At 73.7% G+C, this 45633-nt stretch carries 33 protein-coding genes and 1 pseudogene; 22 read left to right on the top strand and 12 right to left on the bottom strand.

Annotated elements, in window-relative coordinates; translation table 11 throughout:
- On the top strand, nt 1–1037 hold a 1037-nt coding region (locus GA0115242_RS10020), incomplete at its 5' end, for a glycerophosphodiester phosphodiesterase family protein (protein ID WP_093826747.1).
- A gap of 30 nt (nt 1038–1067) precedes the next feature.
- Here the strand turns inward: GA0115242_RS10020 and GA0115242_RS10015 are convergent.
- The gene (locus GA0115242_RS10015; protein WP_093826745.1) at nt 1068–1730 is read right to left on the bottom strand and encodes a mycothiol-dependent nitroreductase Rv2466c family protein; all 663 of its coding nucleotides are present in this window, start codon (nt 1728–1730) and stop codon (nt 1068–1070) included.
- Between the two features lie 152 nt (nt 1731–1882).
- On the opposite strand from GA0115242_RS10015, the gene pepN (GA0115242_RS10010) reads away from it, so the two are divergent.
- The gene (pepN, locus tag GA0115242_RS10010; RefSeq protein WP_093826743.1) at nt 1883–4459 is read left to right on the top strand and encodes an aminopeptidase N; all 2577 of its coding nucleotides are present in this window, start codon (nt 1883–1885) and stop codon (nt 4457–4459) included.
- Nucleotides 4460–4694: 235 nt separating this feature from the next.
- Nucleotides 4695–5744, top strand: coding sequence for a hypothetical protein (locus GA0115242_RS10005; RefSeq protein ID WP_093826741.1), 1050 nt, complete (start codon nt 4695–4697; stop codon nt 5742–5744).
- 60 nt (nt 5745–5804) lie between these two features.
- On the opposite strand, the gene GA0115242_RS10000 is transcribed toward GA0115242_RS10005, so the two are convergent.
- A complete protein-coding gene (locus GA0115242_RS10000; RefSeq protein ID WP_093826739.1) occupies nt 5805–6224 on the bottom strand; it encodes a VOC family protein in 420 nt (139 codons plus the stop codon).
- A gap of 96 nt (nt 6225–6320) precedes the next feature.
- On the opposite strand from GA0115242_RS10000, the gene GA0115242_RS09995 reads away from it, so the two are divergent.
- The gene (locus GA0115242_RS09995; protein ID WP_093826737.1) at nt 6321–7319 is read left to right on the top strand and encodes a helix-turn-helix transcriptional regulator; all 999 of its coding nucleotides are present in this window, start codon (nt 6321–6323) and stop codon (nt 7317–7319) included.
- Between the two features lie 31 nt (nt 7320–7350).
- Here the strand turns inward: GA0115242_RS09995 and GA0115242_RS09990 are convergent, their stop codons facing one another.
- On the bottom strand, nt 7351–8685 hold the full coding sequence (locus GA0115242_RS09990) for a glycosyltransferase (protein ID WP_093826735.1): 1335 nt from the start codon (nt 8683–8685) through the stop codon (nt 7351–7353).
- Nucleotides 8686–9012: 327 nt separating this feature from the next.
- On the opposite strand from GA0115242_RS09990, the gene GA0115242_RS09985 reads away from it, so the two are divergent.
- The gene (locus GA0115242_RS09985) at nt 9013–9444 is read left to right on the top strand and encodes a hypothetical protein (protein ID WP_093826733.1); all 432 of its coding nucleotides are present in this window, start codon (nt 9013–9015) and stop codon (nt 9442–9444) included.
- Nucleotides 9445–9621: 177 nt separating this feature from the next.
- The gene (locus GA0115242_RS09980; RefSeq protein ID WP_141721564.1) at nt 9622–12411 is read left to right on the top strand and encodes a scabin-related ADP-ribosyltransferase; all 2790 of its coding nucleotides are present in this window, start codon (nt 9622–9624) and stop codon (nt 12409–12411) included.
- A gap of 8 nt (nt 12412–12419) precedes the next feature.
- Here the strand turns inward: GA0115242_RS09980 and GA0115242_RS09975 are convergent, their stop codons facing one another.
- Together GA0115242_RS09975 and GA0115242_RS09970 are read right to left on the bottom strand one after the other, a co-directional pair.
- On the bottom strand, nt 12420–14171 hold the full coding sequence (locus tag GA0115242_RS09975; protein WP_093826729.1) for a TIGR03767 family metallophosphoesterase: 1752 nt from the start codon (nt 14169–14171) through the stop codon (nt 12420–12422).
- Between the two features lie 388 nt (nt 14172–14559).
- Complete coding sequence (locus tag GA0115242_RS09970; RefSeq protein WP_093826727.1) at nt 14560–15006, bottom strand: NUDIX hydrolase; 447 nt, start codon at nt 15004–15006, stop codon at nt 14560–14562.
- A gap of 240 nt (nt 15007–15246) precedes the next feature.
- Here GA0115242_RS09970 and GA0115242_RS09965 point away from each other — a divergent pair, with 240 nt between their 5' ends.
- Entirely contained in the window at nt 15247–18537 is a 3291-nt protein-coding gene (locus tag GA0115242_RS09965; RefSeq protein ID WP_093826725.1) for a S8 family serine peptidase, read from the top strand.
- A 353-nt stretch (nt 18538–18890) separates the two neighbouring features.
- Nucleotides 18891–19916 carry an aspartate-semialdehyde dehydrogenase gene (locus tag GA0115242_RS09960; RefSeq protein WP_093826723.1) on the top strand — a complete coding sequence of 342 codons (1026 nt, stop codon included), beginning with the start codon at nt 18891–18893 and terminating at the stop codon, nt 19914–19916.
- Nucleotides 19917–20007: 91 nt separating this feature from the next.
- Here the strand turns inward: GA0115242_RS09960 and GA0115242_RS09955 are convergent, their stop codons facing one another.
- Nucleotides 20008–20487, bottom strand: coding sequence for a DUF1203 domain-containing protein (locus GA0115242_RS09955; protein WP_093826721.1), 480 nt, complete (start codon nt 20485–20487; stop codon nt 20008–20010).
- Between the two features lie 112 nt (nt 20488–20599).
- Here GA0115242_RS09955 and pepN (GA0115242_RS09950) point away from each other — a divergent pair, with 112 nt between their 5' ends.
- Nucleotides 20600–23173 (top strand): aminopeptidase N, encoded by a 2574-nt coding sequence (gene pepN / locus GA0115242_RS09950; protein WP_093826719.1) that lies wholly within the window; start codon nt 20600–20602, stop codon nt 23171–23173.
- A 206-nt stretch (nt 23174–23379) separates the two neighbouring features.
- On the opposite strand, the gene GA0115242_RS09945 is transcribed toward pepN (GA0115242_RS09950), so the two are convergent.
- Nucleotides 23380–24384, bottom strand: coding sequence for an EamA family transporter (locus tag GA0115242_RS09945; RefSeq protein WP_093826717.1), 1005 nt, complete (start codon nt 24382–24384; stop codon nt 23380–23382).
- Between the two features lie 123 nt (nt 24385–24507).
- Between GA0115242_RS09945 and GA0115242_RS09940 the strand changes: the two genes are divergently transcribed.
- Complete coding sequence (locus GA0115242_RS09940) at nt 24508–25014, top strand: MarR family winged helix-turn-helix transcriptional regulator (protein ID WP_093826715.1); 507 nt, start codon at nt 24508–24510, stop codon at nt 25012–25014.
- Here GA0115242_RS09940 and GA0115242_RS09935 read toward each other — a convergent pair.
- A complete protein-coding gene (locus GA0115242_RS09935; protein ID WP_093826713.1) occupies nt 25011–26489 on the bottom strand; it encodes an FAD-dependent monooxygenase in 1479 nt (492 codons plus the stop codon). The two genes, GA0115242_RS09940 and GA0115242_RS09935, sit on opposite strands and share 4 nt — an antisense overlap.
- Before the next feature lie 343 nt (nt 26490–26832).
- Between GA0115242_RS09935 and GA0115242_RS09930 the strand changes: the two genes are divergently transcribed.
- Nucleotides 26833–27528, top strand: coding sequence for a TetR/AcrR family transcriptional regulator (locus tag GA0115242_RS09930; protein ID WP_093826711.1), 696 nt, complete (start codon nt 26833–26835; stop codon nt 27526–27528).
- 274 nt (nt 27529–27802) lie between these two features.
- On the opposite strand, the gene GA0115242_RS09925 is transcribed toward GA0115242_RS09930, so the two are convergent.
- The 4 genes and pseudogenes from GA0115242_RS09925 to GA0115242_RS09910 form a co-directional block, all read right to left on the bottom strand.
- Nucleotides 27803–28054: a hypothetical protein gene (locus GA0115242_RS09925; protein WP_093826709.1), complete on the bottom strand. Its 252-nt coding sequence runs from the start codon at nt 28052–28054 to the stop codon at nt 27803–27805.
- A gap of 79 nt (nt 28055–28133) precedes the next feature.
- Nucleotides 28134–30217, bottom strand: a pseudogene (gene malQ / locus GA0115242_RS09920) (4-alpha-glucanotransferase).
- On the bottom strand, nt 30217–30453 hold the full coding sequence (locus GA0115242_RS09915; RefSeq protein WP_093826707.1) for a hypothetical protein: 237 nt from the start codon (nt 30451–30453) through the stop codon (nt 30217–30219). The pseudogene malQ and the gene GA0115242_RS09915 overlap by 1 nt, the downstream one beginning before the upstream one ends.
- 491 nt (nt 30454–30944) lie before the next feature.
- On the bottom strand, nt 30945–31481 hold the full coding sequence (locus tag GA0115242_RS09910) for an HNH endonuclease (protein ID WP_093826704.1): 537 nt from the start codon (nt 31479–31481) through the stop codon (nt 30945–30947).
- Between the two features lie 301 nt (nt 31482–31782).
- Here GA0115242_RS09910 and GA0115242_RS09905 point away from each other — a divergent pair, with 301 nt between their 5' ends.
- The 11 genes from GA0115242_RS09905 to GA0115242_RS09855 form a co-directional block, all read left to right on the top strand.
- The gene (locus GA0115242_RS09905; protein WP_161353075.1) at nt 31783–32886 is read left to right on the top strand and encodes a mechanosensitive ion channel family protein; all 1104 of its coding nucleotides are present in this window, start codon (nt 31783–31785) and stop codon (nt 32884–32886) included.
- Nucleotides 32887–33116: 230 nt separating this feature from the next.
- Nucleotides 33117–34331 carry an ROK family transcriptional regulator gene (locus GA0115242_RS09900; RefSeq protein ID WP_093826700.1) on the top strand — a complete coding sequence of 405 codons (1215 nt, stop codon included), beginning with the start codon at nt 33117–33119 and terminating at the stop codon, nt 34329–34331.
- A 102-nt stretch (nt 34332–34433) separates the two neighbouring features.
- A complete protein-coding gene (locus GA0115242_RS09895; RefSeq protein WP_093826698.1) occupies nt 34434–35771 on the top strand; it encodes an ABC transporter substrate-binding protein in 1338 nt (445 codons plus the stop codon).
- Nucleotides 35772–35778: 7 nt separating this feature from the next.
- Complete coding sequence (locus tag GA0115242_RS09890) at nt 35779–36720, top strand: carbohydrate ABC transporter permease (protein ID WP_093826696.1); 942 nt, start codon at nt 35779–35781, stop codon at nt 36718–36720.
- A 2-nt stretch (nt 36721–36722) separates the two neighbouring features.
- On the top strand, nt 36723–37628 hold the full coding sequence (locus tag GA0115242_RS09885) for a carbohydrate ABC transporter permease (protein ID WP_093826694.1): 906 nt from the start codon (nt 36723–36725) through the stop codon (nt 37626–37628).
- 7 nt (nt 37629–37635) lie between these two features.
- Nucleotides 37636–38901: a 6-phospho-beta-glucosidase gene (locus GA0115242_RS09880; RefSeq protein WP_093826692.1), complete on the top strand. Its 1266-nt coding sequence runs from the start codon at nt 37636–37638 to the stop codon at nt 38899–38901.
- Nucleotides 38892–39890, top strand: coding sequence for an N-acetylglucosamine kinase (locus GA0115242_RS09875; RefSeq protein WP_093826690.1), 999 nt, complete (start codon nt 38892–38894; stop codon nt 39888–39890). The genes GA0115242_RS09880 and GA0115242_RS09875 overlap by 10 nt, the downstream gene beginning before the upstream one ends.
- A gap of 355 nt (nt 39891–40245) precedes the next feature.
- On the top strand, nt 40246–41685 hold the full coding sequence (locus tag GA0115242_RS09870) for a hypothetical protein (RefSeq protein WP_093826688.1): 1440 nt from the start codon (nt 40246–40248) through the stop codon (nt 41683–41685).
- Between the two features lie 89 nt (nt 41686–41774).
- Nucleotides 41775–42746 (top strand): glutamate ABC transporter substrate-binding protein, encoded by a 972-nt coding sequence (locus GA0115242_RS09865; RefSeq protein WP_093826749.1) that lies wholly within the window; start codon nt 41775–41777, stop codon nt 42744–42746.
- 73 nt (nt 42747–42819) lie between these two features.
- Nucleotides 42820–44124: a hypothetical protein gene (locus tag GA0115242_RS09860; protein WP_093826686.1), complete on the top strand. Its 1305-nt coding sequence runs from the start codon at nt 42820–42822 to the stop codon at nt 44122–44124.
- Nucleotides 44121–45633: serine/threonine protein kinase (locus tag GA0115242_RS09855; RefSeq protein WP_161353072.1), on the top strand; the 1513-nt coding region annotated here is incomplete at its 3' end. The genes GA0115242_RS09860 and GA0115242_RS09855, both read left to right, overlap by 4 nt.

Raw genomic sequence — 45633 nt, 5'->3', positions numbered from 1 at the left:
CCCGCGCGGCCGCCGCGGGGGCCGGGCAGCCCCTGGTCGTCGGCCACCGGGGCGCCGCGGGCTGGCGGCCCGAGCACACGGCCGCCGCGTACACGTACGGCGTGCAGACCGGCGCCGACTGGATCGAACCCGACCTGGTGCCCACCCGCGACCACGTGCTGGTCGTGCGGCACGAGAACGACATCTCGCAGACCACGGACGTCGCCGCGCACCCGGAGTTCGCGGGGCGCAGGACCACGCGGACGGTGGACGGGCGGCCGGTGACCGGCTGGTTCACCGAGGACTTCACGCTGGCGGAGCTGAAGACGCTGCGCGCGGTGGAGCGGCTGCCCGGGGTCCGCGACCGCAACACCGTCCTGGACGGGCGGCAGCAGGTGCTCACCTTCCAGGAGGTCGTCGACCTGGCGCGGCGCCTGTCGCGCCGGTACGGGCGGACCGTCGCCGTCTTCCCGGAGACCAAGCACCCCACCTACTTCCGCTCGATCGGACTGCCGCTCGAGGGGAAGCTGGCCGAGGCGGTGCGGCGCAACAGGCTGGGGCCGCGCGAGTGCGTGGTGCAGTCCTTCGAGCCGTCGAGCCTGCGGCGGGTGGCGGCGCAGCGGCTCGGGCTGCCGCTGTGGCAGGCGCTGGGCACCACGGGCGGGCCGTACGACCTGGTGGCGGCGGGCGATCCGACGACGTACGCGGACCTGATGACCCCGGCGGGCCTCGCCGGGATCGCGGAGTACGCCGACTGGATCGGCCCTGACAAGACCTCGGTCGTGCCGGTCGGCGCGGACGGGCGGCTCGGCACGCCGACCACGCTGGTGGCCGACGCGCACGCGGCCGGGCTGCGGGTGGGCGCGTACACCTTCCGCGCGGAGAACCAGTTCCTGCCGGTGGACTTCCGGCGCGGGAGCGACCCGAACGGCTTCGGCGACGCCTTCGCCGAGTACGCGCTCCACCGGCGGCTGGGCGTGGACGCGGTGGTGACGGACTTCCCCGACCTGGCGGTGCTGGCCAGGGACGGGGCGGGGGCACCGGACGGGACGGGGTGACGGCGGCGGCCGCCACCCCGCGGGCGCCGTCTAGAGGTTGCTGAAGTCCGGGCCCTTGGTGCGGGTGCGCTTGATCTCGTAGAAGCCGGGGACGGAGGCGACCGCGAGGGTGCCGTCCCAGAGGCGGGCGGCCTGCTCGCCCTGCGGGGCCGGGGTGACGACCGGGCCGAAGAAGGCGACCTGCTCGCCGTCGGCGCCGGGCACCGCGATCACCGGGGTGCCGACCTCCTGGCCGACCAGGTCGATGCCCTCCTTGTGGGAGGCGCGGAGCTGGGCGTCGAACTCGAAGTCCTCCTGGTCGGCGTAGTCGATCAGGTCGGCGGGGAGTCCGGCGTCGGCCAGGGCGGCGGCGATGGCCTCGGTGGTCGGGCCCTCGCCGTTGTTGTGGAAGCGGGTGCCGAGCGCGGTGTACAGCGGGCCGAGGACATCGGCGCCGTGCTTCTGCCAGGCCGCGGTGGCCACCCGGACCGGCTTCCACGCCTTGGTGGCGAGCATGTCCCGGTACTCCTCGGGCAGCTCGTCGACCCGGTCCTCGTTCAGGACGGCGAGGCTCATGATGTGCCAGCGGATCTCGATGTCGCGGACCTTCTCCACCTCCAGCACCCACCGGGAGGTCATCCAGGCCCAGGGACAGAGCGGGTCGAACCAGAAGTCGACAGGGGTCTTCGCGGGAGTGGTCGCGTTCTCGGGCATGGCTCTCCTCGGAATGAAGGCGTCTTCACAAAGGCGTCTGTCCTCGCAACACCGCCCACCGCTCACCCCATTCCCGGCTGTCCGCCGTCAGGGGCGCATGGCAGGATCGGTGCTGTCCCGACTCCACCACACCACCAGAGGAAGTGCCGCCCGTGCCCGGTGAGAATCTGTCCCGTGACGAGGCCCGGGAGCGGGCCGCGCTGCTCTCCGTCGACGGGTACGAGGTCTCCCTCGACCTGCGCTCGGCCGTGGGCGACGACGCCGGTGAGGGGCCGCGGACGTTCCGCTCCCTGACCACGATCCGCTTCCGCTGCAACGAGCCGGGCGCGTCGAGCTTCGCCGACCTGATCGCACCGAGCGTGACGGCCCTGTCGCTCAACGGACGCGACCTCGACCCGGGCGCGGTCTTCGACGGCACCCGCATCCTCCTGGAGGACCTGGCCGCCGAGAACGAGCTGGTGGTGGACGCACGCTGCGCCTACTCCCGCACCGGCGAGGGCATGCACCGCTTCGTCGACCCGGAGGACGGCGAGGTCTACCTGTACACGCAGTACGAACCGGCCGACGCGCGGCGGGTGTTCGCCAACTTCGAGCAGCCCGACCTGAAGGCCCCCTACCGCTTCGAGGTGCGCGCCCCCGAGGGCTGGACGGTGTGGTCCAACGGCGCGGGCACGCAGACCGACGGCGTGTGGCGGTTCGCGGAGACCAAGCCGATCTCCACGTACATCACCTGTGTGGTGGCGGGCCCCTACCACTACGTGACGGACTCCTACACGCGTGAGCTGCCCGACGGCTCCCGCCTGGAGATCCCGCTCGGCGCGCTGTGCCGCAAGGGGCTCGCGCCCTACTTCGACGCCGACGACATCTTCCTGGTCACCAAGCAGGGCCTGGACTTCTTCCACGAGCACTTCGACTTCCCGTACCCGTTCGGCAAGTACGACCAGGCGTTCGTGCCCGAGTACAACCTCGGCGCGATGGAGAACCCGGGCCTGGTGACGTTCCGCGAGGAGTACATCTTCCGCGGGAAGGTGACGCGTTCGTCGTACGAGAGCCGCGCCAACGTCATCCTGCACGAGATGGCGCACATGTGGTTCGGCGACCTGGTCACCATGGAGTGGTGGGACGACCTGTGGCTCAAGGAGTCGTTCGCCGACTTCATGGGCGCGTTCGCGCTGGTCGGCGCGACCCGCTTCGAGGACGGCTGGATCACCTTCGCCAACCGCCGCAAGGCGTGGGCGTACCGCGCCGACCAGTTGCCCTCCACCCACCCGGTCACCGCCGACATCCGCGACCTCCAGGACGCCAAGCTCAACTTCGACGGCATCACCTACGCCAAGGGCGCGAGCGTCCTGAAGCAACTGGTGGCGTACGTCGGCCAGGACGCGTTCCTGGAGGGCGCGCGCCGCTACTTCAAGCGGCACGCGTACGGCAACACGCGCCTGTCCGACCTGCTGGCGGTACTGGCGGAGACCAGCGGCCGGGACATGGGCGGCTGGGCGCGGTCCTGGCTCCAGACGGCGGGCGTCAACGCGCTCACCCCGCAGGTGGTGCTGGACGCGGAGGGCCGGATCGGCGAGCTGGCGGTGCTCCAGGAGGCCGCCGAGTCGCACCCGGAGCTGCGCCCGCACCGGGTGGCGATCGGCCTGTACCGGCTGGAGGACGGCGCGCTCGTGCGGTACGCGCGCGCCGAGACGGACGTCGACGGCCCGCGCACGGTGGTGGCGGAGCTGGCCGGGCAGCCCGCCCCCGGGCTGGTGCTGGTCAACGACGACGACCTCACGTACTGCAAGACCCGCTTCGACGCGACGTCGCTGGCGACCCTGCGCGACCACCTCGGCACGATGACGGACCCGCTGGCCCGCGCCCTGTGCTGGTCGGCGCTGTGGAACATGACCCGGGACGCGCTGCTGAACGCGCCGGACTTCATCGACCTGGTGACCCGGTTCGCCCGCCGCGAGAGCGACATCGGCGTGCTCCAGATGCTGCACGCGTGGGCCGGTTCGGCGCTGGTCAACTACGCGCCGCCGGCCTGGCGGGAGACCGGCGGGAAGCTGCTGGCGGAGGTCGCGCTGCGGGATCTGCGCGAGGCGGTGCCGGGCAGCGAGCAGCAGTTGGCGTGGGCGCGGTTCCACGCGTCGGTGGCGTCGGCGCCCGAGGACCTGGCGCTGCTGGCGGGGCTGCTCGACGGCACCGAGAAGATCGACGGGCTCGACGTCGACCAGGAGCTGCGGTGGGTGCTCCTGGAGCCGCTGGCGTCGCACGGGCGGGCCGACGAGCGGGTCCTCGCGGCCGAACTGGCCCGCGACGACACGGCGTCCGGCAAGCGCCACCAGGTCCGCTGTCTCGCCGCGCGCCCGTCGGCCGCGGTCAAGGCGCAGGCGTGGGCGCAGGTGGTGGAGTCGGACGCGCTCTCCAACGCGCTGGTGGAGGCGACGATCGCGGGCTTCGCGCAGTCCTCGCAGCGGGAGCTGACGGCGCCGTACACGGAGAAGTACTTCGCGGCGATCGAGGGGGTGTGGGAGCGCAGGTCGATCCAGATCGGCATGGACGTGGTGCGCGGCCTCTTCCCGTCCTTCCCGACGCCGCAGGACGCGGCGGGCACGCTGGCCGCGACGGACGCGTGGCTCGCCTCCCACGAGGGGTCGGCTCCGGCGCTGCGCAGGCTGGTGCTGGAGGCCAGGGACGATCTGGCGCGGGCCCTGCGGGCGCAGGAGGCGGCGCGGCTCTGAGCCCTGGCCCCGGACCCCGCCCGGCACCGATCTTTGGCCAACGCCTAAGCCACCGGTGACCGTTACGGAATCCGGTCATTCGCCCCCGTAACCCCTGGCCCGCCCCGGACGGACCAGGGGTTTTCGGTGCCTACTCGGCATCCGCACCCTCATCCTTTAGCTCCGCCTTGTCCGCATTTGTCGACGAGCGTGTAACAGCGGTTACTTCGCGATTCGGGCGCGGCATACCCGTTCCATGACCCAGCAACTCCCCCCACGGCCGCCCGTCTCGCCCCGCCTCCCGCGCCACCGCCCCGACGTGCGGCACCGCCTCCTGACGTCGGCTCAGCTCCGGGCGCGCGGCGTCTCGCCCGCCGCGGCAGGCGAGCGCTGCCGCCCCGGCGGGCCCTGGCAGCAGCTCCTGCCCGGCGTGTTCCTGCTCCACCCGGGCCCGCCGACCGGCGAGGAGCGGCTGCACGCGGTGCTCATGTACGCGGCGAAGGAGCGGTCCCCCGGGGTGCCGGTACAGCCCGCGGCCGGGGCGCCCCACCGCGCGCCGTACCCGGAGGCCCAGATCACCGGACTCGCGGCGCTCTCCCTGCACGGGTTCGGCAGCGCGCCGGGGCTGCTCTCGCTCGACCGGATCGACGTGCTGGTGCCGCGCAGGCGGCGGCTGCGCTCCACCGGGCGGGCCAGGGTGGTGCGCGCGGCGCATCCGCCGGTCCCCGTGCAGCGGGCGGGAGTTCCGGTCGCGCCGGTGCCGCGCGCCCTCGCGGACGCGGTCGCGGACCTGTCGGACGCGGAGACCGTACGGCTGCTGCTCACCGAGGCGGTCCGCGGCGGCCACTGCGAACCGGCTTCGGTGGTACGGGCGTTGACCGCGGCGAAGCTGCTGACCAGGCCGCACGTGGTGGACGCGGTGGACTCCCTGCTGGCGGAGGGCCGTTCGATCGCGGAGGACCGGCTCTACCGCATGGTCCGGGAGTTCGGCCTGCCCGACCCGGTCTGGAACGTCGACCTGCGGATGCCCGGCGGCCCGCACCTCGGCGGCCTCGACGCCTACTGGCCCGACCAGGCGGTCGCGGTCGAACTCGACACCCGCGCGCCGCGCACGGACGAGGACGCCCTCTGGTCGGAGTACGCCAGGAAGAGGGAGCATCTGGAGCGGCTGGGCATCACGGTCGTCCATGTGACACCGCGCAAGCTCCGCGAGGCGATGGACCAGCAGGCGACCGTCGTCCGCACCGCCCTGATGGCGGCCGACGACCGCGAACCGGCCGCGTACGTCGTGGTGCTGCCCCGGTAGTGACGAACGGGGGCGGCACCAGGAGGGGAGAGGAGGGACCGCCGCGCCGGCGGTCCCTCCTCAGCTCGCCGCCGGGCCGGGGAGCGCGGCAAGCCCGAACTTCTCCCGCGCGGCCGGGGTGACCGGGGTGAAGAGGTTGACGAGGTTCCCGTCGGGGTCGCGCAGCAGCAGCGAGCGGTTGCCCCAGGGCATGGTGGCGGGCCCGGCGACCCGCTCGGCGTCCGCCGCCGCGCCGTGCAGCCGGTCCACGTCGTCGACCAGGAACTCGACGATCACGCTGTGGTTGTCGGCGGGCCGGGCCGAGCCCGGCGCGAAGAGCGGGACGGTGCGGACCCCGGCCACGGCGAGGGTGGCGCCGGGCGTGACGATCTCCGCGAAGTCCTCGGTGGCCCACGTCGCGGTCACCCCGGTGACCCGCTCGTAGAAGGCGACGAGCCGGGCGACGTCGGCGGTGATCACGCGGACGGAGACGAACTGCATGGTGTCCTCCCTGGACGGGTCGGTCGCTGTCGTGCCTCCGAGGCTAGGACGGATACCGGACAGAACCGGTCCGGTATCGCGGCTAGGCTCGCACCCATGTCCCGACCCACCGGCCGCGTGCTCACCCTGCTGGACCTCCTCCAGTCGGGCGGCGTCCGCACCGCCGCCGAACTCGCCGAACGGCTCGGCGTCGAGGACCGGACCGTGCGCAGGTACGTGGACCGGCTCGTCGACCTCGGCATCCCGGTGGAGACGGTGCGCGGCCGGTACGGCGGCTACCGGCTCGGCCCCGGGCACCGGCTGCCGCCGCTCATGCTCGGCGACGACGAGGCGCTCGCCGTCCTCCTCGGCCTGCTCGCCGGGCGCCGCGCCGGGCTGACGACGGCCGCCGGAACAGCGAGCGAGACGGCCGCCGCCAAGATCCGCAGGGTGCTCCCCGGCCACCTCGCCCGCAGGCTGGACACGCTCCTCGACTCCCTCGCCGTCACACCGGGGCCCGCCGGGTCGCCGCGCCCGGACGCCGAGATCCTGCTCACCGTCGCCGACGCGGTGCGCCACCGCAGGCCGCTGTCGGTCCGCTACACCGACCGCACGGGAAACCACGGCGAACGGCGCCTGCACGCGTACGGGATCGTCGCGCACGGGGGCCGCTGGTACGTCACCGGCGCCGACCCGGACCGCGGCGAGGACCGCGCCCTGCGGCTCGACCGGGTCACCGGCGCGCGTCCGCTGCCCGGCTCCTTCGAGGTCCCGGCCGGGTACGACGCGGCGGACCGGCTGATCACCGGGTTCGCCACGGCCGCCTACCGGCACGAGGTGACCCTGCGGATCCACGGCACGCCCGAGGGGCTGCGCACCCGGCTCCCGCCGAGCGTCGCCCGCGTCGAGGAGACGCGGGAGGGCGCCGACCCGGCCGCCGACCGCTGGCTGCGGGTCGAGCTGCGCGTGGAGCGCCTCGACTGGCTCCCCCCGCTCCTCGCCTCCCTCGACCGCCCCTTCACCGTGGAACGCCCCGAGGAACTGCGCGCCGCGGTGACCGCCTACGCGGACCGGTTCGCCCGCCGGGCACGGGGAGAGGAGGAGCGGGGGGTGTGAGGAGCGGGGGGCGGGGGTGACCTCCGCGGGGCTAGCCGCCGAGTCCGGGGTGAAGTCCGTCGGGGATCTCATGGGTCCCGTGCGTGCCGTGCGCCCCGTGCGCGCCGGGGATCTCGGGAGCCCCGAGGACATCGGGAAGCACGTGCCTCCCGGACGGCTCACGGGTCCCGTACGTCCCGGGGACCTGGTGCGCCTCGCGGACCACGCGGTCGAGCAGGTCCGCGTAGGCCGCGATCATGCGCGTCCGGCTGAAGCGTTCACGGCTCGCCGCGAGCGCGGCGGTCAGGGACGGCCGGCCGGCGACCGCGGCCGACCAGGCGCGGGCGATCGCGTCGGGGTCGGACGGCGTCACGAACCCCAGGCCGGAGACGATCGCCGCGCTGTCGCCGACGTCCGTGGTGACCGGGACGGCGCCGCACATCATCCCCTCGACCAGGCAGAGCGGCGCGGCCTCGCCCCAGGACGAGGTGAGCGCGACCACGTCGGACGCCGCGTACACGGCCTCCATGTCCCGCCGCACGCCCAGCAGGCGGACCCGGTCCGCCATGCCGCCGTCCCCGCCGAACGCCGCCCTGACGTCCGCCGCGAGACCGTGGTTGGCCGCCGTCATCCCCGCCCCGCACAGCAGCACCCGCCCGTCCTGCTGCCCCGCGAGCCAGGCACGGGCCGCGCGCAGGAACAGCGGGACGTTCTTCATCGCGTCGTAGCGGGCCGCGAGAACGACGACGAGCGCCGCGGCCGGGATGCCGAGCGCCGAGCGCACCGCCAGGCGGCGGGCCGGGTCGGGACGGAACCGCAGCAGGTCCACGCCGTTCGGGACGACGTGCAGCAGCTCCCGCGGGACGCCCGCCGCCGCGTACGCGTCCCGGGTCGACTCGGCGCAGCAGACGCAGGCGACCACCGTGCCGTCGGCGATGGCCGCCCGCAGCTCGTCCAGGGCGCCGCCCTGGTTCTCCGGGTCGGAGCGGTGCAGGCAGACCACGACGGGCCTGCGCGGCAGCCCCGCCTGGTTGAGCAGCCGCAGCGGCTGCTCCTTGAGGGACAGGACGACGTCGGCGCCCGCGGTGGCCCGCGCGGTGTCCGCCAGTTCGGGGCCGGTGAACGGCGTGGCGGCGCCGCCCTCGACGGCGAACCGGCCCAGCGAGGCGACCGCGATCCCGGCGCCGGTCAGCGCCCGGTAGCAGGCGTCGTCCTCCATCCGCTGGCGGGTGGCCTCGCGGTGCACCTCTCCGTGGACGCTCAGCACCCGATGGTGCTGGCCGCCCTCCGCGAGCCCCAGCAGCACATCGCTGTGCACGATCCGGGCGCCGCCGGAGAAGAATCCCTCGTAGACCGACAGAACCCGCAGCCCGTGCCTCGTCAGCACACGACCACCCGCCTCGCACAAGTGAGTAATGAGTCGTCCCCCGTGATCCGCGGGTTAGGCGACATGAGGCGGCATGGACGTTTCGCCGGGGTGAACGCGGCGCCGCGCGTCCCGGTCCGGTCGGTTATCCGCAGGTCAACAGGTACGGGACGCCGTGGCACGAGGGGGCGCGCTACGGTGCGGGGCCTTGGCGCGAGGGGGCGCGCTACGGTGCGGGGCCGTGGCGCGAGGGGGCGCGCTACGGTACGGCCGTTCGACGTCCGCCCGCACGAGAGTGGTGACCATGGCCCGTCCTCTCCCCCGCCGCGCCCCCGGCCCGGAGCGCCGGTGAGCGCCGAACGGGTCCTCGGCAGCCGGGACGACGCCACCGCCGTCCGCGCCGGTGAACGGGCGCGGGCCGCGCTCGTGTGGGCCGTCGACGCGAGCGCCGGGGACCCGTCGCACGCCTTCCGCGTCACCGCGACCGGCCCCTGGGGCACCGCCGGGGGGCGCGGGTACGACCTGCTCGACGCCCTCGACCGGGTCCGGCGCGCACTGGAGGAGGCGGGCTGGCTGCTGGCGATCAACGCGGCCCGCCCGGACGTCGCCCAGAGCGGCATGCTCCGGGACTCCGGGAGCACCCGCGCCTACCGGCTCACCCCGGGACGGCGGGGCCGCCGCGAGGACCTGGTGGACCTCTTCGACGACGCCCCGGCCGACGCCGTCACCACCCTCGACGCCCAGCGGGCCGCCTACCTGAGCTGGCTCGCCTCGCTCTGATCCGCGGCCAACCCCTCTGCCGCCGGGCCCAGTTGATGGGCCCGGCGGATTGGGCCCGGGGTGGGCCCCCGGGCCCTGGGGCGGCGGGCCACGCGGCTCCTAGGCTGCCTGCGCTCGGGAGGAGCGACGGCCCCACGCCGTCGTCCGGACGCCGGAGCCGGATGCGAGGGCACCGTCATGGCCGAGCCGCGAACTCCCGCACCGGTGGCCGCCGTTCCCGTCCACGACGGCCGCCCGGTGCTGCCGCGGACGCTGGTGACGGCCCGCGCCCTGCTCCATCTGATGTTCGCCGTCACGGTGTTGGGCGGTGTCCGGGCGATCGCCACGCTGACCGGCCACGGGCTGCTGCGGCCGTCGCTGCTCGTGCTGGTGGCGTACGCCGTCGCGCCGGGCGTCATCGGGCTGGTGCTGGCCGGTCGGCTGTGGACCGGCGGGCGGGGCGCGCGGCTCGGGCTGATCGGCGTCTCGTCCGTGCTGGTGGCGGGCAGCGTCGTCAACATGTACCGGGGCTCCGCGCACGGCTTCGGCCAACTCCTGCTGCCGGTAACCCTGTTGGTCCTCACCTGCGCGGGACCCAGCCGGGCCTGGTTCGACCTGCCGGAGGGCGGCAGGGCGCCGCGGCCGCACGGTCCCGTGCGCCGGTGGCGCCGGATCGCGGTGCCGTCCCTGCCCCATCTGATCCGCTGGCGCCGGGACCGCGGTCAGACGGCGGTCGAGTACCTCGGGCTCGTCGCGGTGGTCGTGGCCCTCGTCGGCGCGATGGCCTTCGGCGGGATCGGGGGCACCGTCGCCGACGGCCTGCGCTCCGCGGTCTGCGCGGTCACCGGCGCGGACGACTGCCCGGGAGCGGCGGAGGCGGGCGGGAGCGGGGGTCCCGCCGGGGGCGTCACGGGCGGCGGGACGAGCGGGGGCGCGGCAGGGGGGTCGAACGGCTCGACCGGCGGGACGAGCGGTTCGACCGGCGGGACGAGCGGCTCCGGTGGCACGGAGGGCTCGACCGGCGCGGGTGGCAGCGACGGCTCGGGGGGCACCGAGGGCTCCGGTGGCTCCGCCGCGAACGGCGGCTCGTCCGGTGGGAGTTCGGCCACCGGGGGGAGTTCCGCCTCGGGCGGGTCGTCCGCTTCGGGAGGGTCATCTGCTTCGGGAGGGTCGGACGACGGTGGCTCGTCCACGGGCGGGACGACGGTCACGGGCGGCACGTCGTCGACCGGGGGCCGGGCCACCGGCGGGACCGGGGGCGACTCGACCGACGGCGGGGCGGTGGTCGGCGGCACCCTGAGCGGCGGGAGCACCGCCGACGGCGGTACGACGGGCGGGAGTCCGAGCGGGGGCGCGTCCGGCAGCGGGGGTTCCGCGGACGGGGGTTCGTCCTCCGACGGGGGGTCGTCCACGGGTGGCTCCGCCGACGGAGGTGCTTCCAACGGAGGTGCTTCCGACGGGAGTTCGTCCCACGGGGGTGCGTCCGGCTCGGGCGGGTCGTCGGGTTCCGGGGGCAGCTCGTCGAACGGCGGCACCTCGGGGTCGGGCGGCACCTCCGGCACGCGTGGCACCTCCGGGTCGGGCGGCACTTCCGGTACCGGGGGTTCGAGCTCCTCGGGCGGGTCCTCCGGCACGGGTGGCTCCACCGGCACCGGCGGTTCCAGCTCGGGCGGTTCCTCGAACTCGGGGGGCTCCAACGGCTCGGGCGGCTCCAGCTCGTCCGGCTCCAGCTCGGGCGGGTCCTCCAGCTCCGGCGGCTCCAGCAGCGAAGGCAGCTCCAGCGGCGGCAACTCCAGTGGTGGCAACTCCAGCGGCGGTCTCATCGTCGGAGGGCTCACCACCGGGGGGCTGATCTTCGGCGGTGCCTCCGGATCGGGCGGCTCCAGCTCGGGCGGGAGCAGTTCCGGCGGGAGCAGTTCCGGCGGTTCCTCCGGGGGGAGTTCGGTCGACGGCGGGAGCGCCGACTCCGGGGGCGAGGAGCGGCCCGATCCCGACGACGACCCCGACAAGGAGGACCCGGACAAGGAGGACTGCGGGGAGGGGGCGACGGTCTCCTCGCAGCGGGCGGACGTCGGCACCGTCGTCACGCGGGCCTCGTTCACCACCAGGGCCGCCCCCGCGCCGACGGCCGTCCTCGCGCCGGGGGCCGTCCTCGCGCCGACGGCCGTCCTCGCCGCCGACCCGCCGGGCGACGGCGGCGTCGGCGCGCTGATCGACGCGATGTCCGCGCTCACCCTCTCCGGCTTCGACACCTACGAGGAGGCCGAGGCGGCGGCCGAGGCCGCGTTCGGGGACGCGGCGGGGCCCGACACCGAGATGCCGGACGCGCCGGGCGTCGCCGACCCCCCTGACCCGCCCGGCCTCGGCGAGGACCACCCGGCCGGGATCGCCGGCTCGTGCGACGACCCGGGGTCCAACAGCACCGGCGTCGGCCCCGATCCGCGCGCGGTGGCCGCCGAGCCGAACATCAACTGGGACGGCATCCCCGACTACGTCGTCCCCCGCACCTCGAACGAGCCGCTGTACCGGTCGGACACCCGCGACCCGTCGATCATCTTCGAGCAGGGGTTCCGGCCGAAGAACCCGTCCGGCGCCGATCTGTGGAACTACGTGCTGACCAACCAGCCCGCGCAGTACGTCTCCACCACCACCTCGGACCACCTCGACTGGGGCCCGCAGTACGTGTACGACATCCGGGCACCCGGCGGCATCGACATCAACGCCACCTACGGCAGCCACTCCCCGTACCCGGACCAGCAGGAGATCGCCTTCCCCGGCGGGATCAGGCCCGAGTACATCAAGGGCGTGTGGCGGATGAACCCGGACGGCACGCACGGGCAGTACATCCCGAACCCGCACTACGACCCGGCCGCGGGCGGGAACAACTCACCCCCGGTGGACCCGCCCGACTGGACCGACAGCGACGTCGACATGCCGGACGCCGACGAGCCGCTGCCGCCGAGCCCGGACCCGATGGACGTCGACTGACGCCCGGGTCAGCCCTTCTTCAGGACCAGTTCGGTGTTGCGGTCGGCCGGGTCGCCGCCCAGCACGGTGCTGGCGCCGGGGGCGTTGAAGGACAACTCCCGGTAGAGGGCGGCCAGTCCGGTCTGGGAGAGGTCGCCGAAGTCCGTGCGGTGCGGGGCCGCGGACTCGACGAGCGTGGTGAACAGCGAGACCGTGCCGTCCTTGTTGTCCACCACCTCGATGATCCTGGCGAGTTGGGGGAAGTCGACGTGGGACGCGGTGGAGATCTCCCAGAAGGAGCGGCCGTCGGGCGCCGAGTGCGGGGTGATGTCGTTGCGGTGGATGTGGCCGTTGACCCAGGCGAGGACGTTGCGGTGGCTGCCGAGGAGGGCCAGCACCTCCTGGCCGTTGTGGCGCCGCTCGGCGGGGCGGGACGGGTCGGCGTGGGACGTGTTGGTCATCGTCTTGCTGGTGTGGTGGCTGAAGACAATGACGTATGAGTCCTTGTTGTCCCGCAGTTGGCGGTCGAGCCACTTCAACTGGGCCGTTCCGATGGACCCTTCGTAGTGGCCGCCCGGGTCGGTGGTGTCGAGGCTGACGCCGACGACGTCGTCCGAGATCCGGAAGGCGTAGTACTGGGTGCCCGCGGCGAGGTTGGCGGAGGAGTAGCCGTGTCCGACCGGGCCGAGGCCGCGGTGGGCCGGGTCCAGGTGCGCCTTGAGGTACTCGGCCGGGGTGTAGGGGGCGCGCCGCTCGTCGGGGGTGACCGGGCGCATGGAGCGGGCGTGCGCCTTGAGCATGTCCCGGAACGCGGTGCCGCGCGGGTCCTTGCCGCCCTTGATGGCGTTCTGGAGCTTCTTCGCGTCGGCCGCGGGCAGCGACATCAGCTTCCTGCCGCCGACCGCGTACTCGGCGAGCCAGGAGTCGCCGTGCCCGTAGCAGCCCAGCGGCATCGCGTCGTGGTTGCCGACGGTGGAGTACCAGGGCAGGTTGAGGCCGGGGCTGCGGACCTCGCGGGTGGCGGCGGCCAGGAAGCCCGCCAGGTGCGGGAACCCGGCCTGCTTGTCGGCGTCCCGGACGGTGGAGTCGGGCTGCCAGTACTGCGTGAGCCCGCTGTTCTGGACGCCCTCGTAGTGGCGCGGGTCCCCGGAGCCGGGGGTGATCCGGCCGCCGCTCATGATGGTGAGGAACCAGTCGAGTTCGGTCTTGGCGTTGTTGTCGGTGTTGTCGCCGGTCGTCATCGCGAAGTGCAGCGGCGAACCGGTGACGGGCGCCCCGCGCAGCGCGTTGACCCGCTCGACCAGGGAGACCGCGCCCTGCACGGTCAGCGCCTCGTGCGGGCGCCAGGCGTGCCGGTCGGTGGAGCGCAGGTACTCCAGGCGCATCGGGTGCTGGCTGTCGATCAGGTGCAGGTCGGTGAGCTGCACGAAGGCGGCGAGCGCGGTACGGCGGGCGGCCCGGCCGGACTTCGCGGCGGCGAGTTCGCCGCGCACCACCCGGCTCCAGCCGGGGCCGTCGCCGAGACGGCGGTAGCCGGTGGAGGTGCGCGGGGCGGCGACGGTCGCCAGCGTGGTGCCCTTGGTGTAGGGGGCGAGCGGCGCGGCGGGCGCCTTGCGCGACTGGGCCACGACCCGGGTGTCCGCGGTGGTGGCGGCCTGGCTTTCGGTGGGCCGCAGGGCGTAGCCGACACCCGCGGAGACGGCCGCCGCGCCGGTGGCGGCGAGGACGGTACGACGGTTGATGCCCAGCACGGAGCTGGCGACAGAGCGTGTGCGCGACATGGCGCGGTCTCCCCGAGTGCGAACGCGTCGGCAGTGGTCGCGGGTGATCGCTTCCGCGAACATTCCCGCTCGCTCTGGATGCTTGGCATCGGGGATGACCTGTGCGTGAACGAGGCGGCAACGCGCAACACCGATCACGGTACGTCGATCTTGGGCCACCCTGCGCGTCCACCACCGCTCCTCGAACGGCCCGGACCCGGTCACTCAGCGTTCATCTGACGGGGTAGTCAAGCCGTTCGGGGGCGGACTCCGGACGGCCGGGGAAGCCGTCAGGGCCGGGTGCGGGGCGGGCCGGGAATCTCGTCCGGGGCGGGCGCGGGGCGGGCCGGGAACTCCGTCCGGGGCGGGAGCGGGGCGGGCCGCCCGAGGGGCGCCGGGTCGCGGGTCGCTAGCCGTTCCTGCCGCTGGCCGGGCGCTCCCGCCACAGGGCGAGGGCGATGTCGACCGCGTCGGAGCGCTCCAGGGCGGGCACCTCGGCGAGCGGGTGCCAGGCGGCCCGGTCGGTGGAGCCGCCGACCTCGTCGCGCAGCGCGCCGCCGGTGATCAGGCCCTCGTAGAGGACCCGGACGGTGTGGCCGTCGACGGCCCGGCCGAAGCGGCGCCGGGTGATCCGGCGGGCGGCGCCGACGCCGAGCAGCGCGGTGACGTCCATGAGGTACCCGGTCTCCTCCTCGACCTCGCGCCGTACCGCGTCGTACGGGTCCTCGCCGTGTTCGAGGCCGCCGCCCGGCAGGGCCCACAGCGGCGGTCCCCCGCCGCCGGTCCAGCGGGCCATCAGCAGGTGGTCGTCGCGGACGCACACGGCGTAGGCCGCCACCCTCAACTTCTTGCGCATGGCTGGACGGTAGACGCCGGGACCGCGCCGCCGGCGCCTTCCCGGCCATCTCCCGCGCGCGACGGCCCGATTGAGGGGTTTCGTCCGCAAAGGGCATCGCGGGTTTTCCCCATACGTCCATATCTTTTCGGTCAACACTCGCCAAACAACTGTCTCTTGAGTAAAGCTGAGCGCTCGTCCGACCAGAGCCGATCGGCTCTGATCGATCCACGTTCGTTCCTTTACGTACAAGGGATGCCGATGACCTTCACCCCCCAGCGCGAACCGATATCGGGCGCGAGACGCACGGCCCGCACGGCCGCGGTCGCCGGTCTGGTGGCCGCGCTCTGTGCGGCGGGGCCGATACCCCTGGCCCTCGCCGCCGACGGCCCCGCCGCCACCGCCCCCGCGGTCGACGCCGTCAAGTCCGCGCACGACAAGCTGGGCAGCGACGACGCCGATCTGCTGGCCGCTGCCAAGGCCGACGGCGACGCCGACGTCACGATGATGATCGCCACCGAGCCGGGCAGGACGGCCCAGGTCACCGACCAGCTCGACGCGGTCAAGGGCGGCTCGGTCGGCAAGGCGTACGACAAGCTCGGCTACGTCCGCGCCACCGTCCCCACCGCCAAGGCCGACGCGGCGCTCGCCGCGGCCGCGAAGCTCTCCTCGGTGCAGGCCATCGACCTGCGCAAGGACATCCCGCTCGACGACCCGAGCCCCGCGGGCGGCGCCACCAAGTCGTCCGGCGCGAAGGCCGGTTACCCGGCCCCGGGCAAGAAGACCCCGGCCGAGAACCCGTACAACCCGTCCTTCGAGACGGGCGCCGTCGACTTCGTGAAGGCCAACCCGAAGGCGGACGGCCGCGGTGTCACCATCGGCGTCCTGGACTCGGGCGTGGACCTCGGCCACCCGGCGCTGCAGAAGACCACCACGGGCGAGCGGAAGATCGTCGACTGGGTGACGGCGACCGACCCGCTGGTCGACGGCGACCGCACCTGGCGCCCGATGCTCACCTCGGTCTCCGGTCCGACGTTCGGCTACGGCGGCAAGACCTGGAAGGCGCCCGCCGGTTCGTACCAGATCAGCACCTTCCTGGAGTCGTACACGGTCGGCGGCGACGCCGCAGGCGACGTCAACCGGGACGGCGACACCACCGACAGCTGGGGTGTGCTGTACGACGCGAAGAACGGCACCGTCCGCGTCGACCTGAACAACAACAACGACTTCAGCGACGACGAGCCGATGAAGCCGTACAAGGACGGTTTCCAGGTCGGCTACTTCGGCACCGACGACCCGGCCACCGACGTCGTCGAGCGGCAGCCGTTCGTCGTCGAGATCCGCAAGGACGTCGTCTACAACGCGGCGGGCGCGAAGGCCGACTTCGTCAACATCGGCCTCATCGAGTCCGAGCACGGCACGCACGTGGCCGGCATCACCGCGGCCAACGGCCTCTTCGGCGGCAAGATGAACGGCGCGGCCCCGGGCGCGAAGATCGTCTCCTCGCGGGCCTGCACCTGGACCGGCGGCTGCACCAACGTCGCGCTCACCGAGGGCATGGTCGACCTGGTCGCCAACCGCGGGGTCGACATCGTCAACATGTCGATCGGCGGTCTGCCGGCGCTCAACGACGGCAACAACGTCCGCGCGCTGATGTACACGCGGCTCATCGACACCTACGGCGTCCAGCTGGTCATCTCGGCCGGCAACTCCGGCCCCGGCGCCAACACGATCGGCGACCCCGGGCTCGCCGACAAGGTGATCTCGGTCGGCGCGACCATCTCCAAGCAGACCTGGGCCGCCAACTACGGCTCGGTCGTGGAGAAGAAGTACGCGATGATGCCCTTCTCCTCGCGCGGTCCGCGCGAGGACGGCGGCTTCACGCCGACCCTGTCCGCGCCGGGCGCCGCGATCAACACCACGCAGACCTGGCTGCCGGGCGGCCCGGTCGCCGAGGCGGGCTACTCGCTGCCGGCCGGCTACTCCATGCTCCAGGGCACCTCGATGGCGTCCCCGCAGGCCGCGGGCGCCTCGGCGCTGCTGATCTCGGCCGCCAAGCAGAAGCACATCGAGCTGACCCCGGCCACCCTGCGCACCGCCCTGACCTCGACCGCCGACCACATCAAGGGTGTGCAGGCGTACGAGGAGGGCGCGGGCCTCATCAACATCCCGGACGCCTGGAAGTCCATCCGCAAGGGTGCGACCGCCCATGAGTACTCGGTCAAGGCGCCCGTGGACACGGCGATCGACTACGCGCTGAAGACCCCGGGCTTCGGCACCGGCCTCTACGACCGCGAGGGCGGCCTCAAGGCCGGTCAGAAGAAGTCGTACGACATCACGATCACCCGCACCACCGGCGCCGACAAGGCGATCCGGCACGAGCTGCACTTCGAGAACAACGCCGGGAACACCTTCAAGATCCTCGGCTCGGACGAGATCAAGCTGGGCCTCAACCAGCCGGTGACCGTCAAGGTGCAGGCCAACCCGCGGTCCGCCGGGCTCAAGAGCGCCATCCTGGAGCTGGACGACCCGAAGACCGAGGGCCTGGACCGGCAGATCCTCACCACCGTCGTCGTCTCGGAGCCGGTCAAGTACACCTACTCCGCCTCCGACACGGTGCAGCGCAACAGCTCGCAGTCGTACTTCGTGACGGTGCCCGAGGGCGCCACCTCGCTGGAGGTCGCGATCGGCGGTCTGAAGGACAAGAGCCAGACCCGCTTCATCGCGATCCACCCGTACGGCGTCCCGGTCGACAACACCTCGACCCCGTACTGCTACAACAACTACCTGGACGGCAACGGCTGCAAGCCCGACGTGCGGGCGTACCCGAACCCGCAGCCCGGCGTCTGGGAGATCGAGGTCGAGTCGCGCCGCACCTCGCCGCTGCTCGACAACCCGTACAAGCTGGACGTCTCCGTCCTCGGCGCGGTCTTCGACCCGGCGACCGTGACCGTCCCCGAGGTCAAGGTCGGCACCCCGACCGCCGTCACCTGGAAGGCGACCAACACCTTCGCCGCCCTCGACGGCCACCTGGTCGGCGGCCCGCTGGGCTCCGCCAAGCCCGCCCGCCCGACCATCGCGCAGGGCGAGACCCAGGTCACCACGGTGGAGGTGCCCGCGGGCGCCACGTCGCTCGACGTCGCCATCGGCAACGTCTCCGACACCGCCGCCGACCTGGACCTGGTCGTGTACAACGCGGCGGGCACGGTCGTCGGGCAGTCCGCCGACGGCGACTCCGAGGAAGCGGTCTCCATCGCCTCCCCGGCCGCCGGCACCTACACGATCGAGGTCGACGGCTACTCGATCCCGGCCGGGACCACCGCGTACGACTACCGTGACGTGTTCTTCTCGACGACGCTCGGCACCGTCGGCGTCGACCAGTCCGCGTCGGTCAAGCTCGGCACCGGCCAGTCGGCCACGTTCTCCGGCACGGTGACCGCCCTCGCGGCGGCCCCCGCGGGCCGCGAATTCTTCGGCCGCGTCCAGCTGGTGAACGCCCGCGGCTCGGTCGCGGGCACCGGCAACGTGCAGATCGGCTCCGTCACGCCGTAACCGGCACGACGGCAAGGGGGGCGGGCGTCCACGCGGGCGCCCGCCCCCTCCGCGTCTCCCGCCCCCCTCCGTGTCTCCGGCCCCCTCCGTGTCTCCGGCCCCCGCCGCGCGGAGGCGTACGTCACACCCGGGCCGCGCGCTGCACGCCTTGCGGCGCCGGGCCGCCCCCGGGTGAATTCCTCCAGCTCAGCGCCAGTGCGGCGGGATTTCCGCAGGTCCACGCGGTGGACGGTGTGGTCCAGACCTCGGCATGGCGGCCAAAGAAGTGGACAGGGTCACCGGGGTCGGCCGCATGATGGAAAAAGCCGCAGACTTGCAGGAAACATGAGCTGGAACACCACGAAGGAGTCGCCGTGAGGGTCGGAATCGTCGGAGCCACCGGTCAGGTCGGCACGGTCATGCGCAGGATCCTGGTGGAGCGGGACTTCCCGGTCACCGAGCTGCGCCTGTTCGCCTCGGCCCGCTCGGCGGGGACGGTCCTGGACGGCGTGACGGTGGAGGACGCGGCGACCGCCGACTACGCGGGCCTCGACATCGTGCTGTTCTCGGCGGGCGGCGCGACCTCCCGCGCGCTGGCCGAGAAGGTCGCCGCGCAGGGCCCCGTGGTGATCGACAACTCGTCCGCCTGGCGCAAGGACCCCCAGGTGCCGCTGGTGGTCTCCGAGGTGAACCCGCACGCCATCACCGACCGCCCCAAGGGCATCATCGCCAACCCGAACTGCACGACGATGGCCGCGATGCCGGTGCTGCGCCCGCTGCACGCCGAGGCGGGCCTCGAAGCGCTGGTCGTCGCCACCTACCAGGCGGTGTCCGGCTCGGGCCTCGCGGGCGTGGCCGAGCTGCACGGGCAGGCGCAGAAGGTGATCGCCGACGCGGACAAGCTGACCCACGACGGCTCCGCGGCCGACTTCCCCGAGCCCGCCGTCTACCAGCGCCCCATCGCCTTCAACGTGGTGCCGCTCGCGGGCAGCGTGGTGGACGACGGCCTCAACGAGACGGACGAGGAGCAGAAGCTCCGCAACGAGTCCCGCAAGATCCTGGAGATCCCGGAGCTGAAGGTCTCCGGCACCTGCGTGCGCGTGCCGGTCTTCTCCGGGCACTCGCTCCAGATCAACGCCCGTTTCGCCCGCCCGATCTCCCCCGAGCGCGCCACGGAGCTGCTGTCCGGCGCCCCGGGCGTGGCCCTCTCCGACATCCCCACCCCGCTCCAGGCGGCCGGTCAGGACCCGTCCTACGTGGGCCGGATCCGCGCCGACGAGACGGTCGAGCACGGTCTCGCCCTGTTCGTCTCCAACGACAACCTGCGCAAGGGCGCGGCCCTGAACGCGGTGCAGATCGCGGAGCTGGTGGCGGCGGAGCTGAAGGCCCGGGTCGGCTGACCCGCGGCGGGCACGCCGGGCCCAGGACCCGCGCGCCCGGCGGGAGTGCGTGCATGGTGCCGCGAGGCAGACGTAAATGGTCAGACACGCCCTAGGCCCGGCGCACCTCGTAGAGGAAGCAGCCGTACTCGACGGCCCGGACGTGGACCAGTGCCACGGACGGGTCGTCGAACGCGTTCCGCAGGGCCTCGTCGTCGACGGCGGCGACCAGCGCGCCGCCCAGGATGCGGCCGTCGGCCGCGTACCGGCGGACCGTGCGGTGGGCGCCGGGGAACGGGTAGCCGGCGTCGCGCGCGGGGTCGGGTCCGGGGCAGGGGTCGGCGTGGACGAAGACCGGGCCCCGCTCGTCGTAGGCGCCCGGGCCGGCGCCGGTCGCCGCCGCCCAGCGGTGCAGCGGCGCGTACGCGACCAGCGCGATCCGCTCCCCCGGGCGGCTGCGGCGCAGGCAGCAGCGCAGCGGCGCCCCGCCCTCCTGATCGGTGACGGCGGTCGCGGGGCGGCCCGCGTCGTCGGCGGCCCGCAGCTCCGCCAGGACCTCGGGCGGGACAGGTCGCGCGGTGTAGGTGGTCATGGCTCCACGGTGGCCCGGGGCCGTCCCCGGCACCGGCGGGTTCCGGACATCGCCATCGGCGCGGCTCGCGTGGAAGGATGGCGCAACCCACACATAACGAGGAGATGACCGCGTGCCTGGCACAAACCTGACTCGCGAAGAGGCGCGGCAGCGGGCGAAGCTGCTGACCGTTGACTCGTACGAGATCGATCTCGACCTCTCGGGGGCGCAGGAGGGCGGGACCTACAGGTCCACGACCACGGTGCGCTTCGACGTCGCGGAGGGCGGCGGCGAGACCTTCATCGACCTGGTCGCCCCGGCCGTCCACGAGGTGGTCCTGAACCGCGACCCGCTCGCCCCGGCCGAGGTCTTCCAGGACTCCCGGATCGCGCTGTCCGGTCTGCCGCAGGGCCCGAACGTGCTGCGGGTGGTCGCGGACTGCGCGTACACCAACACCGGTGAGGGCCTGCACCGGTTCGTCGACCCGGTCGACGACCAGGCCTACCTGTACACGCAGTTCGAGGTGCCGGACGCCCGCCGGGTCTTCGCCTCCTTCGAGCAGCCCGACCTCAAGGCGACCTTCCAGTTCACGGTGAAGGCGCCGGGCGGCTGGACCGTCGTCTCCAACTCGCCGACCCCCGAACCCCGCGACGACGTCTGGGTCTTCGAGCCGACGCCGCGCATCTCGACGTACATCACCGCCCTGATCGTCGGCCCGTACCACTCGGTGCACAGCGTCTACGAGAAGGACGGCCAGTCGGTGCCGCTGGGCATCTACTGCCGCCCCTCGCTCGCCGAACACCTCGACTCCGACGCCGTCTTCGAGGTGACCCGGCAGGGCTTCGAGTGGTTCCAGGAGAAGTTCGACTACGCGTACCCGTTCGGCAAGTACGACCAGCTCTTCGTGCCGGAGTTCAACGCGGGCGCGATGGAGAACGCGGGCGCGGTCACCATCCGCGACCAGTACGTGTTCCGCTCGAAGGTGACCGACGCGTCGTACGAGCTGCGCGCCGAGACGATCCTCCACGAGCTGGCCCACATGTGGTTCGGCGACCTGGTCACCATGGAGTGGTGGAACGACCTGTGGCTGAACGAGTCGTTCGCCACCTACACGTCCATCGCCTGCCAGGCCCACCACCCCGACTCGCGCTGGCCGCACTCGTGGACGACGTTCGCCAACTCCATGAAGACGTGGGCCTACCGGCAGGACCAACTGCCGTCCACGCACCCGATCATGGCGGAGATCGGCGACCTGGACGACGTCCTCGTCAACTTCGACGGCATCACCTACGCCAAGGGCGCCAGCGTCCTCAAGCAGCTCGTGGCGTACGTCGGCATGGACGAGTTCTTCGCGGGCGTCCAGGCGTACTTCAAGCGCCACGCCTTCGGCAACACCCGCCTCTCCGACCTGCTGGGCGCCCTGGAGGAGACCTCCGGACGTGACCTGAAGACCTGGTCGAAGAAGTGGCTGGAGACCGCGGGCATCAACATCCTGCGCCCGGTGATCGAGACCGACGCCGACGGTGTCGTCACCGCGTTCGCGATCCGCCAGGAGGCCCCGGCGCTGCCCGCGGGCGCCAAGGGCGAGCCGACCCTGCGCCCGCACCGGGTCGCGGTCGGCCTGTACGACCTCGACGAGGCGACCGGCAGGCTGGTGCGCGGCGAGCGCGTCGAACTGGACGTCGACGGCGAGCTGACGGCCGTCCCGCAGCTCGTCGGCAGCCGCCGCCCGGACGTCGTCCTGCTCAACGACGACGACCTGTCGTACGCCAAGGTCCGGCTCGACGAGGCGTCGCTCGCCTTCGTCACCGAGCACCTGGGCGACTTCGAGTCCTCGCTGCCGCGCGCGCTGTGCTGGGCGTCGGCGTGGGACATGACCCGGGACGCCGAACTGGCCACCCGGGACTACCTGTCGCTGGTGCTGTCCGGCATCGGCAAGGAGTCGGACATCGGCGTCGTGCAGTCCCTGCAGCGGCAGGTGAAGCTCGCCATCGAGCTGTACGCCGACCCCAACGCCCGCGAGGCGCTGCTGACCCGCTGGACGGACGCCACGCTGGCGCACCTGCGGGCGGCGGAGGCCGGCGGCGACCACCAGCTCGCGTGGGCGCGGGCGTTCGCGGCGACGGCCCGCACCCCCGAGCAGCTCGACCTGCTGGAGGCCCTGCTGGACGGCGCGCAGACCGTCGAGGGCCTGACCGTCGACACGGACCTGCGCTGGACGCTGGTGGAGCGGCTGGCGGCGGTGGGCCGGTTCGACGAGGCGGAGATCGCCGCCGAGTACGAGCGCGACCGCACGGCCGCCGGTGAGCGGCACGCGGCCAGCGCCCGCGCGGCCCGGCCGACCGCGGAGGCCAAGGCGGAGGCCTGGGCGTCGGTGGTGGAGTCGGACAAGCTGCCCAACGCGGTGCAGGAGTCCGTCATCGGCGGCTTCGTCCAGACCGACCAGCGGGAGCTGCTCGCGCCGTACACGGAGCGGTACTTCGAGGTCCTGAAGGACGCGTGGGACGCCCGTTCGCACGAGATGGCGCAGCAGATCGCGGTCGGTCTGTACCCGGGGGTGCAGGTCTCCCAGGAGACGCTGGACCGCACGGACGCCTGGCTGGCCTCCGCCGAGCCGAGCGCGGCCCTGCGCCGGCTCGTCTCGGAGTCCCGCGCGGGTGTGGAGCGCGCGCTGCGGGCCCAGGAGGCGGACGCGCGGCACGCGTAGCCCGAGCGCGCGGGCCGCGCGACACGGGGGCGCGATCGCGGCGCCGTGGTGGCGTGGTGCCGTGACGGTGACATGAGCGACGCGAGCAGGGCAGGGCGCCCGGTGCCTGTGGCACCGGGCGCCCTTGTGTGTTGGGGGCAGTCCGGGGGCGCAGCCCGGGGGGCCGGTGAGCTGGTCGGCCGGTGAGCTGGTCGGTGGGCGGGCGGTCAGGTGGTCAGGTGCTCGGTGGGGGGCGTGTGGTCAGGGTGCCGTCGGGGGCCGTCCGTGTCCCGCCGGTCGAGCGGGCCCGCGCGCCCATCGCCGTGCCCCTCCCCCGCCACCGCTCCCGCTCCCGCTCTCCCCCTGTTCCCGCTCCCGCTCCCGCTCCGTCCCAGTTGTCCCGCCACGGTCGCGCCGAACGCCAGGGCCATGCCGGTCAGTTGGAGCGGGGTGAGGGTCTCGTCCAGGGCCGCCCAGCCGACGATCGCCGCGGTCAGCGGGGAGAGCGGGCCGAGGAAGGTGACCTGGGTCGCGGTGAGCTGTCCGATGCCGCGGAACCAGAGCCAGTACGCGACGGCGGTGTTGGCGAGGGCGAGGTACAGGTAGCCGCCGACGGCACCGGCGTCGAGCGCGGGCGGGGCGCCCTCGGCCAGGAGAGCGAGCGGGGCGATCAGCAGGCCGCCCGCGGTGAGCTGCCAGCCGGTGAGCGCGAGCGGCCCCACGCCCTCGGGACGGCCCCACTTCTGGGTGAGCACCGTGCCGGTGGACATCGACGCGGTCGAGGCGAGCGCGGCCAGCACGCCGACGGCGTCCAGCGCCCCGGCCGCCCGCAGCACGACGAGGCTGACGCCGAACGCGGCCACCACCCCCGCGACCAGCGCCCGCGCCGTCGGCCGCCGCCCGAGCAGCAGCGCCGACAGCCCGATCACCAGCAGCGGGCCGACCGACCCGACGACCGCCGCCGTCCCGCCGGGCAGCCGGTACGCGGACAGGAACAGCAGCGGGAAGAACGCGCCGATGTTGAGGGCGCCGAGCACGGCGGACCGCCACCACCAGGCGCCGCGCGGCAGCACCCGGGCGAGCGCGAGCAGAGCGAGACCCGCGGGCAGTGCCCTGGTGAGCGCGGTGAACAGGGGGCGGTCCTGCGGGAGGAACCCGGTGGTGACCGCGTAGGTGGTGCCCCAGGAGACCGGGGCGAGGGCGGTGAGCAGGACGGTCGCCGACCGTTTCATGGCGGGTGCCTCTCTCGGACGCGGGCGCCCGCGGCGGACGAGCACGGAGATAGCTTAGCGCTAAGCTACTTACCGTCAAGCCACTTTCTTGCGGGCAAGCCGACACCGTCGGATACTCACCGCATGAGCGGACACAGCGGCGACTCCATCGACGCGATCATCGAGCAGTGGTCGGCCGTGCGGCCGGACCTCGACACCCGGGCGATGGAGGTCTTCGGACGGATCTTCCGGCTGGCCCGTGCGATGGGCGACGACATGGAGGAGGCGTACACCCCGTTCGGCATCGCCCGCGGCGAGTTCGACGTCCTCGCCGCGCTGCGCAGGTCCGGCGAGCCGTACACGCTCTCGCCGCGCCAGCTCTCGGCCACTCTGATGCTCACCACCGGCGGCATGACCGGCCGTCTCGACAAGCTGGAGAAGGCCGCGCTGCTGCGCCGCTCCCCCGACCCGCACGACCGCCGGGGCCTGCAAGTCACCCTGACGGCGGAGGGGTTGGCGCTCATCGACCAGGCGGTCGGCGCCGGTCTCGCCGCCCAGACGACCGCGCTGGCCGCCCTCGACGACGAACAGGTCGGCCAACTGGCCGACCTGCTGCGGACCTTGCTCGCCGGAACCCCGGGCGCCCGTTAGCCGACCGCGGCCACGGCCGTCCGCCCCAGGTGCGCGGCGACGGCCACCCCGATCTCCTGGACGCCCGCCCCGTCCGACGCCCAGGCCGCGTAGCCGTCGGGCCGCACCAGCAGCGCGGTCCGCCGCCCGCTCGCCCAACTCGTCACCGCGAGACGGTCCTTGAGGGCATCGAGGTCCCGCAGCGGCAGCGGCCCCGGCGGGACGACGAGGACGAACCGGCCGCCGCGCAGCGCCTCGTGGAGACGTCCGGTGCTCAACGCGACGTCCGGCACCCGCCGTCCGGTCAGCGGGTGGGCGCCCCTGGGCGCGCGGTAGCGGTACCCGATGCCGCTCAGTTCGCCGACCGCCCGGCGCCGGACCGGGGCTGCGGACGCGAGGCAGCGCATCACCGCCGCGCCCGCCGCGAGGGTCCAGGGGTAGCGGGCCTTGGCGAGCCGGATGATGCCGCCGCTGCTGCGCAGGACCGCCCTGCCGACCGGGTGCCGCTCGGCCTGGTAGCTGTCGAGCAGGCCGTCGTCCGCGTGACCGCGCAGCACGGCGGCGAGCTTCCAGCCGAGGTTGGCCGCGTCCTGGAGCCCGGTGTTCATGCCCTGGCCCCCGGCCGGGGTGTGCACATGGGCGGCGTCCCCGGCGAGCAGCACCCGGCCCACCCGGTAGGCGGGCGCCTGGCGCTCGTCGCTATGGAAGCGGGACATCCAGCGCACGTCGTGCATGCCGTAGTCGGTCCCGAAGACCCGCCGGACGATCTCCCGCAGCTCGTCGAGGCCGACGGGCTCGCTGTCCGGGACGTCACGGTCGCCGCGCCAGCCGATGACCCGGTGGTAGCCGTCCCCGAAGGAGGCGAGGAAGGCAAAGGCCCCGCCGACGGCGTCGCCGGTGAGCAGCTCCCGGGGCTGTTCGGCCAGCCGCACGTCCGCGAGGACCACGGAGCGGATCGCCGAGCGCCCGGGGAACGGCAGCCCCACCGACCGGCGCACCACGCTGCGGATCCCGTCGGTGCCGACCACATACCGGGCCCGCAGCCGCTCCCGCTCCCCGCCGGGCCCGCGCACGTCGACGGTGACGCCGTCCGCGTCCTGGACCAGCCCCGTCACCTCGGTCCCGTACCGGAACGCGGCGCCCGAGCGCACGGCCCACCGCTCCAGCACCCCCTCCACCTCGTACTGCGGGGTGACGAGGACGTGGTTGAAGCGCGACGGCAGCGTGTCGAGCCGGACGGTGAGCCCGCCGACGAGCCGCAGCGCGCCGAGACGCTGCCCGACCGCCTCCAGCTCGTCGGCGAGCCCCCGGGCGTCGAGCTGCTCCAGGGTGCGGGCGTGCACGGCGAAGGCGCGGGAGAGGTTGTCGACCTGGTGGGGCCGCTTCTCCAGGACGGTGACGGGGACGCCCGCGACGGCGAGGTCACCGGCCAGGAGGAGCCCGGTGGGTCCCGAGCCGACGACGATCACGGGAAGGGTGTTGCCGGTGCCGACCATGAGGGGCCTCCTGACGCCGACGCGCCCGCACCGGCCGCCGCGAGGGGGAGCGGGCGACGGACGCGCACCAACGGATGTTTGCCAACGCTCGTTGACGACGATACGGGGTGCGCGCGGCGGAGTCAACGGGTGTTGGCAAACGGGTGTTGGCTTGCGAGCGGGGGCGGGGGCCGGGGGTGGGGGCGGACTGTCGGCGGCTCACCGCGGGGGAGCCGCTGCCCCACCCCCGTTGACCCAGTACCGCCAACCAACGACGTCGCCCCACCCCGTTACCCAGCACCCCCAGCCAACGGACGTCGGCGAACCAGCGTTGGCCAACACCCGTTGGCCTAAACTCGCGACCATGACCGAAAAGCCCGCCCCCACACCTGCCCACACCCGCGCCGCTGCCCCCACCCCCGCCGACGCCCCCGCCGACGCCCCCACCTCGACCTCGGCCCCCATCCCCACCCCCACCCCCGCCGCACCGCCGGACCAGCCCCCGCCCCGCCGCCGCTCCGACAGCACCCGGGAGGCGATCGTCGTCGCCGCCCGCGAGCGCTTCGCCGCCGACGGCTACGAGCGCGCCACCATCCGCGCCATCGCCAGGGACGCCCGGATCGACCCGTCGATGGTGATGCGCTACTACGGCAGCAAGGAGGGCCTGTTCGCCGCCGCCGTCTCGGTGGACCTGCGGCTGCCCGACCTCGGCACGCTGCCCAGGGGCGAGGTGGGTGAGGCCCTGGTGTCGCACCTGTTCGGGCTCTGGGAGTCGAGCGACGTGCTCACGGCGATGCTGCGGGTGGCGTCGGCGGGTCCGGCCGGGGCGGAGCGGATGCAGGCGACGTTCCGCGAGCAGTTGCTTCCGGCGGCGCGGCAGACCTGTCCGGACCCGGAGCAGGTGGCGACCAGGGCGGCGCTCGTCGCGTCGCAGCTCCTCGGGTTCGCGCTGACCCGGTACGTGCTGCGGCTGCCGCCGTCGGTGGCACTCAGCCGCGCGGAGATCGTGGCGTGGCTGGGCCCGACGGTCCAGCGCTACCTGACCGCGCCGAGCCCCTGACCGGGCGCACGGCGAGGATCAACCGCACCGCTCCGACCGAAGTCCCGCGACCGCAGGTGTCGGCGGGCGGACGACAACGTCAGCGAACCGGGGAAGAGGTAGCCCCGGGAAGAGAGGGCCCGTGGCACGCAGGGACCCCGGAATGCGGCGGGACGGGCGCGCGCGGGGGGTGCGGAACGCGGCGGAGGGCGTCGTCCCGTCCGCGTGCGGCGACTCGCGCGCGGGGTTACGGAACGACGCCCTCCGTCGGAAGGGGGTGGGGTGGGGCCGGTCGTCAGGCCTTCGCCCTGGTCTTCGGCTCGCGGTCCTTCGACCCGTCCAGGACGATCACCAGACCCGCGATGACCGCGAACAGGACGAGCGGGCAGAGCACGTAGAGGCCGAGCGTCTCGATGACGCTCAGACCCGGGCCCGGGTCGTCGCCGTCGTCACGCGTCAGCGCGAGCGCGGGGGACGACATCAGCAGCATCATCAGCGTCGTACCGGCGGCCAGGGCGCCGGCGCGCAGGGCGTTCTTGTTGTCCACGGTGCCAAAAGTATCGAACGCCGGGAACGGTCGCTCGTCCGGGGGTGCCGTACGGGGTGCGCGGGGCGCGGGAGGCCGCTCACGCCTCGCCGCGCAGCACCTTCATCAGGGCGTGCAGGCGGGGCGAGGCGGCCAGTTCCTCCAGGGTGACGGGGCGGCCGGCCGGGTCGGCGACGGGCAGCCGCCAGTTCGGGTACGCGTCGGAGGTGCCGGGGAGGTTCTGCGGACGGCGGTCGCCGATCGCGTCGGGGAGCCAGACGCCGACGAGGCTGGCGGGGGTGCGCAGCAGGAACCGGTGGACGGCCTGCACCTCGGCCTCTTCCTGGGAGGCTCCCGGGGAGGCGGCGGCGAGCAGGCCGAGGCGGGTGAGGACGGCGAGCCACTCCCCGATGTCGGCCTCGGCCTCGGCGCGTTCGACGGCGAGGGGGCGGGTGGAGAGGCCGAGCCGGTCGCGGAGTTCGACGTGTTCGCCGGTGAGCCGGGAGGCGGTGGGCGGCAGGTCGTGGGTGGTGACGGTGGCGAGGCAGTCCGCGCGCCAGGACTCGGGGGGCAGTGGCGCGCCGTCGCCCTCCCAGTCCCGTTCGAACCAGAGGACGGAGGTGCCGAGCACGCCGCGGGCGCGCAGCCGTTCCCGCACCCCGGGCTCGACGGTGCCGAGGTCCTCGCCGATGACGAAGGCACCGGCGCGGGCGGCCTCCAGGACCAGGACGGCGAGCATGGCCTCGGCGTCGTAGCGGACGTAGGTGCCCTCGGTGGGCGGTTCGCCCTGGGGGACCCACCAGAGGCGGAAGAGGCCCATGACGTGGTCGATGCGCAGGGCGCCCGCGGAGCGGAACAGGGCGCGCAGCAGCCGTCGGTAGGGGGCGTAGCCGGACGCGGCGAGGCGGTCGGGGCGCCAGGGCGGCAGGCCCCAGTCCTGGCCGCGGGAGTTGAAGGCGTCCGGGGGCGCGCCGACCGAGGTCCCGGCGGCGAGGAAGTCCTGCTGGGCCCAGGCGTCGGCGCCTTCGGGGTGCACGCCGACGGCGAGGTCGTGGACGATCCCGACGGCCATCCCGGCCTCGCGGGCGGTGCGCTGGGCGGCGGTGAGCTGGGTGTCGGTGAGCCAGGCGAGACGGCGGTGGAACTCGACGCGGTCGGCGGCGTCGCGGCGGGCGGCGGCCGTCTCCGCGGAGCGGGGGTCGCGCAGGCCGGCGGGCCAGCGGCGCCAGTCGGAGCCGTGCAGCTCGGCGAGGGCGTTCCAGGTGGCGTGGTCCTCCAGGGCCTGGCCCTGGTCGGCGAGGAAGGCGGCGTAGGCGGCGGCGCGGCCGGGGCCGAGGGGGACGGCGGTGACGAGTTCGAGGGCGTCGCGCTTGACCGCCCAGACCGCGTCCCGGTCGATCAGGGCGCCGTCGGTGAGGACGGCGGCGCGGAGCCGGTCGGCGCGGTCGAGGAGGGCGTGGACGCGGTCGGGGGCGCGGAGATCGGCGTACTCGGGGACGTCCTGGACGCGGAGGTAGACCGGGTCGGGGAAGCGCCGGGAGGAGGGGCGGTAGGGGGAGGGGTCGGTCGGGGTACCGGGTACGGCCGCGTGGAGCGGGTTGACCTGGAGGAATCCGGCGCCGAGGTCGCGTCCGGCCCAGGAGGCGAGTTCGGCGAGGTCGCCGAGGTCGCCGATGCCCCAGGAGCGGCCGGACAGGAGGGAGTAGAGCTGGACGAGGAGCCCGTGGGAGCGTCCGGCCGGGGTGGGCAGCCGGGGCGGGGCGACGACGAGGTGGGCCTCGCCGGTCCGGCCGTCGGGGGCGGTGGCGGTCAGGTGGTGGACGCCGGGCGGGAGCGTGGCGGTGGAGGCGTGCTCGGTCCCGTCCTCGGCGAGGACGCGCAGGCGGGTGCCGGGCGGGAGGGCGGCCAGGGCGGGCGGGCCCGGCGCGTCGCCGCCGGTCCAGTGGACGACGGTGGGGGCAGCAGGCGCAGGGCCAGTTCCCGTTCGCGGGCGGCGAGGGCGGCGGCGGTGGCCCCGGGCGTGGCCGCGTCGACGCCGAGGGCGGCCAGGGCGCGGGTGACGGCGGTGGCGGAGGCGGGGACCGTGCGGTCCGGGGAGGGGCGGTAGGAGGTGGCGACGCCGTGGAGTTCGGCGAGCCGGGTGAGGTCCTCGGAGAGCGGCCCGACCGGCCCCGGCCCCGTCACTACGGCCTCGTGTCGTCCGGCTCGGGGGCGGCGGACTCGCTGGTCAGGGGGGTCGCGTCGGCGAGCGGCGGCTCGCTGGTGAGGGGTTCGGCGTCGGGCAGCGGGGGTTCGCTGGTGAGCGGGGTCTCGATGCAGGCGCTCTCCGAGCTGAAGACGACGAGGTCGTCGAGGTCGGGGTCGGCGAGCGCCGCGTGTTTGGAGAGGGCCGGGAGCAGAAGGTGTGCCGGTGCGGCCACGGGGGCCTCCTTGTCGAGTACGGCGAGCAGGCTGCGGGTTATCGCAGCCCTACCCCGTGGGCGCCATGACAGACGTCGCGGGCGCGAGATCGTGCCTCTCGTCACATTCTGTTCGACACCAACCTATCCGGAGTCCAACAAAGAGGGCATTCGGTCCGGGCTGTTCCCCTGCGAGGCCCTGCTCGTGCCGGCGGTCGTGTACACCCTCACCGTCCGCGCCCGCCAGAGCACGCGCGGACGTGCTCGAAGACGCCGCCCGCCCGGCCCTCACCCCTCGCGCGCGGCAGCGCACGCCGGGCGCGCTCCCGCCACCCCGCGCACACACCCACCCCGCACCCCTGCCCGAGCCGCGCACGAGCCCACCCCGCGCACCACCCGCGCCGGACGCGGGCACGCCTCACCGACCCCCGACCCCAACCCGGCCCCGGACCGACCCCCGACCCCGGCCGGCCCGGCCCCGGCCCGGCCCCGGATGTGCGAAAGCCCGGGTCTCAGGCTGAGATGCCGTCGATCCGGGCCAGGGCGTCGTCCGCGCCGAACGGCTGCAAGTACGGCAGCCAGCGCGGGTCCCGATGTCCGGTCCCGATGATGCGCCAGGCCAGACCGGTGGGCGGAGCGGGTTTGTGGCGCAGCCGCCAGCCGATCTCGAAGAGGTGCCGGTCGGCCTTCACGTGGTTGCAGCGGCGGCAGGACGCCACCACGTTGTCCCAGACGTGCTGTCCCCCGCGGCTGCGCGGGATGACGTGGTCGACGCTGGTTGCGACGCCACCGCAGTACATGCACCGGCCGCCGTCCCGCGCGAAGAGCGCGCGGCGGGTGAGCGGAACGGGCCCCCGGTAGGGCACCCGCACGAATCGCTTGAGCCGGACCACGCTCGGTGCGGGGACGGTGACGGTCGCGCTGTGCATGAAGGCGCCGGACTCCTCCAGGCACACGGCCTTGTTCTCCAGGACGAGGATGAGCGCGCGGCGGAGCGGTACGACGCCGAGTGGCTCGTACGACGCGTTGAGGACCAGGACATGCGGCACGGATGCCTCCTTGGGCGTCGGCGGCACGTGGCTCGCGCCGGGACGATCTGCGTTCAGTCTCCCCTCATGCCTGGTCGAAGCGCCACCATCTGCCGGTAACGGGCTGGGAGTGTTTTCGACCACATCACGGGTGCCGCGCGTGCCCCGGGCCGCCCGGTCGCAGGTGAGCACCGTCTCTCCTTCCCGGCTCCGGACGGTCACCACACGATGCCCCGTTAGTGTGGTGCCCCTGCCCCGCGGTGACCTTTCCGTGACCTTGACCGCCTGCCGGGGGGCAGTGCCGTACCTGGAGGTACCCGCCGTGTCCTTGTCCGCCGTCCTGTCGACCGCCGGTTCGTCGCCGTCGCCCTCGCCGCCCCCCTCGGGGTCGACGGCGGGGACGGTCCCCACGTTCCAGGACGCTCAGGAGAGCGCGACGAACGCGGCGAGCTGGGTCGAGCAGAACTGGTCGACGTGGCTGGCGATCGGGCTGCAGATCCTGCTCATCGCGGTGGTCGCGGGCGTGCTCAGAGCGGTGGTCCGGCGGGCGATCACCAAGCTCATAGACAGGATGAACCGCACCGCGCAGGCCGTCGACGGGACGGCGCTCGGCGGGCTGCTGGTGAACGTGGAGCGGCGCAGGCAGCGCTCGCAGGCGATCGGCTCGGTGCTGCGCTCGGTGGCGTCGTTCCTGATCCTGGGCACCGCCGCGCTGATGATCATGAGCACCTTCAGGATCGACCTGGCTCCGCTGCTGGCGTCGGCCGGTGTGGCGGGCGTGGCGATCGGTTTCGGCGCCCGCAACCTCGTCACCGACTTCCTCTCGGGCGTCTTCATGATCCTGGAGGACCAGTACGGCGTCGGCGACACGATCGACGCGGGGGTGGCCTCGGGCGAGGTCATCGAGGTGGGGCTGCGGGTGACGAAGCTGCGCGGCGACCACGGGGAGATTTGGTACGTCCGCAACGGCGAGGTCAAGCGGATCGGCAACCTCTCGCAGGGCTGGGCGACGGCCGGTGTCGACGTGACCGTGCGCGCCTCGGAGGACCTGGACAAGGTGCGCAGGACGCTGGACGAGGTCGCCGAGCAGATGACCAAGGCGGAGCCCTGGAACGAGCTGCTGTGGGGCCCGATCGAGGTCCTCGGCCTGGACAGCGTGCTGCTGGACTCGATGGTCGTGCGGGTCACCGCGAAGACCATGCCGGGCAAGGCGCTGACCGTGGAGCGCGAGCTGCGCTGGCGGATCAAGCGGGCCTTCGACGCGGCCGACATCCGCATCGTGGGCGGCGCGACGGCCGCGGTGGAGGAGGACGAGGCGCCCGATCCGACGGCGGCGGTCGCGGCCCCCTCGGTGTACGCCAACGCCGCCTCGCCGCAGCACCAGGCGGCCACCCCGCTCACCCAGGCGCCCCCGGCCGGCAAGTAGGACCGCCGGGCCGCCCCGCCCTCACACCGCTCCGCCGCGCACCGCCCCCCAGGTAACGAACCGGTTGCCTCGGGGGCGGTCTCTCTTGACGCCTCCTCCGCCCCGGGCTTACGTTCCCTTCCAGCCAATAGGAAACTTTCCTAACAGTAGGTGGGAGGGGCACCCGGCGGGTGGACCCCGCTCCCGGGTACCTGAGAAGCTGAGCAGTCGAAAGGCAGGTGTCGACCCCCATGGCAGGAACCGCCGGCACGCCGGGCACCCCGCGCGTCCTGCGCGCCATGAACGACCGGGCCGCGCTGGACCTGCTGCTGGAGCACGGCCCGCTCTCCCGCACCCGGATCGGCAAGCTCACCGGCCTCTCCAAGCCGACCGCCTCCCAACTGCTGGCCCGCCTGGAGGCCGCGGGGCTGGTGCTGCAGACCGGCACCACCGAGGGCCGCCCCGGCCCCAACGCCCAGCTCTACGCGGTCGATCCGGGCGCCGCCCACGCGGCCGGCGTCGACGTCTCCCCGGAGCGGGTGCTGGCCGCCGTCGCCGACGTCACCGGCCGCACCGTCGGCCGCTTCGAACTGCCCACCCCGGGCCGCCGCCCCGACCGGCCGGTCGTCCAGCAGGTCACCGACGCGCTCGCCGGAGCCGTCAAGGCCGCCGGGCTCACCGGGGACGACGTGCACCGCCTGGTCATCGGCACCCCCGGCGCCTTCGACCCCACCACCGGCCGGCTGCGCTACGCCTCCCACCTGCCGGGCTGGCACGCGCCCAACCTCCTCGACGAACTCGCCGCCGCGCTGCCGATGCCGGTGGAGTACGAGAACGACGTCAACCTGGTCGCGGTGGCCGAGCAGCGGCTCGGCGCGGCCCGCGGCCACGCCGACTTCGTGCTGCTGTGGAACGAGGGCGGCCTCGGCGCCGCCCTGGTCCTCGGCGGACGGCTGCACCGGGGCTGGACCGGCGGCGCGGGCGAGGTCGGGTTCCTGCCGGTGCCCGGCGCGCCGCTGGTGCGCCAGGTCACCCGGGCCAACAGCGGCGGCTACCAGGAACTCGCGGGCTCCCAGGCGCTGCCCGCGCTCGCCCGCGAACTGGGCGTCGAGGACATCCCGTCGGGCCCGTACGCGCAGGTCGCCGCCGCCCTGGTGGCCCGCGCCGCCGCGACCGAGGGGGACGGCCCGCACCGGCGGCTCCTGGAGACCTACGCGACCCGCCTCGCCACCGGTCTCGCCTCGCTGGTCTCCGTCCTCGACCCCGAACTCGTCGTCCTCAGCGGCTCCGCGCTGACCGCGGGCGGCGAACCCCTGCGCGCCCTGGTCCAGGCCGAACTGGCCGAGCTGGCCGCCTCCCGGCCGCGTCTCGTCGTCGGCGAGGTACCCGAACACCCCGTGCTGCGCGGCGCGTTGGAGAGCGCGCTCGCCACCACCCGCGACGAGGTCTTCGACACCTCCCGCTGACCCGCCCCGCCCCCGACCCCGGCACCCCGTACCGCACGCACCTCCCGCACCTCCTGGCACCACCACCTCACTCGCCCCAGCCTGCCCTTGGGAGACCTCGCCATGCCCGGATTGTCACGGAAAGCGGCCGTCGCGCTCGCCGCCTCCGCCTCGCTCGCCCTCCTCGCCACCGCCTGCACCGGCCAGTCGGGCTCCGCGGGCGACGACGACGCGTCCCAGGAGACGACCCTCAACTTCTGGCACGCCTGGAGCGCGCCGAACGAGGTGAAGGCCGTGCGCACCCTGGTCGCGGGCTTCGAGAAGGCGCACCCCCAGATCCATGTGAACGTCGTCGGCAACATGACCGACGACAAGATCAACCAGGCGCTGCGCAGCGGCGGCGGCAAGGCGCCGGACGTGATCTCGTCGTTCACCACCAACAACGTCGGCAGGTTCTGCTCGTCGGGGGCCCTGGTCGACCTGGACCCGTTCTTCGAGAAGTCCGGCATCGACCCGCAGAAGACGTTCCCGAAGGCCATGAACGAGTACACCCGCTTCGACGGCAACCGCTGCACGGTGCCGCTGCTCGGGGACGCATACGGCCTCTACTACAACAAGACGGCGCTCGAGAAGGCGGGCATCACCAGCCCCCCGAAGACCTGGTCGCAGTTCGCCGAGGACGCCGAGAAGCTGACCGTCCGCGACGGGGACGGCTACCGGCAGCTCGGCTTCATGCCCGACTACCACGGCTGGGAGACCACCACCGAGCACTACTTCGCCCAGTTCTCACCGACCTACTTCGGCAAGGACGGCGCCTCCCGGCTCGCCACCGACCCCGCCTTCGAGGCGGGTTTCCGGATGCAGAAGGGGCTCGTCGACGACCTCGGCGGCTTCCGGCGGCTGGAGGACTACCGCGCCCGGCTGGGCGACGAGTGGGGCCCCAAGCACCCCTTCCACACCGGCCAGGTGGCGATGCAGCTGGACGGCGAGTGGCGGCTCGGCATGGCCCTGGAGGCGAAGCCGTCGTTCGAGATAGGCGTCGCCCCGCTGCCCGTCCCCGACGACCAGGCCGACCAGTACGGCAAGGGCTACATCACCGGCACCATCGCCGGGATCGCGTCCACCAGCCACAAGCGCAACGCGGCCTGGGAACTGGTGAAGTACATGACCACGGACACCGACGCGGTGGTCGGCTTCTCCAACGACCTGCACAACGTGCCCTCGACGCTGGCCGCCCTCAAGTCCCCGAAGCTGACGTACGACCCGCGCTTCAAGACGTTCCTGGACATCGCGGCCGACCCCCGCTCGACCACCTCGCCCGCCTCCGTCAACGGCGGCGTCTACCTGAGCACCGTCCAGCAGCTCGGCTACGACTACGAGAGCGGCAAGGTCACCGATCTGAAGGCGGCGCTGAAGAAGACCGCCGCGCAGATCGACACGGACATCGCGCAGGCGAGGTAGGCCCGCGATGAGCACTCCCACCCTGGCGTCGAAACGGCGCCGCTCGGCGCTGCGCACCGCAGCCTTCATGTCGCCGTGGCTGATCGGCTTCGCGGTGTTCTTCGCGTACCCGCTGCTGTCCACCGTGTACTTCTCGTTCATGCGCTACGACGGCTTCGCCCCGCCCGTCTGGAGCGGGACGAAGAACTGGGGCTACGTCTTCGCGCACTACCCCTACTTCTGGCCCGCGCTGCGCAACACCCTGTGGCTGGTCGTGGTGACGGTGACGCTGCGGGTGCTGTTCGGGCTCGGCGTCGGCCTGCTGATCACCAGGATCAGAACGGCGACGGGTGTCTTCCGCACCCTCTTCTACCTGCCCTACCTGGCGCCGCCGGTGGCCGCGACGATGGCGTTCGCCTTCCTCCTCAACCCCGGCACAGGACCCGTCAACTCGATCCTGGCCGACGTCGGCCTGCCCGCCCCGGGCTGGTTCAACGACCCCACCTGGTCCAAGCCCGCCCTCACCCTGCTCGCCCTGTGGGGCATCGGCGACCTGATGGTCATCTTCATGGCCGCGCTGCTCGACGTCCCCACCGAGCAGTACGAGGCCGCCGAGCTGGACGGTGCCTCCGCCCGGCAGCGGTTCCGGTACGTCACGCTCCCCAACATCGCGCCGATCGTGATGTTCGCGGTGGTCACCGGCGTCATCCAGGCCATGCAGTACTACACCCAGCCGCTGATCGCGGGGAAGGTCGCCTCCGGCGTGATCCAGGGCGCGGGCACCCAGTTCGAGCCCGGCTACCCGGACAAGTCCACACTCACCCTCCCCCAGCTCGTCTACAACCTCGGCTTCCAGCGCTTCGACTACGGCTCCGCGTGTGTCGTCGCCCTCGTCCTCTTCGCCCTGTCGATGGCGTTCACCGCGCTCCTCATGCGGCGCCGGGGCGGTCTCATCCAGGCAGGTGGCTGACCATGACGCGACTGCTCGACCCGCCGACGCGACGGAGCGGCGCCCCCGCCTCCCCCGCCTCCCCCGCCGAACGCACCGCCCGCCGCCGGGCGTTGCTGGAGTGGATCGCGGTGCACGCCCTCGGCATCGCTGCGGCCCTGTTCTTCACCCTGCCGTTCGTGTTCGTGCTCCTCACCTCGCTGATGGACGACGCCCAGGCACTCAGCCGCGACCTGGTCCCGCACACCTGGGAGTGGTCCAACTACCGCCGGGTCATGGACACTCCGGGCTTCCTCACCTGGTGGCGCAACACCCTCGTCTACGCGGGACTCGGCACGATCCTGACCGTCGTCTCGTCGATCCCGGTGGCCTACGCGCTCGCCAAGTTCCGCTTCCGGGGCCGCAATCTCTCGCTGATGCTGGTCATCTCGATGATGATGCTGCCGCCGCAGGTCGTCGTCATCCCGATGTACCTCTTCTGGGCGAAGCAGCTCGACCTGTCCGGCACCCTGTGGCCGCTGATCATCCCGATGGCGTTCGGCGACGCGTTCTCCATCTTCCTGCTGCGCCAGTTCCTGATGACCATCCCCGACGAGTATCTGGACGCCGCCCGCGTCGACGGCTGCGGCGACCTGCGCACCCTGCTGCGCGTGGTGCTGCCGATGGCCAGGCCCGGCATCGCGGCCGTCGCCCTCTTCCAGTTCTTCTACGCCTGGAACGACTACTTCGGCCCGCAGATCTACGCGTCCGAGAACCCGGGCGCCTGGACGCTCAGTTACGGCCTGGAGTCGTTCAAGGGAGCGCACCACACCGACTGGAACCTCACCATGGCCGCCACCGTTCTGGTCATGGCCCCCGTGATCCTCGTGTTCTTCTTCGCCCAGAAGGCGTTCGTCGAAGGTGTCACGCTCACCGGAGTGAAGGGTTAACCACTCGATGAAACTGACCGTGGTCGGCGGAGGCTCGACCTACACCCCCGAACTCGTGGACGGGTTCGCCCGGTTGCGGGACACCCTGCCCGTCGAGGAACTCGTGCTGGTCGACCCGGCCGCCGACCGTCTGGAGCTGGTCGGCGGGCTGGCCCGGCGGATCTTCGCCCGGCAGGGCCACCCGGGACGCGTCGTCACCACGTCCGACCTGGACGCAGGCGTCGAGGGCGCCGACGCGGTGCTGCTCCAGCTCCGCGTCGGCGGCCAGGCGGCCCGCCTGCGGGACGAGACCTGGCCGCTGGAGTGCGGCTGTGTCGGCCAGGAGACCACCGGCGCGGGCGGCCTCGCCAAGGCGCTGCGCACCGTCCCGGTCGTCCTGGACATCGCCGAACGGGTCCGCCGCGCCAACCCCGACGCCTGGATCATCGACTTCACCAACCCGGTCGGCATCGTCACCCGCGCCCTCCTGCGGGCCGGTCACAAGGCCGTCGGCCTGTGCAACGTGGCGATCGGCTTCCAGCGGAAGTTCGCCGCCCTCCTGGACGTCGCCCCGGCCGACATCCACCTCGACCACGTCGGGCTCAACCACCTCACCTGGGAGACCGGGGTACGGATCGGCGGACCCGACGGCGAGGACGTGCTGCCCCGGCTGCTGGCCGGGCACGGCGACGCGATCGCCGCCGACCTGCGGCTGCCGCGCCCCCTCCTGGACCGGCTCGGCGTCGTCCCCTCGTACTACCTGCGCTACTTCTACGCGCACGACGAGGTCGTGGACGAGCTGCGCACCAAGCCGTCGCGCGCCGCCGAAGTCGCGGAGATGGAGCGGCAGTTGCTGGAGATGTACGCCGACCCCGCGCTCGACGAGAAGCCGGAGCTGCTGGCCAGGCGCGGCGGCGCCTACTACTCGGAGGCCGCCGTGGACCTGGCCGCCGCGCTGCTCGGCGGGGGCGGCAGCCCGCACCAGGTGGTCAACACCCTCAACCGGGGCACCCTGCCCTTCCTGCCCGCCGACGCCGTCGTCGAGGTGCAGGCCGCGGTCGGGCCCGAGGGCGCGGTGCCGCTGCCGGTGCGGCCGGTCGACCCGCTCCACGCGGGGCTGACGGCCCACGTCACCGCCTACGAGGACCTGGCCCTCGACGCGGCCCTGCGCGGCGGCCGTGACCGGGTGTCCAAGGCGCTGCTCGCCCACCCGCTGATCGGCCGGTACTCGACCGCCGAGCGGCTGACCGACCGACTGATCGCACACAACCGGGAGCACCTCGCGTGGGCCTGACCGCACGTGTCCTCGCCGTCGACGCGGGCAACAGCAAGACCGACGTCGCGGTGGTGGCGGGCGACGGCACCGTCCTGGCCACCGCCCGCGGCGGCGGGTTCCGCCCGCAGGCCGTGGGGGTGGGCTCCGCGGTGGACGCCGTCGCCGAAGCGGTGGAGCGGGCCTTCGCCGCCGCCGGGGTGAGCGCCGTCGACCAGGTCTCCGCCTGCCTCGCCAACGCCGACTTCCCGGTGGAGGAGGAACGGCTGGCCGCCGCGCTGGACGCGCGCGGCTGGGGCGGCGCCGTCGAGGTCCGCAACGACACCTTCGCGCTCCTGCGGGCCGGGGTCCCCGAGCCGCGCGGGGTCGCCGTGGTGTGCGGCGCGGGCATCAACTGCGTCGGCATGCGCCCGGACGGCCGCACCGCGCGGTTCCCCGCCATCGGCCGCATCTCCGGTGACTGGGGCGGCGGTTGGGGCCTCGCCGAGGAGGCCCTCTGGTACGCGGCCCGCGCCGAGGACGGCCGCGGCGAGGCGACGGAGCTGGCCCGCGCCCTGCCCGCGCACTTCGGGCACCCCACCATGCTGGCCCTCATCGAGGCCCTGCACCTGGAGCACATCGCCCACGCCCGCCGCTACGAACTGACCCCGGTCCTGTTCGCGACGGCGGCGGGCGGCGACCCGGTCGCCCGCGCGATCGTGGACCGGCTGGCGCGGGAGGTGGTCGCCATGGCCACCGTCGCCCTCACCCGCCTCGACCTGCTCGCCGAGGAGACCCCGGTGCTGCTCGGCGGCGGGGTCCTCGCCGCACGGCATCCACAACTCGACGACGGGATCAGGGAGTTGCTGGCGGCGAAGGCGCCGAAGGCGGTCGCGCGGGTGGTGGTGGCGAGCCCGGTCCTGGGCGCGGCCCTGCTGGGCCTGGACGCGATCGGGGCGGACCGGGAGGCGCAGGAGAGGCTGCGCGGTTTCTTCACCACCCGCCCGCCGACACCCTCGCCCGGCGACTGACCCCCGGCACGGGGGGGCGGGTCGGTTCGACGCGAACGAAGGCCCGGCGGCACGGGCGGAGGCCCAGCGGCACGGGCGGAGGCCCGGCGGCACGGGCGGAGGCCCGGCGGCACGGGCGGCCCCGGAGAACCGTCCGCCCACCCCGCCCCGCACACCCGGCGGCCCCGGGAACGTCCCCCCGCACCCCCGCCCCCGCCGCGCGCCCCCCGTCAGGAACCAACCGGATTCTCCTGGCGTATACATGGGCAGGGGTGACGCGGGACCACGGTCCCGGCAAGATCCAGCCGGGAGCGGTGCGGATGTCGGCCCCGGCAGCGATACTTGCGGCGACGGAGGACCACGGGGGAGGTCGAGAGTGACGTACACGCCGAGAAGCAGCGGCGCACCGCCGGCCACCGGGGTGCCCCCCGTACCGGCCGTCCCGCCGCAGCAGGGCCGTCCGTCGCCCGCCGTGCCGGACGGACCGCCCGCCCCGCCGCGCCGCACGGCGTTCGCCGAGGGCGCCGACCGGCTGCGCGCGGCGGCCACCACCGAGCCCGGCAGGCTGCGGGTCATCGGCGCCCTGCTGGCCGCGCTGGTCGTGGCCTTCGGCGCGGTCACCGCCTGGCAGTTGACGGACCGCGCGACCGCCGCCGACGACGTCCTGCACAGCAGCCAGCCGCTCAGCTCCGACGCGGCCGACATCTACCGCAGCCTCGCGGACGCCAACACGGCCGCCACCAGCGGATATCTGGCCGGGCTCCAGGAGAAGCCGCAGACGCGCCAGCGGTACGAGGACGACATCCGCACGGCCGCGTCGAAACTCGTCACCGCCGCCGCCAACTCCGACCCCGGCTCCGCGTCGGCGAAGCTCATCGCCCGGCTGAACGACCTGCTGCCGGTGTACAAGGGCCTGGTCGAGACGGCCCGCGCCAACAACCGGCAGGGCTACCCGGTCGGCGGCGCCTACCTGCGCACCGCCGACGACACCATGCAGCAGCAGATGCTGCCGTCGGCCGAGCGCCTCTACCAGAACGAGAACGGGCGGCTGCGCTCCGACTACGCGGACGCGAAGTCGTTCCCCTGGCTCGCCGTCCTGCTGGGCCTGGCCGCGCTCGCCGCGCTGGCCTGGGCGCAGCGGCGCGTCTACCTGCGCACCAACCGGGTCTTCAACCACGGCCTGGTCACCGCCTCGGTCACCACCGCGGTGGTGCTGCTGTGGCTGGTCGTCGGGCACACCGTCGCCCGCGCGGGGCTGGACAGCTCCTACGACCACGGGGTGCGCTCCCTGGACGTCCTGCACGACGCCCGGATCGCGTCCCTGACCGCCCGCAGCGACGAGAACCTGGTGCTGGTCAGCCGGGGCGCGGAGACCACGAAGGTCGGCGGCGAGGTCGTGGACGCCTTCGACGCGGGCTACGACAAGGAGATCGACCGGCTGGCCGCGTCCCTGGCGAAGGCCGGGGACCTCGCCGACGACGAGGCGGGCCGCGCGCCGGTCGCCGCCGCGGGCACCGCCATGAAGCAGTGGCGGCAGCGGCACGCGCTGGCCCGCGCGGACAACGACTCCGGCAACTACCAGGCGGCCAGGGACCGGGTCATCGGCGCCTCGGACGAGCCGACGAGCGTCTGCTTCGACAGCGTCGACAAGGCGCTCAGGACGGCGCTCGCGCACGAGCAGGACGACTTCAGGCGCGCCGCGCGCGACGGCCGGGGCGCGCTGACCGGCCTCCCGGCGGGCGCCGCGGTCCTCGCGGTGCTCGGCGCGGCGGGCGCGGTGCTCGGCATCGGACGCAGGCTGTCGGAGTACCGGTGAACGAGGTGGAAGGGGGCGTGTCGGTGAACGCACGGCATCTGCGGGCCAGGCTCCGCTCCAGCCTGCGCGGATGGGGCGGGGTGGGCGCGATGGCGGCGCTGTGCGCGCTGGCGGTCGTCTGCGCGCTGCTGCTGCCCCTGACCCAGCCGCCGGGCCCCGACGGCGCGGACGGCGGCTCCCCGCTCACCCGGGGCGTCCAGACGCGCGCCGAGGACTGCCACCCGCAGGACCAGAGCCTTAACCCGGCAGGCGGCGGCAAGACGCCGACCCTGGACGCCATCAAGGACCGCAAGGACCGGCGGCTGATCGTGGGCGTCGACCAGAACAGCTACCGCTGGGGCTACCTCGACCCGAACAACGAGAGCGGCGCCCTGGAGGGCTTCGACATCGATCTGGTGCACCGGATAGCGCAGGACCTGCTCGGCGACCCGGACGCGGTCCAGTTCAAGGCCATCCCCACCAGCCGCCGGATCGAGGCGGTGCAGAGCGGCGAGGTCGACATGGTCGTGCGCACCATGACCATCTCCTGCGAGCGCCTGCGCGACGTCGCGTTCTCGGCGCCCTACTTCCGGACGGGCCAGCAGGTCCTCGCGCCCAAGGCCGCGTCGATCACCGGGTACGGCTCCCCGCTGGCCGGCAAGCGGATCTGCTCGGCGGACGGCTCCACCGCGCACGACCGGCTGACCGCCGACCGCGCCTCGGGGGTGCTGCCCTCCTCCGCCGACATCCGCACGACCGTCCCCAACCAGCTCGACTGCCTGGTGAAGCTCCAGCTCGGCGAGGTCGACGCGGTCGTCACGGACGGCGCGCTCGCCGCCAGCCAGGCCGCCCAGGACCCCACGGTGGAGCTGAAGGGCGGCCTGTTCACCGACGAGTACTACGGCGTGGCGATGAAGCGCGGCGCCGACGACCTGGTGCGCCAGGTCAACCGGACCCTGCGCGACTACCTCAAGGACCCCGACGGCTGGCGGGCGTCCTACACCAGGTGGCTGCACCCGACGATGGACCAGGGCGGCCGGAAGTCGGCGTCGGCGACCCCGCCCACCGCGCACTACAGGTGACGGGACCCCGTTCCGCGGGCAGGGGAAGAGACCGGACGGACAGCGCAGGACCGACAGCAGCGAGAGGTGATCGATGGGCGTCACGGACCCCGCCGGGCCGGTGATGGACCGGGACGAGGTGGACCGTGCGCTGGCGCGGCTCGGCGCGGAGCACGAGGCGATCGAGACGTCCCTGCTCGCCCTCCAGGACCACGCGGGCCGCAGACTCCTCGAAGGCGCCGAGCTGACCGGGGTCACCAAGGAGCGCTGGGCGGTCACGGACACCGCGATCACCCTGCTGTGGGCGTACTTCGACACGTACACCGCCGCCCTGCGCTCGGCCCGCGAGATCAGGGGCCGCCGCCGCTGGTCGAGCCGCGAGGACCTGGTGGAGCTGACGGAGCTGCTGCGCGGCGAGTCGGTCACCGTCGCCGGTTCCACCACCGGCTCCCCGGCCCGGCTCAGCGAGCGGTTCTCGCTGGAGTCCCTGGTGGACCGGATGAACGACCTGTACGCGGCGGGCCTCGACCTGGTGGTCGCCGCGGACGCGGTCTGGTCGGCGCTGCCCGCCCGGATCGATCTGCTCGCCGCCGAGCTGCGGCGCACCCGCACCCTCGCCCACTCGGTGGGCGTCCGCCCCGGCGAGCACCCCGCGGGCGACGACCTGGAGCGCATCACCCGCACCCTGACGGACCTGCGCGAGCGGGTGGTGTCGGACCCGCTGGCGTACTGGACGGCCAGGGCCGGGAGTTCGGCGCCGGGCGGCGGGCGGCCCGACACCACGGTGTACGACCGCGAGGCGCGCGCCCTGGAGGAGGTGCGGCGGGAGATCGACGCCGTGCTGACCGTGCGGCAGGACGCCGAGCAGCGGCTGGTGCGGCTGCGGGACGTGCTCAGCCGCGCCGACCGCACGCTCGCCGAGGCGCGGACCGCGCGCGGCGAGGTGCTGGCGAAGATAGCGGCCACCGAGGTGCCGGTGGTCGGGGGTCCGCCGACCGTGCTCCAGGAGCAGTTGGCGGCGGCGTCCGAGTACCGCAGGCACGGCCAGTGGCACCGTCTGTCGCCGCTCCTGGAGTCGCTGGAACAGCAGGCGGAGGACGAACTGCTGCGGGCGCGGGCGTCGTTGACGGAGGTGACGGCGCCGCTCGCGGTCCGCGCCGAGCTGCGCGGGCGGCTCGACGCGTACCGGGCGAAGGTGACCCGGCACGGGCTGGCCGAGGACCCGTTCCTGATCGAGCGGTACGACGCGGCCCGCCGGATGTTGTGGAGCGCCCCCTGCGATCTGCGGGTGGCGGAGCAGGCGGTCCTGCGCTACCAGCGGGCGGCGGCGGAGCTCCTCGGCGGCCCGGGGGCGCCCGGCCGGGGCGGCGAGGGCAACGGTAGGGGGGAGACGTCATGAGCCAGGCAGGTCAGCCCTGTCAGCGGCCCGACTGCGAGGGCGCCTACGAGGACGTCGGCGGCGGTGAACTGTACTGCGACACCTGCGGGTTGGCGCCCGTGGTGTCCGCGACCGGCATGGTCGGCTCACCGCCCACCGGTATGACGGTGGGTGCCAGGGGCTCCGGCAGCGCGAGCACCCGCACCGGCTCGGGGACGTCGTCGCGGACGTCGCAGTCGTCGAAGTCCCGGCGCTCGGTGTCGGGGCGGCTCTCCCGCTCGCTCTCCGGGCGCTCCACCGGCCGGTCGGTGTCGGTGCGCAGTTCGGGTTCGGGGACGAGCACCGGTTCGCGGGGGCGGCTCGGCGCCGGTCTGGTCGAGGTGCCGGACGTGCCGCGCCCGGACCCGCGCGCGATGGTCCTGGCCGACCCGGAGGTGCCCGAGCGCAAGCGGTTCTGCTCGCGCTCCGACTGCGCGGCCCCGGTGGGGCGTTCGCGCGGCGGCAACGCGGGGCGCACGGAGGGGTTCTGCACCAAGTGCGGCCACCCGTACTCGTTCGTGCCGAAGCTGGCGTCCGGCGACGTGGTGCACGGCCAGTACGAGGTGGCGGGCTGTCTGGCGCACGGCGGCCTCGGCTGGGTCTACCTCGCCGTCGACCGGGCCGTCTCGGACCGCTGGGTGGTCCTCAAGGGCCTGCTGGACACCGGCGACCAGGACGCGATGGAGGCGGCGATCTCCGAGCGGCGCTTCCTCGCCGAGATCGAGCACGCCAACATCGTGCGGATCTACAACTTCGTCGAGCACCTCGACCAGCGCACCGGCTCCCTCGACGGGTACATCGTCATGGAGTACGTGGGCGGCAAGTCGCTGAAGGAGATCGCCAACTCCCGCCGCACGGAGGCGGGACGGCGCGATCCGCTGCCGGTGGAGCAGGCGTGCGCGTACGGCATCGAGGCGCTGGAGGCGCTCGGGCACCTGCACAGCCGCAACCTGCTGTACTGCGACTTCAAGGTCGACAACGCGATACAGACCGAGGACCAGCTCAAGCTGATCGACATGGGCGCGGTGCGCCGCATGGACGACGACATGTCGGCGATCTACGGCACGGTCGGCTACCAGGCGCCCGAGGTGGCCGAGGTGGGCCCGTCGGTCGCCTCCGACCTGTACACGGTGGCGCGCACGCTGGCCGTCCTGACCTTCGACTTCCAGGGCTACACCAACGTCTTCGCGGACTCGCTGCCCGACCCGGAGCACATCGAGGTGTTCCGGCGCTACGAGTCGTTCTACCGGCTCCTGGTGCGGGCCACCGACCCCGATCCGGCGCGGCGGTTCGCCTCCGCGCAGGAGATGGGCGAGCAGTTGACGGGCGTGCTGCGGGAGGTCGTCTCGCTCCAGACGGGCCGGGCCAGGCCCGCCCTCTCCACGCTGTTCGGGCCCGAGACGCGGGTGACGGACACCGAGCTGTTCCCGGAGCCGGAGGGTGACGTGTCGCGGCTGGGGGCCCGCGCCGCCCGTGTCCCCCGGGCCCGCC

The organism is Streptomyces sp. SolWspMP-5a-2 (assembly GCF_900091845.1).
GTDB classification, from domain to species: Bacteria; Actinomycetota; Actinomycetes; order Streptomycetales; family Streptomycetaceae; genus Streptomyces; species Streptomyces doudnae.
This window is presented reverse-complemented; position numbering and strand designations above follow the sequence as displayed.

Bases quoted from the DNA above. Each gene is read 5' to 3' on its own strand.
- GA0115242_RS10015 (WP_093826745.1), bottom strand. From the start codon at position 1,730: ATGCCCGAGAACGCGACCACTCCCGCGAAGACCCCTGTCGACTTCTGG.
- GA0115242_RS10005 (WP_093826741.1), top strand. From the start codon at position 4,695: ATGACCCAGCAACTCCCCCCACGGCCGCCCGTCTCGCCCCGCCTCCCG.
- GA0115242_RS10000 (WP_093826739.1), bottom strand. From the start codon at position 6,224: ATGCAGTTCGTCTCCGTCCGCGTGATCACCGCCGACGTCGCCCGGCTC.
- GA0115242_RS09995 (WP_093826737.1), top strand. From the start codon at position 6,321: ATGTCCCGACCCACCGGCCGCGTGCTCACCCTGCTGGACCTCCTCCAG.
- GA0115242_RS09980 (WP_141721564.1), top strand. From the start codon at position 9,622: ATGGCCGAGCCGCGAACTCCCGCACCGGTGGCCGCCGTTCCCGTCCAC.
- GA0115242_RS09975 (WP_093826729.1), bottom strand. From the start codon at position 14,171: ATGTCGCGCACACGCTCTGTCGCCAGCTCCGTGCTGGGCATCAACCGT.
- GA0115242_RS09970 (WP_093826727.1), bottom strand. From the start codon at position 15,006: ATGCGCAAGAAGTTGAGGGTGGCGGCCTACGCCGTGTGCGTCCGCGAC.
- GA0115242_RS09965 (WP_093826725.1), top strand. From the start codon at position 15,247: ATGACCTTCACCCCCCAGCGCGAACCGATATCGGGCGCGAGACGCACG.
- GA0115242_RS09955 (WP_093826721.1), bottom strand. From the start codon at position 20,487: ATGACCACCTACACCGCGCGACCTGTCCCGCCCGAGGTCCTGGCGGAG.
- GA0115242_RS09945 (WP_093826717.1), bottom strand. From the start codon at position 24,384: ATGAAACGGTCGGCGACCGTCCTGCTCACCGCCCTCGCCCCGGTCTCC.
- GA0115242_RS09940 (WP_093826715.1), top strand. From the start codon at position 24,508: ATGAGCGGACACAGCGGCGACTCCATCGACGCGATCATCGAGCAGTGG.
- GA0115242_RS09935 (WP_093826713.1), bottom strand. From the start codon at position 26,489: ATGGTCGGCACCGGCAACACCCTTCCCGTGATCGTCGTCGGCTCGGGA.
- GA0115242_RS09930 (WP_093826711.1), top strand. From the start codon at position 26,833: ATGACCGAAAAGCCCGCCCCCACACCTGCCCACACCCGCGCCGCTGCC.
- GA0115242_RS09900 (WP_093826700.1), top strand. From the start codon at position 33,117: ATGGCAGGAACCGCCGGCACGCCGGGCACCCCGCGCGTCCTGCGCGCC.
- GA0115242_RS09895 (WP_093826698.1), top strand. From the start codon at position 34,434: ATGCCCGGATTGTCACGGAAAGCGGCCGTCGCGCTCGCCGCCTCCGCC.
- GA0115242_RS09890 (WP_093826696.1), top strand. From the start codon at position 35,779: ATGAGCACTCCCACCCTGGCGTCGAAACGGCGCCGCTCGGCGCTGCGC.
- GA0115242_RS09885 (WP_093826694.1), top strand. From the start codon at position 36,723: ATGACGCGACTGCTCGACCCGCCGACGCGACGGAGCGGCGCCCCCGCC.
- GA0115242_RS09880 (WP_093826692.1), top strand. From the start codon at position 37,636: ATGAAACTGACCGTGGTCGGCGGAGGCTCGACCTACACCCCCGAACTC.
- GA0115242_RS09865 (WP_093826749.1), top strand. From the start codon at position 41,775: ATGGCGGCGCTGTGCGCGCTGGCGGTCGTCTGCGCGCTGCTGCTGCCC.
- GA0115242_RS09860 (WP_093826686.1), top strand. From the start codon at position 42,820: ATGGGCGTCACGGACCCCGCCGGGCCGGTGATGGACCGGGACGAGGTG.